Source organism: Microbacterium sp. 22215 (assembly GCF_052045655.1).
Lineage (GTDB): Bacteria > Actinomycetota > Actinomycetes > Actinomycetales > Microbacteriaceae > Microbacterium > Microbacterium phyllosphaerae.
The window spans coordinates 167899-223123 of record NZ_JBQEPC010000005.1 but is presented as its reverse complement, the minus strand read 5'-3'; the positions used below and the strand labels follow the sequence as shown (position 1 = coordinate 223123).

The following is a 55225-nucleotide window of genomic DNA, read 5'->3' as shown; positions in this document are numbered from 1 at the left end:
GAGTCTTCGGACTCGACCGCGGATACTGCCTGATGGTCGGCGGTCCCGACGAGGCCGTGCAGCGCATCGAGCCGGTGCTGAAGACGATCGCTCCGGGCGTCGGCGAGATCGAGCGCACGCCCGGTCGCACCGGTGAGCTCACCGCCGAGGAGCAGGGGTATCTGCACTGCGGTCCCTCGGGTGCGGGGCACTTCGTGAAGATGGTGCACAACGGCATCGAGTACGGAATCATGGCGTCGATCGCTGAGGGCCTCAACCTGCTGCACAACGCGGATGCCGGGGTGCGCGAGGCCGAGCACTCCGCCGAGATCGCACCGCTCGAAGAGCCGGAGTTCTACCAGTTCCCGATCGACACCTCGAAGGTCGCCGAGCTGTGGCGCCGCGGATCGGTCATCTCGTCGTGGCTGCTCGACCTCACGGCCGCCGCGCTCGCCGAGAACCCGAAGCTCGACGGATTGGCCGGTCGCGTGTCGGACTCCGGTGAGGGACGCTGGACGGTCAAGGCCGCGGTCGACGTGGGAGTGCCCGTGCCGGTGCTCGCGGCATCCTTGTTCGAGCGATTCGCCTCGCGGGATGAAGACCACTTCGCGAACCAGGTGCTGTCGGCGATGCGCCTGCAGTTCGGTGGGCACCAGGAGTTGCCCGCCGGAGACGTGCTGGAGGCGGGATCGCGCAAGGCGGAGTCCGACAGTGCCGGGGGCTGAGCGGGCCGCGGGCCTCGTGCGTTGAGCGAGGGTGCGCGCCCTTCTACCGTTCGTCGAGCGAGGCCCGCGGGCGGCCCGAGACGAAATGCTCCACGAGCGGAGGCGGACATCTAGACCCACGCCGTCAGTATCCTGGCGCCATGGACCCTCTCCTCGTCGCGATTCTCCTGAACGTCGCCGGTTTCCTCATCGGCCTGTTGATCTTGTGGTTCGTGATCTATACGGCTGTTCGTTCGGCACTGACATCGCATCGCCAGGCGATCGTGCAGGAGGGCCGCCCAGCGCAGCGTTACGCCGGTCGTTGAGCGCCGTGTCTCTGACGCTGGAATCGATTCTTCGTAGCGCCGGAATCGATCCGATCGAAGCCATGGTGATTCGCCACGCCTATGTGCGGGAGCATGAAGACACCGGACTCGTAGGTATTCACGCGAATTCGACTGACGCAGAAATTCTGCACTACACCGCTCGGCAGAGTGCTAAGCAGCGCGTGTTCCCTGCTAGACCTCCGAAGGTCTGGGTTGTTTTCGTGCGGGACGGCGGCGACCGCGCGCGGCTCTGGTCAGTCGTCGAGAACCTCCAAGAGATCTCGAATGACGGAGCCCTCCGCACGTTCTCCCTTTCCGTATCTGACCAGCTCGCCGACCTGAGAAACCGCCTCGTGATTGGATGGCGCTCGCCCCGCACCTGGTGGATCAACGGCACCACCGCTGCTAATTACCCGGTGATGGAGATCGCGGACGCTCAACCGGTTCCATTCCCCGGCTTCGACAGACTCGTGCTCGACTACGCACAGTTACAAGCGGTGATGCGAGACCACCGGTACGCGTCGTGGCGGACGGCCCTTGCGTCTGTGATGGGCATCTACCTGATCACCGATACCCGAGACGGGCGTCAATACGTGGGTAAGGCTGACGGCGCAGAGAGCATCCGTCAGCGGTGGAACGTCTACGCGACGAACGGGCATGGCGGCAACGTCGAACTCCGGACTCTTGAGCCGTCGACATTCAGATACTCGCTCCTCCGAGTGTTCGATCCGGCTACGCCAGAGAGCAAGATCAACGAGGCTGAGGAGCACTACAAACGGGCGCTCGATTCTCGGAACTGGGGACTCAACCGAAACTGATCAACGCACGACGTTGCTGATGAGTAACCGAGACCTGACCTCAGTGAGCAACATACTGCAGTGTCCTCATATGTGTGTCTATATTTCTCACATGACTTCACTGAACAAGAAGCCCTCATATCAGAAAGTCTCGATTCAAGAGGTGGCGAGATGAGACTGAAGCGGCATTCCGCGCTCATGTCTGGCGCCTTGGTGTGCGCACTGGTGCTGGCGGGAGCGACTCCGACATTCGCGTCGTCCGATCCTGATGCGGACTCTGTCGCTGACGCAGTTTCCGACGCCGCACCCAACGATCTGACTGCTCTCCCCATCGAGGAATCAGGGGATCAGCTGACGGTCTCTCCCAATGAAGGAGGCGAGATAACGGCGGCTGTCGACCCTTCAGAGGGGCTCTTGTTCGCGTCGAAGGATGGGGATCATGCCGCGACGGTCGGACTACCGGGTGCAGATGATCTCAGCGAGGCCGCAATCAGTGAGGACGGGTCCATCACATTCGCTGGAGACCACGCGACTCCCTCGGTGAACGTCATGGTGGCGGATACAGCTGTGCGGATCAGCACCGTCATCAGCTCTCCGAATCAGACAGAAGAATTCACCTACGACTTTGGTGATGCCGCGGTCGTAGAGCTTCAGGATGATGGAGGAGCGCTCGTGCTCTCGACTGAGAAAGTCGCAGATGCGCAGGGCGAAGCTGAGGTCATTCTCGCGAGTATCGCGGCGCCATGGGCTGTTGATGCTGCGGGTGAGTCGCTCGAGACGCGCTATGTGGCGGACGGCGGGACGCTTACGCAGGTCGTAGAGCACCATGACGTCAACGTTGCGTACCCTGTGGTCGCCGACCCTAGCTTCGACCAGCCGAACATCTTTCAGTTCCGGGTCCGCTTCAACCGCGCCGAGACGAGGACGATTGCGCAGAACGGCCTCGCCTCGTTGGGTGGCGCGATCTGTGGCGCTCCGATGGCACTCGTGTGCATCGTCGCCGCGGGGTCTATCGCGTGGAACGCGGGGGTGGCTGAGAACTCCAAACCGAAGCGCTGTGTGCAGGTGACGGGGACAAACACCTACTCGCCCCTGAACGTGGTCTGGTGGGTCGACACGTACCGTGGTGGGCCGTGTCGGTAGGGGACGGAGTGTTCTCATGTCGGGTCCGGTAGTTCCTCCGCCGTCATGGTTTCTGACGGTGACGCGCCCGGTCTCAAGACTGGTATGGACAGTCCTGGCGTTGGTCCTCTTCGTCGCCGGCTTTATCCTGAGTGCCGTGTTTCCTGACTTTCGATTCTTGCTACAGGGGGCCGCAGTCATAGTCGTCATGGCGTGGTATTTCGTCATGGCGAAGCACCACAAGACGGCCAAGCGGCAGGACTAGCAACGGTGTGGGGCGGGTCTTCCTGGCCATGGCGATTCGCGGCCGGGTTGTCCCGTGGGTCGGGACAAGTGGGCGCGGTGCCCGAATGAAATGCCGGTGGACCGATTCCGCGCGGGCATCACGTCTCCGCAGGCGGCAGACAGGACGCGCGTTGCTGGGAGCGGTGCTGGTGCTCCCCGCGCTGACAGGGTGCACTCCCATATTGGAGGCGGGTCCTTCTTCCGCGCCGAGCGCGGACTATCCACCGAACCCGATCGACACGATCACCGACCCTTCGAGCGGTCTCTTCGTCGACTTCACGATCGACCCCGTCCTCGATGAAGCGGGGAGCGGACCGGCCACCTTCGAGCTACCCGAGGTCGACGGCAAGGTCGCGTTCTACGTGACGTGCTCACCGACGGCCGAGTACCGCATCGACGTGTTCGATTCCTTCGTGAGCGGAGACTGCGGCGACGTACTCGCAGCGTTCGGGATGGTCCCCGTGAGCGGAGAGTCGCGCACTGTGCGTCTTTCGGTTTCTGACGGGGCGATGTTCCACATCGTCGGTATCGAACAGGGCGAGTGATCCGCCCGCACCAGCAGTACTCTGATCCTCATCCGGCTACACCCATCGCCCGCATCGAGGGAGATCGGCAAGATGAGACCACTGCGCTACGCGATCAACGTCACGCTCGACGGCTGTGTTCACCACGAGGCGGGCGTGGCTCCCGATGAGGAGCTGATGGGCTTCTGGACCGCGGAGATGCAGCGTGCGGATGCCGTGATCTACGGCCGAACGACCTACGAGATGATGGAAGCCGCGTGGCGGCGTCCAGCATCCGGGGTGTGGCCCGACTGGATGGACGAGTGGGAGACCCCGTTCGCCGAGGCCCTCGACCGCATATCGAAGCACGTGGTGTCGAGCACGCTGGAGTCGGTCGACTGGAACGCCGAGCTCGTCCGCGGCGACCTGGCGGACGCTGTCCAGGCGTTGAAGAACCAGCCGGGCGAAGGGCTGTCGGTCGGCGGCGTGACGCTCCCGCTCGCGCTCGCCGATCTGGGGCTGATCGACGAGTACACGTTCGTCGTGCATCCGATCATCGCCGGTCACGGCCCGAGGCTGCTCGACGGGCTGAACGAGCGGATCGAGCTCGAGGAGGTAGGTCGTCGGGTGTTCGGTTCCGGTGCCGTGGCGGTCACATACCGTCCGCGGCGGTGATCACAGCTGCTGGCGTCTGAGGAGCCCATGATCTGCGACCGATCCACAGTGCGGTGAAACCCGCGTAGGCGATGAATACCGCTGCGGACCCGAGCACCAGGATCCAGAGGCTCAGCCCGTTCTGATAGAGCCAGCTCATATAGATCAGGAACAAGGCGCTGCCCAGCGCACCACCGACGCCGGCGCCGACACTGATCTTCATGCGATCCGCCGGCGTGCCATCGGTGGTTGTTGAGACGCGCTTTCCGATGTATGCGCCGAAGGCAGAGGTCAGTCCGGATACGGCGCCTGTGATGACTGTGGGCATCACGATGAGCAGGGCCAGCCAGTACCAATTGGTCCATTGGCGGTCGTCCGCGGAGTCGAGCGAGCCGGCGAGGTACGGTGCGCCGTGGATGATCAGCATCGTCACGATGAAGAACACGAGTCCGAAGAGCGTGAGCGCGAGAGTCAATATGCCCATGCTGAGCGGCCCTCGTGTCTCCCTCATCCCGCGACTCTATCCAAGACCGTGCAGCAGCACCGGTCATCGAGCGGGGCGCGCGAAGCGGACCGAGGCGAAACGCGCCACCCACAGCCTCGGTAGCCTGTTCAGGTGCCCCGTCCCCGAAGTGAAGCCGCGCGCCAGTCCGTGCTCGAGGCGATGCGCGCCGCCGTCGTGGCAGGCGAGTACGAGGCCGTGACGATCGAGGGTCTCGCGGAATCGGCGGGAGTCTCCAAGCAGACGATCTACCGCTGGTGGCCATCGAAGGCGGCGATCCTCGGAGAGGCGCTGCTCGAGGGAGAGGTGCCCCTCGCGGATGCGACCGTCGCGATGAGCGACGACATCCGGGCCGACCTGCACGCCTGGTTCTCGGCGATGTCCGCCGGCATGGAGCGGCCCGAGGGTGTCGCTCTCGCCCGGGCGCTGATCGCGGTGACGGCCACCGACCACGAACTCGGGCTGGCGCTCAATGAGCGGCTCGCGGCGCCGATCCGCTCGTGGGTCGCGGAGCGGATTGCGCGTGGACAGTCGGCAGGCGAGATCCGTGAAGACGTGGATGCTGCCGCCATCGCCGACCAGCTCATCGCTATGGCGTCGTACGCAGCGCTCATCGGTCAGCCGTTGAGCGTCGAGCGCATCGGGGAGACGGTGACGCGACTGCTGCGAGGGATCGCTCGCTAGCTGGTCACGGCGTGCAGTAGGCGACCATCGCGTCGGTCGCCGTGCGCAGCTGGGTGGATGCCGCATCCATGCCCGCGGCGTCACCGGTGATGGCCTTCTCGCCCTCGGCGACGAACGCGTCGATGCTCGTCGTCCACGAGTCGCGGAGCGTGACGAACTCCTCGGGTCCGTCGACACCACGGATGTTCTCGGCGACCTTCTTGACCTCATCGAGCGCGGCCTGCGCAGCCTCGGGAGTCGGCGAGCTGACGCTCTCGATCACACCGGTCACCTGCACGGCTTGAGCTGCGACCTGACCGCAGGCCGCGAGGGTCGACGCCTGAGAGCATCCGGAGAGCAGCAGGATGCCGACGGCCAGCGACGCGAGAGCAGGGAGCTTCTTCATGAGAGCCAGGGTAGGTGGTGGAGATGTGAGGGTTACTGCGAGCCGTACGCGACGCCGACGAAGGTCACGGGCTTGCCTGCGGCTTCTGCGTAGGCGATCTCGCGGAGCGTCGATTCGCCGAAGTGCTCACCACGGTTCACGACCTCCACGCGGTCGGCCAGGTCGATCCTGCGCAGGTGCAGCTCGCCGAGGGCGTCCTTCTGCTCATCGGTGATCGGGCCGTCGATCTCAGCCGGCATGAGGACGATGAAGCCGGCGAGCGTCAGGCTTTGGCTCACCACGCGCATGTCCTCAATGAACCGCATGGAGCCGCAAATGCAGACGATCTCGGGACGGTTGGGCATGGGGTCAGTCTTTCATCCGCGCGGAGGCGGTGGCCGGAGCCAGGCGGGGTGCCGCGGTCTAGGCTCGGCTCATGAGCGAGCCCAGTGCCGAGCCCTCCCTGATCCAGCAGCGCATGGCATTGCAGCGCCGCAAGAACTTCGCGATCTACTCGATCGTGTTCTCCGCGGTCATGGTTGCAGGATGGGTCGTCACGCTCGTGCTCGATCCGAGCGCGCTGTACCGATGGATCGGCCCCGCCGTGTTCGGCATCGGAGTGTTCATCGGGATCTTCGAGCTGCGCAAGGCGCGGCGGGCGATCGGCGAGTTCGAAGGCCGGCACGGTCGCCGTGCCGGCCTCCAAAACTGAGGTGCTTATTGCACCGACCATCCACCGTCCGACGCCAGCACCGCACCGTTGATGTTCACCGCGTCGTCCGACAGCAGGAACGTGATCGACGCGGCGAGGTGCTCGGCATCGCAGCCGCAGGGTTTGTTGCAGGCGAAACGGATTGACGCAGTTACTCGGCTGCAGCCCGAACAGCGTCCACCCGGCACAGCACACGAACATGCGCCGGTGCCTCTGGATTAACCCGTTCTGCCACAGCCGTGAGCGACCATCCGTCCTTAACGAGGCCGTGGATATCGTGGCAAAGCCAGTCAGGAACGTAGCCGATCTTCGAGCCGTCGAGGGTGTCAATCAACACGGCCTTTGGGTTAGCCGCATTTGCCTCGTCGAGCTCGAGAGTGAGAACAGATCCGTCGTGAATCTCACTGAGGATGCGATCCGCGTCAGGCATATAGCGGATTCCCGAGATGAAGAAGCGGCTGGCGAAGGTCTGACTTTCTAGAACCGGCAGATCCAGCACATGGAAAGTATCGGTCGCGCGCCCACCTCCCGATCTTGCCAAAAACTCAAACGGAACTGAAGAAGCATCGAGGTTCTCGATGCCGAGCCATGTCAAATACTTGTTGTACCCGCGGCGTTCGGCAGACAGGATTCGATTCGCGAAGAAGGCCGGAACCTCGTCTGACACGTACGCGTGCGTCAGGCTGGGGAACTCATCGAGAGGAACGAAGTCTTCGACTTTGGCGATCTCGGGAAAATAGTGAAACGCGTATCGCTTGCCAGGAAGGGCGTCAAGTTGGCCGACCTTCATGAACCGGCGGTTCGTCGGGTTCTGCCATACGAGAATCAACGAACGTTGACTCACGCCGAGGTCGACCTCATCAAGCGGGAGCAGCTTGGTAGCCATCGAGCAACCTCCTTCGATTCGTGTCTAGCAGGGAGACGACAAACCTACGGGACACCTCCGACATTACGTCATGGGGCACGTTGTCTAGCTGATCACTGACATTCTCGGGTTGAAAGTCGCTGAGACGATCCATCCAGAAACCGCGAGCGGCAGGCGAAGACATGCCCAAAGCAGCGATCGCGAGGTCGACCAGCGTGGGTCGACCGACGAAGTGCTGACTAGTGCCGCGGCGCACCCACCGTTCGAAGAACTCTCGGTCCGTAAGCAAGTTCAGGCGTCTTGTGTCTCGCTCCTGGAAGCCGAGTGCGTTGCCGTGATCGAAAGACGGCGCCAACCACCGCTCATCTCCACGACGGATGACGCCCCAGTTTTCGTGGTGTCGGTCGCGACCGGCTACCAGTGCATCGCACATGAGGTATCCAGCGATCGTGTCGAAGGCGGTGAGGGGAAGGTGGAGGTCGGGCGGGCCTGGGATCCCGTCAATCGCATCTCGGACGGCGCTCAGCTTGTACCCGGGATTCTCTCCTCTAATGCTCTGGTCGTAGTCCGGGAAGCGAGCGCTGAGGAGTTCGTTGCCATGGATGAGGCGATCCAACTCATCCCGCAGCATCGAGCGAGATGCTGTCGCTCGATGTCCTTCGAAGAACGCCGGTCGAACGAGCGCCGTTGGCACGCCGATACTGCCGGCGATGTGCTGAACGAGCCATTCAGCCCAGTCCTCGCCGCTGACGGTTCCATCGCGGTCGTCAACTCGCGCAACCTTAACAAGCCAGCGTCTGTCATCGCTCTCGATGCGTACCCAGTTCTTTTCCTTCGACCCCATTTGCTCTTCGGGGTCGTGCTCGTCGAGATCGCTTTCGCCGAGCTGGAGTGGATCCCATCGGTGCGGCATGGTCCGACGGTATCGGACTCGCAGGACATCGAGTCCGAACGCTCTCGGCACGCCCTTACTGCACCGACCATCCACCATCGGATGCCAGCACCGCACCGTTGATGTTCACAGCGTCGTCCGACAGCAGGAACGTGATCGACGCGGCGAGGTGCTCGGCGGTCGCGACCGTCGGGATCGACTGCTGGAACGGGGCAAGGCGGCCCGAGCCGTACTCCGACATGTTCGAGGGCATCGGGATGCCGGTGGCGACGCCGCCTGGTGCGACGGAGTTCACGCGGATGCCCTTCGGTCCGTACATGAACGCCGCGGACTTCGTGACGCCGATGATGCCGTGCTTGCTGGCCGTGTAGGCGTTGCCCGACGCGTTGCCGCGCAGGCCCGCTTCGCTTGAGACGTTGAGGATCGAGCCGCGGCCGGCCTTCTCCATGATCGGCAGCACCGCGCGCATGAGCTTGAACGGGGCGGTGAGGTTGATGGCGATGACGCGGTCCCAGACGGCATCCGTCGTCTCGCCCGCGGGGGAGAAGTCGTCGTTGATGCCGGCGACGTTCGCGAGGGCGTCGATCGTGTCGCCCGCGGCGGCGATGACGGCGTCGATCGCGTCCTGCTTGGTGAGGTCTCCGGCGACGGTGGTGATGTCGGCATCCGGCAGCTCGGCCTTCAGAGCGTCGAGCTTGTCGGCGGCGATGTCGGAGGCGATGACGCGTCCGCCTTCGCGGGCGATGCGGGACGCGGTGGCCTTGCCGATTCCGGATGCTGCGCCCGTGACGATCACTGTCTTGCCGGCGAAGCGTCCGGTGGTGGGCCTCTCGTTCCAGCCCTCGAACTCGTCGGCTTCGGGGATCTCGCCGCCATTGGCCGCGCGCACGAGGTCGTCGACGACTGACTGTGGGAGGGCGCCCTGGCTCATCGCGACGAGCTGCTGCAGCGGGAGTCCGAGCACGGGGGTGAGGAGCTCGGGGTCGGCGCCCGTCTGCTCGAAGAGTGCGCGGATGAGTGGCCCGCCGGTCGGGTCGTTCAGCCAGTCGCCGATGGTGGAGTGTGCTGTGAGGGCCATGTTCGAGCTCCTTCGGGCTTGGGTTTCGCAACGGTGCGTCTACTTATCTCGAGCGTATCGCAAAAGATGGGGACCCGGAATGCGGACACGGTGTAGCGCGAAAGCGCCGCGATCGCGCTATGCCGGTATGCGACCACTACCGTGAGATCGAGAACACCGCCGGCACCAGTTGACGAGGCGATCCGAATCAAGGAGAAGACAACACGCCATGGCAGGACGAACCGCGAAGCCGAAACCAACGAAGACGCTGGAGCAGCGGCTGTGGGACGCTGCCGACAAGCTGCGCGGAAATCAGGAGCCGAGCGAGTACAAGCATGTCGTGCTCGGCCTCGTCTTCCTGAAGTACATCTCCGACCGCTTCGAAGAGCGCCGCGGGTCGCTGGAATCGGAACTCCTCACAGATGGCATCAAGCCGGTGCGCATCGCGTCGTTCCTCGAGGATCGCGACGAATACACCAGCCAGAACGTCTTCTGGGTGCCCGAGAACGCTCGCTGGGGCTACGTGCAGTCGCGAGCGAAGCTTACGACGGTTGGCCAAGACATCGACATGGCGATGGACCTCATCGAGAAGGAGAACCCGTCTGTTCGAGGTGTGCTCCCGCGCAACTACGGACGTGACGGTCTCGACAAGCGACGCCTCGGCGAGCTCGTTGACCTGATTGGCGGCATCGGCTTTACCAGCACTGATGACCACGGTGCAGACGACGTGCTTGGGCGCGTTTACGAGTACTTCCTCGGACAGTTCGCCGGCAAGGAGACCGGCAAGGATGCTGGTGCCTTCTACACGCCACGAAGCATCGTTAGGACGCTTGTCGAGATGCTCGAGCCGTACAAGGGTCGCGTCTATGACCCGGCCGCTGGCTCGGGCGGCATGTTCGTGCAGTCAGCTGAGTTCGTGAAAGCGCATGGCGGCAAGCGCACCGACATCTCGGTCTACGGGCAGGAGTACACGGACACGACGTGGAAGCTCGCGAAGATGAACCTCGCGCTGCGGGGTATCGAGGCAGATCTTGGCCCGAAGTCGGCTGATACCTTTACGGAGGATCTGCACCCAGACCTTCGCGCCGACTTCATCATCGCGAACCCGCCGTTCAACGTATCCGACTGGTGGGACGGGAAGCTTGCGGATGATCCGCGTTGGAAGTACGGCACGCCGCCGCAGGGTAATGCAAACTTCGGTTGGGTGCAGCATTTCATCCATCACTTGAGCCCGAAGGGCACAGCAGGGTTCGTGCTCGCGAACGGCTCTCTTTCTTCGAAGAGCGGAGGCGAAGGTGAAATTCGACGCAAGCTCGTCGAGGCGGGCCTCGTGGACTGCATCGTTGCGATGCCCGACAAGCTGTTCTTCAATACCGGCATCCCGGTGTCGCTGTGGTTCGTGTCCAAGGCCCGCGACGGCAACGGCCACCGCGCCCGCGCCGGCGAGGTGCTGTTCATCGACGCCCGCAAGCTGGGCGAGATGGAGTCGCGCCGTCTGCGCGTGCTGTCGGACAAGGACATCGCGAAGATTGTGGACACCTATCACGAGTGGCGTAACCATGACGGGGAGTACGCGGACGTGCCTGGTTTCGCGAAGTCGGCAACGATCGAGGAGGTCGAGAAGCACGATTTCGTGCTCACGCCGGGCCGGTACGTCGGCGCCGCAGAGGCCGAGGTCGACGACGAGCCCATCGACGACAAGATCGAGCGACTAACGAGCGAGCTGTTCGCCGAGTTTGAGCGCGGACGGAAGCTTGAGGACGAAGTCCGTCTACGCCTAGGAATGATCTCATGACCTCAAGGGATCTGGTGACGCTCGGCGAGATTGCAGATCTGCAGTGGGGCGACACGTCGGTCACTAAGAAGTCGTATGTGTCAACTGGGGATCAGTACCCGGCCTACAGTGCGTCTGGGCAGGATGGTTACTTGCCCTATTTTGATTACGATCGAATCGGCGTGGTTCTTAGCGCTATTGGGGCGAATGCCGGAAAGACATGGCTTGCTTCTGGTCAATGGTCCTGTATCAAGAACACGATTCGTTTTTTCTCGATTGATGAATCAGTGGCGGATACGCGTTACTTATTCTGGGCCACACAAGGGCAGGGCACCTTCCCGTTGCGTGGTTCGGCGCAGCCGTTCATCTCCCAAGGCGACGCACGTAAGGTGACAATCCGCCTTCCCCTGATCGAGGAGCAGCGCGCGATCGCGGCAACTCTCGGCGCGCTCGACGACAAGATCGACTCAAACCGGCGAGCCATCAGCCTCATAGGGGAGCTTGTGGCAGCGCGCTTCGCCAGCATCACAGAGCAAGGTCGAGCGTCCTTGCAGCCACTCGGTGAGCTGACAGAGCTTGTCCGCGGCCGGTCGTATACCAGCGCCGAGCTCTCCGAGTGTGACGTAGCGCTCGTCACACTGAAGAGCATCAACCGCAATGGTGGCTACAAGAGCAACGGGCTCAAACCATATACAGGAATCTACAAACCCGAACAGATCATCACGCCCGGAGAAATTGTTGTCGCCCAGACTGATCTCACTCAGGGGGCGGAGGTTGTGGGCCGAGGAGTGCGAGTTCCAAGCTCAAGTATCGCCAAGGTGCTTGTTGCTTCGCTCGATCTTGTGATCGTGCGCCCGCTCGACAGCATGCCGATCGAGTACCTCTTCGGCCTGCTTACGACCGAGGCTTTCCGTGAGCACTGCAGGAGCCGAGTCACCGGCACGACCGTCCTTCATCTAGCCAAGGACGCGATACCGAGCTGGCCAGCACCCGTAGTAAACCGTGCCGAGCAGCTGAAGTTCAGCGGCTGGGCCAGCGATCTGTTCAGTCGTATGGATGCGCTCAGCTCCGAGAATGATCGACTTCTTGCGACTCGCGATGCCCTCATTCCCGGGCTGCTCTCTGGCGCGATCCGCGTAAGTGAGGCCGAGGTCTCGTCATGACGAACTTCAACGAGAACGTCGTGGAACTAGCAGCGCTTGAGTACTTCGCGGAGCTTGGCTATCACACGCTGCACGGCCCGAACCTCGCGCCCGGCGAAGCCACTGCAGAGCGTGAGTCGTACGAAGAAGTCTTCCTATGGGAGCGACTGCGAGACGCAATTCGGCTCCTTGACCCCGGTCTCGATAATGATGCGGTCGCTGAGACCATCAAGCGCGTACGCCGGGCCGAGTCGCAGAGTGCGATCGATGAAAACTACCGGCTGCACAAGCTTGTCACCGAAGGTGTGCCCGTGGAGCACCGAGGCTCCGACGGCATACTCCGGACGCGCACGATCAACCTGATCGACTTTGAGCACCCGGATCGCAACGATTGGGTGGCGCTCAATCAGTTCACGATTATCGAGAACGGCAAGAATCGCCGCCCCGACGTGCTCGTGTTCGTCAATGGAATCCCGCTCGCCCTATTGGAACTCAAGAATCCGGCCGCCGAGCACGCAACGCTCAAGTCCGCCTGGAATCAAGTGCAGACGTATCGGAAGGACATTCCGTCGGTGTTCCTTGCGAACGCAGTGACGGTCATCTCGGATGGAATGTCTGCTGCGATGAGCAGCTACAGCGGTGCGTTCGAGCACTACGCCCCGTGGAAGACGATGGACGGCAGGACGGTTATCACCGATCGGCCGGCGCTCGAGGTGCTTATCAAGGGCGTCTTCGACAAGACTCGCTTCCTCGACCTGCTTCGCAACTTCGTGGTGTTCAGCCGTGAAACCGTGACGGACAAAGCCACGAAGCAGAAGACTTCTGTTCTTATCAAGCGCGTCGCGAAGTATCACCAGTACTGGGCAGTCAACGCTGCGGTCGAGTCGACCATCCAAGCGTCGAGTCCGTCCGGCGACCGTCGCGGTGGTGTCGTTTGGCACACCCAGGGCTCCGGTAAAAGCTTCGAGATGGTGTTCTACGCCGCAAAGGTGATGCGAGATGCCCGGATGGCCAACCCGACGCTCGTGTTCATCACCGACCGCAACGACCTCGATAACCAACTCTACGAAGAGGTCTTCGCGCCAGCGCACATCCTGCCTGAATCGCCAGTACAGGCCGAGACTCGTAAGGATCTGCGCACGAGGCTGACCCGCGCATCGGGTGGCATCGTCTTCACGACAATTCAGAAGTTCGCGCCGGGCGAAGACGGGGACGCAAGCGTTCTGCTGACCGATAGACGCAACGTCATCGTGATCGCGGACGAGGCGCATCGCTCGCAGTACGGCTTCAGCGAGTACCTCGACCGCACCGGGCGGCTCAAGGCCGGGCTCGCGAAGCACATGCGCGACGCCTTACCAGGAGCTACCTATCTCGGCTTCACCGGAACGCCGATTGACTCGGCAGACAAGTCAACCCGCTCTGTGTTCGGTGATTACGTCGATGTGTACGACCTCACGCGCGCGGTCGAAGACGGTGCGACGGTGCGCATCTTCTACGAATCCCGCCTCGCGAAGGTAGATCTATCAGCTGAGGACTACGCCGCACTCGACGAGCTTGTCGAAGAGGTCACAGAGCAGGTCGAAGAGGACGCGGCGACCGCCGCAAAATCACGATGGTCACGGCTCGAAGCGATCGTCGGCGCCGACGCGCGCCTCGACATGGTCGCCGCGGACATCGTCGACCACTGGGAGAAACGACGCGAGTCCATCCTCGGTAAGGCCATGATCGTGACGATGAGCCGCCGCATCGCGGTGCGCCTCTACGAGAAGATCGTGGCGCTGCGTCTGGAGTGGCACTCCGACGACCCCACCAAGGGCAAGATCAAGGTCGTCATGACTGGCTCGGCTGCGGACCCTGCCGAGTTCCAGCCGCACATCCACTCGAAGGACGTGCGCAAGGATCTCAAGGCACGGGCGAAGAACGCTGACGATCCGCTCGAGCTGGTCATCGTGCGTGACATGTGGCTGACGGGCTTCGACGCTCCATCGATGCACACCATGTACGTCGATAAGACCATGCAGGGTGCAGGGCTCATGCAGGCCATCGCGCGCGTGAACCGAACGTTCCGGGACAAGCCGGGTGGGCTGATCGTCGATTACATCGGCATCTTCGACAACCTGCAGAGCGCGCTGAGCGAGTACTCGCCGTCCGACCGCGATCAGGCGGGTGTGCCGATCGAGGACATGGTCAACATCATGCTCGAAAAGCATGACGTCGTGCGCGGACTGCTTCACGGCGTGAGCTACGACGCGTCACCGGCGCTCTCGCCATCGCAGCGTCTCGCTGAGTACGCCAAGGTGCTCGACTTCGTTATGGCCGATCCTGATCGGACCCGCCGCTTCAACGATCAGGTGCTGGCGCTGGCAAAGGCGTTCGCGCTGGCCGGCGCGCGTGACGAAGCTGCGGCCATTCGGAACGACGTTCGCTTGTTCACTGATGTGCGCGCAGCGATCCTCAAGATCCAGAACCCCGACTCGGGGCGCGGCGGTAGCGGCAGTGTCGAGATCGACACCGCTCTTGGACAAATCTTGAACGAGGCCGTCTCGGCAAATCAGGTGATCGACGTCTACCAGCTGGCCGGCGTTGAGACTCCTGAGCTGTCACTGCTGTCCGAGGAGTTCCTCGATTCACTCGCCGAGAAGGAGAAGCCCAACCTGCAGATGGGGCTGCTTCGACGGTTGCTCAACGACCAGATCCGCACGGTGCAGCGGACGAATGTGGTGCAGGCGCGAAAGTTCTCCGAGCAGCTTGAAGAGGCGGTCAACCGGTACACGAACCGGTCTCTGACGACGGCAGAAATCATTGCGGAGCTCGTCAAGCTCGCGAAGACGATGCGTGCTGAGGATGCCCGCCATGAAGCGCTCGGCCTGCGTGAGGATGAGACTGCGTTCTACGACGCCGTCCGGCTCAACGATGCCGCGGTGCTTGAGCTAGGAGACGACACGCTCAAGAAGATCGCGCAGGAACTCGTTACAGCTGTCCGGGCGTCGGCCACCATCGACTGGAACCTCAAGGACTCCGTTCGCGCTGCGATGCGCACGAAGGTGCGGCGATTGCTGGCCAAGCACGACTACCCGCCGGACGCAGAGGACAAAGCAATCGAACTGGTGATCGAGCAAGCCGAAGCGCTGGCACGCGTGGAGACTTCATAGGCCATGAACCGCTGGCGGAGAAGCGTTCAGAATTGGGGGTTGGCATGGATGGAGTGAGAGTCGTCGCCGTCGACGATGCAAGCATCCTCGTGCTTGAAGAGGTCACGCAGGAGATCAAGGACACGCTGAACGCCAGGCTCGTCGAGTATTGCTACGGACGCGTGAACGCCGCCGAGGATCCTGACTACTACTCACTTGATACGACGATCGAAGAGTTCTTCAAGCTCTACGACACCAAGAGCGACGAGACTCGCCTTGGCATCGCAGGGGAACTTATTGTGCACCTTCTGGTGCCGCATGGCCACGAGCGTCTCATATCGGCGGCTCTTTACTTGAACAAGGAAGAGAGCGCGATCAAGAAGGGTTTCGACCTTACTTTTTACGACGACGTTGATGGCGGTCTTTGGTACGGCGAAGTCAAAGCTGGGCGGGTCAACGCCGCCCAGACCGCCGATAGCAAGGTTCGCGACCTGGTCGGAGTGGCGGAGCGGAGCCTGCACGACATGTTCACGTCGGATGTTCGCAAGAAGCGGTGGGACGCGGCACAGCTTGACGCGGACGCGACTCTTCGGAGCAAGGAGGCGAAGACCGTCAAGAAGCTGCTCCGAGCGGACTTTAAGACGATCGATGGGGGCAGCGCGGCGAAAGTACGGGCGCTCCTCTGCGGTGTCGTGATGCACCAACTCGATCTCAGCGAGATCGATGCTGCAACAGGAAAGGCTCTCATCGATAACGTGACCGGTCGTGGCCGATTTGCCGATCTTCGTATTCTGCTCATTCAACAGGCGGATCTCGAAGATCTGGTCGACGTCCTCCGTGCTTCTGTTGGGTCGGCAGCCTGATGGCGGTCGACATCACTCATCGGAAGCTTCGTAACCAGGCGAACCTGGAGGGCTCGCGCTTTCTCGAGCTGTACGAGCGCATGTCGCTGGGCGCGACTCTCTCCGGTGACGAGTATCAGGAGCTGCTTTCGTACGCGATCATTTTCCTTCGCCAGGGGGACGCCACGGTTGAGAAGCTCGGATACCGCATCGCGCTGCAGTACTCACTGGACACCGCTGACTTCGATCCGCTACTTGACATCGCGGATCACCGCGAGCTGATGCCCGTCATCGCTGCGATCCACAAAGCGCACCCCGGGGTGCTAGAGGACGACTCCCTTCACCGCGTCATCGGAGTTGCGCACAGCAAGAACTTCACCTCAGACGGGATCACTCGCACCCGCGAACAGTTGGCGCTACGTGCCTTCAACACGATGAACGCACACGCGGCAATAATCGCGCCAACCTCGTACGGCAAGTCGGAGATGATGACCGACCGCGCCCTTGCTTCGCTCCCGGGGGCAGTCTGCATCGTGGTGCCGTCAAAAGCTCTGATCGCGCAGACAAAAGCTGAACTGGTGCGTCTCATGCGTCAACGCGACATCTCGGCACGCGTCATTTCTCACCCTGAGGCATACAACGGAGAGCCCTCGTTCGTCGCGATCCTCACGCAAGAGCGGCTCCACAAGCTCTTCGTCGATAACCCGGGCCTCAAGATCGATCAACTCTTGATTGATGAAGCGCAGAACGTGCTGTCCGATGACGCACGTGCGCTTGAACTTTCGCAGGTCATCCTTGTTGCACGAGCGCGCAAGGCTGATTTGCAGATTGCGTACTACACGCCGTTCCTAGAGAACCCGGAGGTTCTCCGACACGTGAACGGCGCTGACGAGCAAGTTCGAGCCCGCACGGTCAATGAGCAGGTCAAGATCGAGCAGTTCCTCGTCGGGACGCCGGGGGAGTCACTTCACGTCTTCGATCAATTCCTGGCTCGGTCGTTCGAGACACCCCGAGCGATACCAGCGGATGACGCTGACGCAGTCATCACGTTCGCGGGCCATCGAACAATCGTCTACCTCAACAAGCCGAGAGACGCACAAGATCTGGCGCGGCGCATCGCAATGAAGACTGCCCCAGCGAACGATGCCATCGCGTCTGCCGCAGCCAAGGCTATCGAGGCAATCAGTGACCTCATCGATAAGGACTACTTGCTCGTCGACGTAATCCGGAGCGGCGTCCTCTTCCATCACGGACAGATCCCCGAGGTGCTGCGACAGTACGTCGAAAGCCTCTTCCGGGAAGATCGATCCCCAGACAATCGCTACCTCGTGACAACGTCCACCTTGCTGGAAGGCGTCAACACCCCTGCAGACACAATGGTCCTGCTGTCGCCTGATCGCGGACGAGGCTACCTTGCGCGTTCCGCCTTCAGGAACTTGGTTGGCCGTGTGGCCCGGTTTAGCCAGATCTTCTCAATGGACACTCCGAAACTCTCTCTACTAGTTCCGAAGGTGTACGTCTTCAAGAGTTCATATGCGCCGAAACGCTGGAACCCGCTGGACTGGCTCGAGGATCGAGCAGATCCGTCCAAGTCGGCCTCTGATTCGGTGGAGAACCCACTCCTCGAGTCTGGCCCGGTCGATCAACCCCGCATCGAAGCGCTCGAGCGGCTCGAGAATATCGAGTCGGGGGCGTCCGGGCTTGAGGGTGCCCGGCTTGCTCAGACACACCTCGGCCGTCTCTGCTTCCGACACGGCGCTCACGACTTCGACGTGTTCCGTTACGAGTTGCTGATGCACGAGCGCGCGGCTGATCGAACTGGCGACTTAGTCTCGACGGCCGACGATCTGATCGCGTTGATCGTCGACATTTTCCTCACCGGTGTTGAGCTCGGCCGCAACACTGATGACCTCGAACGCATTCGAGACGAGCAGGGGGCGCGCAACTTCTACGCCATGTTCCTCAGCTGGCGAGCTGAAGGCGACCCGCTGAAGCTCATGATCGGGCGCTATCTTACGCATTGGAATCGTCAACGAGACGATCTGATCTGGGTGGGATCGAAGTGGGGCGAGGTCAAGCGCTTCGAGACGGAACACACGAGTGCCTACGTAAGGCGGTCGACAAAGTCGCGCGGTGCGCTTGTCAACCTCGCGATCGTGCGGATCAAGGCAGAGCTCGACTTCCTCGACTACAGCCTCATGAAGTACCTCGAGATCTTGTTCTCCCTGGAACTGGTCGAGGAGACGTTCTACCTCAAGCTCAAGTACGGCACGGCCGATCGGTACGTGATCACTCTGCTGCGTAACGGCATGTCGTTTGAGCTTGCGCACCTCGTAGCGGAGTCCTATCGCGAGTTCGTCGGAGCGGACACCGCCGCGAACACAATGGAGCTTCGCCCGGGTCTACTCGAGGCGATTGAATCGGCGAACATCAATGACATCCTGCTCTTCGAGGTGCGGGGACTGATCGGCGCGCAGGCTTGATCCGGCGAGTCCGAGAGGATCTTGCAGAGCGAAACAAGCGTGTGGCGCGACGCTGTAGCCGTCGAAGCGACCGTACCTACGTGGGATCTCGCTGCGCTCACGCCCGACTACATGGAGTCGGAGCACGGGCAGTATGCCGGGGCCATCGCCGAAAGCCTGAAGGAGGACGATGCCCTGAACATTGCGCTCTCCCGAATTGCGGCGTCGGTCGAGCTCCCGCTTTCAACGGCTTCACCGATCGACAATCCCAAGGTCGATGATTGGCTCCAGCCCGGGCGAGGACGTCAACGACAAGTATCCAGCAGGAGGTCTCAAAGTAGCTGCTCTATCGAGAAAAACCATAGTCCGCGCGGGCCTTGCGCTTCCGCCGAATCGAGCGCTTTAGCTGGGGAGGGCGGCCGTGATCGCCCTCATGGGCGACTATCCACCAGAAGGTGAGGCGCATAGGCGCGGAAAGTCAGCATGCTCCGAGCTAATCTGAAGTTATGTCACGTCCTCGCACTGAGCAAGACGCCATACGCACTGGTGTCTTCCGCTGGCTGGACGATCGACGTAACGCTGGCGCTTATGAATTCAGCCGCGACGAGCTGACGAACTATACCTACGACGGCGAGCGCATCCCTCTCCTCGACACCAGCCGCGGCATCCGCAACCCGGCCGATTTCGATTCGACTCTCACCGTGATGACGAGCTCCAAGAAGACCGTCTACTCCGACGGCATCAGCTCAGAGGGGCTCGTCACCTATTCATACCAGTCCCGCGATGGCGGAGATAATGTCAAGCTCCGCCATGCTTTCGAGAGCGGCGACCCGCTGGTTTACTTCCTCGGAGTGCGACCAAGCTACTTCGTCGCCTTCTATCCGGTGTACATCGTGCACGACGACCCCGTCGAGCGCGTTGTCCATATTGCTCTCGACGAGTCGCTTCGGTACTTCGATGACCCGCTGAATCTCAAAGAGTACGAGAGGCGTTATGCGAAGCGCCTGGTGAGGACCCGGCTGCATCAGCCGATGTTCCGCGCGAGGGTGCTCCGCGCATACGGGACGGCCTGTGCGATCTGTGAGCTCAAGCACTCGGAACTTCTCGACGCCGCACACATCATCGCGGACGCGGATCTCAATGGCGTCGCCGAGGTGACCAACGGTCTGGCGCTCTGCAAGATCCATCACGCCTCGTACGACCGGAATCTGCTCGGCATCACACCCGACTACGAGGTGCGCATCGACCAAGCTCTTCTCGATGAGGTCGACGGACCGATGCTGCGACACGGGCTGCAGGACATGCATGGTCGCTCGCTGCGTCTGCCGGAACGTCGAGTCGATCACCCCTCGAAAGAGCGGCTAGCGGAGAAGTTCGCGCTCTTCGCGGCTTGACTATTCGACGCTCCTCGAGCGGATGGCCGCAATCGTCGGCAGGTCGGCTTCCGCCCACCGGAGATCGGAGAGATCGTCGGGCGAGATCCACCGCACTTCCGCGTGCTCCGTTGCCCGAGGTTCGCCGGCTGCCAGCTCGGCATAGAACGTCGTCAGCTCGATCACGCCAAAGTCGTATGTGTGTCTAGTCGTCGTGATCTTCTCGCCGACGGTGATGCCGCAACCCAGCTCTTCAGAGATCTCGCGTTCGAGTGCGGCATCCGGCGCCTCTCCGGGCTCGACCTTGCCGCCAGGGAACTCCCACTGGCCCCCGAGGCGCTTGGTCGGGCCCCGCTGCGCAGCGAGCACCAACCCGTGCCGCACGATGACCGCTCCAACGACCTCCAGAGCTTTCGGGTGCCGAAGATTGAAGACCTCGTCCATGAGAATCCTCTCGTTGCCCTTAGGTGCGTACTTCGATCATGGCTCAAGGACTTCGCGAGCGCGTTCGTGCGGAATGCTGGTCGGCATGAAATCTCGTTGCGCGCTAAACGGGCTCGCGGCTAATGACTGGTCGATGCCCACCGAGGCGACGAGCGCACGCCCCAGCCCCGCAACGCGAGTGATCAACTCCTCTGGCCCGCCGCTCACGTCCAACGCATGTGCCACCACAGCGGTCCCCGTGGCTGCGATCTCGTACCGCCGCGGCTCCACATCTCCTGACACGTAAAGCAGATGCACCTCAGGCACATGCGCTGTGATCGCGTACGCCAGCCCTTGGTACACGTCGGCGTTCGGGGGAGAGCCATCACTCTCGCCCCACACCTTGTACTTCGTGTCCGCCACAGCCACGACACGACCTCCACGCGAGATAACGATGTCCGGCCGCATTCGCACTTTTCCGCCGGTGTCCAACCGCCAGTCCGACACCTGCAGATCGACCTCGTACCCTTCGGGTTTCAGCGTCGCCTGGAGCACCGATCCGACGAAGTCCTCGTATACCTTCGCGACGTTGAGCAAGAACGCCGAGCCGGAGCTTGCGCCCTCTGCGTGCGCCCACGACGTCGCCTCGAGAATCCATTGCGCGAGGCGCAGAGCCGGCTGGTAATGCGCGTTCAATCGGGTCTCCGCCGGCAAGGTCACCCGACTGCCAGTCCGCAGATCTGAGATCTCGGTGAACGTCCCCAGCAGAGGACCAAGTTCGTCAACGACGCGACGCGGCAGTTGTTCGAGCCGCACCAGCGCGCGCAGCGCCGCTTTGACGATCCGGTTCTCCGCGACGTCTTCGGTGTAGTCGTCGTAGGTCAGCTCGACCGGGACCGGAATGCCAGGCCGCGCCTTGAGCTGGCGCGCCACATCCCATCGGCCCCGAATCACCGTGCCCGTCTCCTCGACGGACACATAGCCCTTCAGGAGCCCTCGTCCCGTCGCTGCCTCGACCGCTTGGATCAGCGCCGAGGCCAGCGTTGAGGGCAGATCTTGATCAGCCTCGAATGCGAACGTCGCGTAGCTAACGTTCGCCTGCGCGCCTGAGTACGAGGCCATGAAGATCAGGCTCCGCAAGGGTGTCTTCGGCCGAATGATCAGCCGGAGTCCGTCGAGCCCGACGACTCCCACGCGTGTGACGTCGGTGATGCGCCAGATTCCCGCATCCCCTGTCGGAGACACCCGACAGAACTTCAGCTCTTGCAGACGCACTGCCTGTGACGTGGTCAGCGAGACGAAGGACTCGCCCTTCTCCGCGATTTCCTCAACGCGAACGCCGAACGTCGTCGAACTCATGTCCCCGACGCTGCCGCCTCGGCGTCCGAGCTTCCAAGGCCGGTGAGTAGCGTCTTCAGCCCGTACTTCACGTGTACGTCGACACCGGTTCCGATGTGGCGCTCCTCGAGCAACGGCAGGATGCTCTCCTCCCATACCGCGTGCAGGTCGTCCTCCTGGAGGTCCTCCGTTCGCAGCAGATGGCTCGGGCCCACCCGGTCTTCGCGATCGCGGATGCTTGCGTTGAGGCGCTCGAAAAGCTCAGCCACCGGCAGGGTCTGCGGGTGGTGTGCGGCCCAGCGAACGAGGATGTCCTTCACCGGCGCGACATCTGGGTGCAGCTCGAAGAACGAGAAGCGGCGGCGCATGGCCGAGTCGAGAAGTGCGATCGAGCGGTCCGCAGTGTTCATCGTGCCGATGATGAGCACATTCGCCGGGAAGGTGAAGGACTTGCCGCCGTCATCACCCGAACCCGCGTACAGAATGTCGATGGCGTCATCGCGATACTCGAGCAGGTAATACAGTTCGCCGAAGACCTTGCTGATGTTCGCGCGGTTGATCTCGTCGATCATCATCACATGCGGCACGTCCGGGTTCTTGCGGGCCTCGTCCGCGATCTCGCGAAGCGGGCCTCGCGTCAGCGAGAACGACAGCTGGCCCGCAGAATCCGTCACCGGTCGATACCCGGCGAAGAAGTCCTCGTACGTATATGACGGGTGGAACTGGATGCGCTTAACGACGCTGCCTGGCTTGCCGAGCTGGTCCGCGAGAGCTCGCGCGACGTAGGTCTTGCCGGTGCCAGGAGGGCCGTACAGGATGACCTGTCCCCGACGATGCAGCGCTTTCGTGACCTTCGCAAGCCAATCCTCGTGCAGATGAGTCGCGGCGGCGAGCGATGCGGTGTCTACCTCGTTAGGGAAGAACCCTCGAGGGTGAGATGGTGCGTCGGGGCCGCCGGACGCCGCCCGCTCTTCAGGTAGCGGCTCGATAACCACGGCATCATCGGATTGCCAAGAGCTGCGCAAAGGCTCGTCGTACAGATTTACAGGCTTGCCCTCCTTCGTTTGCAGCGCGATGAGGATCTGCTGCAGATCGGCGTCAGGGTCGTCGGAGAACGCTCCGCCGATCTCGCCGATGAAGGCCGAACGAATACGCGAGCGGTGGTCTGGAGCGACGATGGGCCCGAAGAATCCCGGATGCACCAAATACAGGAGGGCATATCGCTGCGTCGGGAAAGCGTCGCCGGTGGTCATGACGACATCACGCCACGCGATGGGATTGCTGAGTGCGTTCGCTTGTGCGTCTTCGTCGAGCCTGGTCCAGGCGAGCAAGACATCGAGGATGACAGTAATGGCGCGGTTGATGTGAGTCTGCATCCCCTGCCCAGGGTTGAAGGCGCCACCGCTGAAGGCCTCGTCGAACACCCGGGGGATCTGCACCGGGTGATCCATAAGGTCGAGCATCGTCTGCGCGCGCTCACGCTTCTTCGCGTGTCCGATGATCCAGCCGATGGGTAGCACCTGGAGTGCGATCACCTCTGCCATGAGCAGGCGCTGGTCATCCGTTGCTTCGGCAAACTGCAGTTGCAGGTTGCCGATGAAGTTCTGCCCATCGGTTCGCTCGGCCGAGGCCCAAAGAGCGTGGACGTCGCGGATATTCTGCACTGACCACACCTCTCGCCCCGGTGAGAATGCAGAAAGCCCCTTTCTGAAACCCTCCTGGACAATGATGTCGGCAGCGGCCAGCAGTCGCCGCTGCGACTTGTCCGTAGGGAGCCAGGCCTCTCGCAAGGACCTCGCTGTCTCGTCTCGCACACGCACGCGTTCGGCACCGCTGATGCGTTGAGCCTCGACGAAGAGGTCGTCACCGGAGTGCTCGTCAAGCGCCGCGATACCCTGCTTCGTGATCGCCCACTCCCCGGCGAGCGACGGGTTCTTCCTCAGCCAGCCTGGCGCGATGAACTCCGAGCTCGCAAACCGCCAGTTCGTGTGACCGCGTGCAAGCCCCTTCGTGTTGAGCTCTGCTTCGTGCGGTGTAAGAGGAACCTGCGCGAGCGAGGCATCCCAGAGGTCGTTGATGGACACATAGTTGCCGTCAGGCGCTCGCTCGGCGAGAACCTCCATCGCCGCTCGGATTCGCTCGGCCGTCTTGAGTTCGTTCACCATGAGTCCCCCGCCATTGCCACTCGCCTGCTCGTACGTCGTTCACCATATCTGCCCGCCGCACGGCGGGTCGGAGCCGCAGGAATCCAGCGGTGCTCAGCTCAAGGGGACGCGTTTAGCTGCGCCTCGTACTCCTGGGCAGATTGCCGCATCTCATCTTCAGTCACGAACGAATCCCACTCTCTCAGGTAGGGCCGGTGGCTCTCTGTTCCCCGCGAGCACAAAACGTCGTCGTACCAGTCGTCGTTGAACGTTGGCGAGTATGAGCATGACCATGAGTCACTCAGCCAGTTTTCTGACATCTGCTGAATCTCTTGCTCGGTGGGTGGTTCAGGGGCAGGGTAGTTCTGTTCTACGAACTCGTCATAGCCGGGTTGGGGCCCAACGTCGTCGCCCCCGCCGAATCGAGGACTGACGTATCCAGAGCATGCGGTGGTGCACGCCAGAAAAGCGGCAGCGACGCCCAAGCCCGCGACTCGCCGAAAATGGATCACTTTGGGAGCATAGCGATCCCGATTCTCTCGCACGTCGAATCAATCGTCGCAGGCCTACAGCCCCGCGAGCAGCTTGCCCTTGGCGGCCGAGAATTCGTCGTCCGACAGGATGCCTTCGCGGTGCAATTCGGACAGCTCTCGGATGCGGTCGGACAATGACGGAGTGACCGCAACGGCAGCCACGCTGATCTGTGCTGGGGGAGCGGCATCCGGTGTTGCCGAGATCGAGGGCTGCGCGACAGTGACGGGCTCAATTCCCAGAACGGCGTTTCCGGCTTCGACCAGCGCGACCGCGACCGCGTTGTGCTCTTTCTGGCTCACTTGAATGAAGCCATTGTGCTTCTGATTGGTCAGCGTATGAATCGTCTTGTCGGTGGCAATCACGAGGTTCGACTTCCTGGCCGAGTTCGATGCCAGGTGCGCCACCCCCGTGGCGGCGATGCCGACGGCAGTGCCCTTTGTCAGCAGCTTGCCGCCACGAACGATCCCGGACATTGCCTGCATCACTGCGCCCTCGATGGGGCTCCCGGGGCCTTCCGTATCGTGAGCTCTTTCGGCTTCGGGAACACCGAAGGTGATCGATCGCAGCCTCTCGTAGGGCGTCTTCTTCGTGATCTTCTCGGCTTCGGCGTACCGTTCGCCGCCCGGCGCCACGCGAACGAAGCCGTGTTCGTAGATCTCGATCGTCGACGTGCCGAAGATGCCGCTGGTGACGAGCCTTCCCGCGGCAAGAGCGCGCTCCTCGTGAAGACGCAGCGCCTCATCCTTCGAAGCCTTCTTGTCGGATGCTGCCTTCTTCACGGCTGTGCCGAGCTTGGAGAACACGTTCGCCGATTCGTCGGTGGGCGGCGCGGGTGGTGCCGGCTGAGGAGTTCGGACATGCGCCGTCCACGCCGCCCCATCCCAATACCGCTCGTCGCCACTGCCGTCCGGGTACCAACCCGCTGGTGCTTGCTCGCTCACGCCCTCATATTGGCATGAAGAATGCGTAATGCCGAGCGCGCTCGGCCCGCGATCGACGAGCGGCCGTTACTCGAACGGCGGACTCGCTGGCGTGGCGGGATTCCCGCTCGCATCGCCCCTCTACTCGTCATCCAATCGTGACGTCACGCACACCATGCAGTCGCATGGAATCGCTAGTGTCAGATCGAGCCCAACTGGGGGCGTCTCAGCAGCATGGAGCAGATGTGAGCAACGTCCCCGCCGGTTGGTATCCGAGCCCGGAAGACCCGACGCTGAATCGTTACTGGGACGGGATGCAGTGGACGCAGCACAGTGCACCCGCCTCGGCGCCCTCAGTGCCTGTCTCGCCGTCGGCTCCGAGTAGCCCCGCGTTCTCAGCGCCGGCTCCTGGTTCCGCACCTTCGCCGGGTCCCGCTCCCGTAAATGCGACCATTCCTGTCCTTCCGCCACCGCCAGTGCCGGTTGCGGCGCCCGCTCCCGCATCCTCCGCAAGCGCGCAGAAGAAGTGGCTGGTCGGCGGCGCAATCGCGGCCGGCCTCATCGTCGTCGGATCCGTCGGCGCAGCAATCGGAGCGGGTGGCGACCGCGATGAGGCGCCGCAGGCCAGCGCCGCGCCCGTCGTCGTCGAGACTGAGGAGCCCGCCGCCGCAGAGCCGACCCCAACCCCAAGCGCGCCCATTGAGGCCGAGGTCGTCGATGCTGTGTCATTCCGCGCTCAGGCCGGATCGCATCTCGACGACATGAACAAAGACCTCGACGACATCGTGGTCACGGTGCAAGAAGACGGATTCTGGCGTCTGTTGAGCAACAGCGGCGAGCTCGCCTTCAACTTGGGCCAGCTCGAGGGGCTCGACGTTCCCGCGAGCGTCGCGGTCACCTGGCCTGAGTCTCTGGTGGCGCTCGACACGGCACTCGACGTGCTGGCCGACGCAGTCTCGGCGCAGGACGGCCCGACGATCCTCGCCGCGGTGGAGGCAGTCCGTACGCAGGTCGAGACAACCCGCGGCGTCGTCGACTCTGCGCTCTGAACCGGCCGCCACGGTAGGAGCGCCTGTGCGATTTCATTCCAGCTGGGACAGCACGGCGCGATCAACGTCAGTGCCCGCCGATAGCATCCGTCCATTCGACTTGAGAACTGAAGACAACGCCGGCCACGGCACCGAGAGGAAGCTGCACAATGTCCGACCATAACCCCGCGCCCGGCTGGTACCCGGCGCCGCACGCAAACAACGAACAGCGCTACTGGGACGGCGTGCAGTGGCTCGAGCCGCAGCCGCCGGTTGCTCCTCCGGCCGCTGAAGCTCCCACGCAGGCCTTCCCCGCAACGTCGACGTGGGCTGCCGAGCCCACTGTGGCTTTCCCGGAGACCCCGTATCCGGTGGACGCTCCGACTGCCGCGTATCCGGCCGGCCCGCCCTCTGCTGGTGACCTCGTCGATTCCACGGCTCCCGGCTACCCCAGCATCCCGAATCCGACGGACGCGCCCGCAGGGTTCGGCGAACCGACGCTGGCCCCCGCGCCGGCACGCAAGTCGAAGAAGACGGCGTGGATCATCGGTGGCTCGATCGTCGCGGGAGTCATCGTGATCAGCAGTGTCGCCAGCGCGATCGGTGGTGGCGGCAAGCCAGAGGTCTCGGAGGAGAAGCCCGCGGCATCGACGGCGACCACTGTGGATGAGGAGCCAGTCGAAGAGCCTGCGGTGATGGTCGCGGTGCCTGACGTCACGGGACAGACCGCAACTGAGGCTCTGGTTGCGCTCGCCGCTGCTGGTCTGACGCCCCCGGCGATCACGGAGCTTGCCGACCCTCTCGCGAAGGTGCTGTCGACGAGTCCCGCTGCCGGGACAGAGGTCGAAGAGGGAACCGAGATCACTCTCACCCTCGAAGAGAAGCCTGCGTTCACCATGGCGCAGCAGAACGCGATCAGCACCGCGCAGGACTACCTCGACTACAGCGGGTTCTCGCGCACAGGTCTGATCGACCAGCTCGAGTACGAAGGCTTCAGCACGGCAGACGCGACCTTCGGTGCGGACAACGCGGGTGCGGACTGGAACGCCGAGTGTGCGGAGACTGCGCAGCAGTATCTCGATTACTCGTCGTTCTCACGCCAGGGTCTCTACGATCAGCTGGCCTACGAAGGCTTCCTGCCTGCTGAGATCGAGTTCGGACTGGCTGCGGTCGGGTACTGAGGATCTCGCGTCAATAGGAAGGCCCCGCTCTTCTGAGCGGGGCCATCGAACGGCATCCGCACTGCGATCCTCCGCCGAGAACCGGTGGGCGAAGCCCGTTGCGCGGGCAGTCTCACGCGTGCCCGTTGCGGGCGGTCTCGTCGCCGTCACGGCATGCTGAACTCATGGAGAGCTTCGTGCACTCGGGGACGGCCTTGCGATAGCTGAGGAGGTGGGCCGCGTCCGGTGCGGCGAGCGGCGGGGAGAAGATGGCCGCATCACGTCCGACATCAGCGGTCGTCAAGGCCGTTGCAGGTCACGGCATCGCGGAACTTTCCTTCTTCTACTTCGGCCTTCACGGACGTCGTGTATGCGCTCTTCGGGATGATCGAGATCTCAGCGGCTCCGGCGCTGTTGAGGTGGGGATCGTCGGCGCAGATCGCCACGACGATCCACTCTGTCGGATCCGACGTCGACAGGTTAAAGGACGCAGGCTCTCCTACGCGCGGGGACGAGTCCTGGATCAGGAACTCCGTATCCGTGGGGGCGGTTTCGTTCACCCAACTGAGGGACTTTCCCACGGCCTCACCGACCTCCACGGCGGGTGCACCAGAGCAGGCGGTTGCCGTCACCGCGAGAGTCATGGTGACGGCAACGGCAGCTGAGACTCGGGCTACAAGCCGCACGAGATCGCTGAGCGGTAAGGGTTGTAAGCGGTCAGTGTTCCGCTAGTCCCGACGATTTTCCAGATCACGCCTCCACCGACTCGGGGACGTATACCTTCCTTCTTCTGTACCTTGTACGTGTATCGGGTGCCCAGCGCGCGTGCTTTCCACGTCTGTCCGGCCTTGAGGGCCGGAGATGCGCATGCCACGGTGGTCGTCACGCTGTCTGCGGAGCTGATGTTCAAGCCCAGAGAGACATCACTTCGACTAGCGCCAAGGCTGACCCCGATGGTCCTCGTCACTGTCTTGCCGGTGGTGATCGTGCAGGTGCCGCCAGTCGACGTGATCTTGCAACTCGCGAACACACCGCCCGTGTAGTTGCTCTGAGATGTCTTATTGATGACGGCGTAGCGATAGGTGGCGGCATCAGCGGCTTGAGTCGTCGCCATCGTGAAAACGCCGACGCAAAGAATGCCGATGGCGAAGAGGACAGATCGGCGGCGGCCAGAGCGCGGATTGAGAGTGGACAAGAAGACCCCTTTGCCTCGTGTTCTTGGATATCGAGCGGCGAAGCCGACGGGCTTTGCCACGATTCTCTTGATCACATTAGATACACATATGAGGACGCAAGCAATATATATGAGGTCAGGTGCGTGATCGCCGACTCAACACCGTCGGGAACGCGGATGAGGCCCGCCTGGCGTCCTCGTCGTTCTCGCGTCAGTTCGAACCTCGCGTGTTCGCGGGACGAGACCGGCATCCTTGTGGTCGCAGCGAGCTGATGGTGTTGGACTGTGATCTACCCGGGTAGATCGCTCACTCAAACCCGCCGGTCAACCGTCCCCGCATCCGCTGACTGCTCTCGTTCATCCCGATGATCTCGACGCTCTTCCCGAGCGCCGTGTACTTCGTCTCGATCGCATCCAGCGCGGCGACGGTCGACGCATCCCAGATGTGCGATCCCGACAGGTCGACAACGACAGAATCCGGGTCCTCCGAGTACGAGAACAGCGTCGTCAGATCGTTGCTCGACGCGAAGAACAGCTCCCCGTTCACGACATACGTGACGGAATCCCCGGACTGCGAAACAGTCCGAGACACCGACACGAAGTGCGCGACCCTCCGCACGAACAGTACTGATGCGACCAGCACCCCACCGACAACGCCGATCGCGAGGTTGTGCGTCAGCAGCACGAGAACGACAGTCGCCACCATCACGAACGTCTCGCTCTTCGGCATCCGCTTGAGGGTCGACGGCTTGACGCTGTGCCAGTCGAAGGCTCCGATCGCGACCATGATCATCACCGCGACGAGGGCGGCCATGGGGATCGTGCTGACGAAGTCGCCGAACACGACGACGAGCAGGAACAGGAAGATGCCGGCGCAGAACGTCGAGATGCGGGTGCGGGCGCCCGAGGCCTTGACGCCGATCATGGTCTGGCCGATCACGGCGCATCCGCCCATGCCGCCGAAGGTTCCCGAGAGGATGTTCGCCACGCCCTGAGCCCACGACTCCCGCGTCTTGTTCGAGTGCGTGTCGGTGATCTCGTCGACGAGCTTCGCGGTGAGCAGCGACTCCATGAGCCCGACCAGCGCGACCCCGAGCGCGAACGGCGCGATGATCGTGAACGTTTCCCACGTCAGCGGCACATTCGGGATGAACAGTTCGGGCAGGCTCTTCGGCAGCTCGCCCTGATCGCCGACCGTCGGCACGGTGATCGCGAACGCCAGCACCACAGCCGTCACGATGACCACCGACACGAGCGGCGCCGGCACGACCTTGGTGATCTTCGGCATCACGATCATCACGACGATTCCCAGTGCGACCAGCGGATACACCATCCACGGCGCGTCGATCAGCTGCGGGAACTGCGAGCTGAACACGAAGATCGCCAGCGCGTTCACGAATCCGACCATGACACTGCGTGGGATGAACCGCATCAGCTTCGCGACACCCAGCACCCCGAGGATCACTTGGAAGACACCCGCGAGGATCACCGTCGCGATGAAGTAGTCCATCCCGTACGTCGGCGCGACCGGGGCGATCACGAGCGCGACGGCTCCGGTCGCCGCGGTCACCATCGCCGGACGCCCACCGAGGAACGCGATCGACACCGCCATGATGAACGACGAGAACAGCCCGACCTTCGGGTCGACACCGGCGATCACCGAGAACGCGATCGCCTCGGGAATCAGCGCGAGACCCACGACCAGACCCGCGAGCACTTCGCGCGTCAGCATCCGCGGGCTCTTCAGCGCTTGGAGGACGGTGGGATTCGCCCGATAGCGGGCACGATCGTCGACCGCAGTTGCAGACATGGGGATGCTCCAGAGAAGGTGCCCGGGGATGGGGCAGAACAGTTAAGGGTACGGCGGATGCTGCGGGCTGCCGTCCGTGTCGATCCCGACCACCCCTGTTCGGTGTCGGCGCCCGTGGATAGAGTGCGGTCATGGAACCCGTGCCCACCGACTTCTGGGGCGTCGTCGTGCCCTCGTGGTTGGGTGCGGTGGCCTCGATCGCGGCGTCGACCGTGGCGGTGATCGCGTTCATCAACAGCCTCTCGGCGAAGGGTGGAGTGCGGGAGATCGGGAAGGCGTTGAATCGCGAGCCGACAGAGCAGGGCGTGCGCACTCGCACTCTCAGCGCGGCGGCCACCGCGGCACCCGAGCCATGGAGCTTCGACGGCGACGGTCGCGTGGCGACCTTCCGTAACACCAGCGGGCAGGTTGTCACCGTGTCGAGCGTCTCTGCGACGGCCGGTGTCGAGGCGACGCTGCGTGATCAGTTCCCGCTCGACATTCCACCGGATGCGTCGTTCGATGTGCGTCTGCGTTCGACGCTGGGCGGGCCCGCCGTGCGGGGAGTCGTCCTCGAGTGGAGTCAGGGCGACGGAGAGCTGCTTTCGCGCACGTACTATCTGTAACCGCGGCGGGTGATGCGTCTCGTCTCGGGCAGAGGCGCGAGCCTCGGTCGACGATCCGTGCTGAGATGCGTCGGAGCAATCTGCACATCTAGAAGTGGTCTGCATTCGCAGATACCCAATCTTTTGAGCGAAAATGCCGTTCACTCTGCTCTCAGATTTTGCGCGCACGCCATCTCGGGCGGATACTCATCCCATCCGCGCCGACCGTCTCGGCCGGGGAATCGACATGCACAGCACCCCTGCTCTCGCTCCTGACACGACCATCGCCATCGTCGGCGCCGGCCGTCTCGGCGGCGTACTCGCGCGGGCCCTGCGCGCAGCGGGCTTCGTCGTCATCGGACCCCTGCGCCGCGAAGACCGAGCCCCGGATGCCGACATCGCACTGCTCTGCGTTCCGGATTCCGCCATCCCCGCAGTGGCCTTCGCCGTGCGACCGCACGCGCGGCTCGTCGCCCACGTCTCGGGTGCGACGCCCCTCACCGACGTCGACTTCAGCCTCCACCCGCTGCAGACCTTCACCGGAAAAGAGACGCCCGAGGTGTTCCGCGGCACCGGTGTCGCCGTCGACGGCCGCACACCCGAGGCGCTCAAAGTGGCCGAGCAGCTCGCCAGGGCGCTGGGCGCGAACGTGTTCCGCGTCGACGACGACCATCGCGCGGAGTATCACGCCGCCGCATCCTTCGCCTCGAACTTCGTGCTCACCGTGCTCGATGCGGCTGAACACCTCGCGAAGGACGCCGGAGTCGCCCGTGCCCACCTCGCACCGCTCGTGCGCCAGACGGTCGACAACTGGGTGGCATCCGGCGCAGCATCCGCTCTCACCGGGCCGATCGCGCGCGGCGACGAAGCCACCGTCGCGCGGCAGCGCGCAGCATCCGCCGAGTACCAAGACCTCTTCGACGCCCTCGCCGCCGCCACCCGCTCGGTCGCCGGGCGCGCGCCACATACGACCGCCGCCGATCACGTCGCCACCACCGAGGAGCCCGAGGCATGAGAATCCTCCGCACGATCGCCGAGGTGCGAGCCGCGGTCCGCGACGTCAAGGCAGCGGGCAAGTCCGTCGGACTCGTCCCCACGATGGGCGCCTTCCACGAGGGTCACCTCTCGCTCATGCGCGCCGCACGCGAGCAGAACGGACTCGTCGTCGTCTCGCTCTTCGTCAACCCGACCCAATTCGCCGCGAACGAAGACCTCAGCACCTACCCGCGCGACGAGGCCCGCGACGCCGCGCTCGCCGAGGCCGCGGGTGTCGACATCCTGTTCGCCCCCGAGCCCGCCGAGATCTACCCCGATGGCTTCGCCACGAACATCCACGTCACGGGCATCACCGAGGTGCTCGACGGCGCGAGCCGCGGACCCCACCACTTCGACGGCGTCGCCACCGTCGTCACCAAGCTGTTCGGCATCGTGCAGCCCGACGTCGCCTACTTCGGACAGAAGGATGCGCAGCAGGTGCTCGTCGTCCGCCGGGTCGTGCGCGACCTCGATCTCGACGTGCGCATCGAGGCCTGCCCCATCGTGCGCGAACCCGACGGCCTCGCCATGAGCTCGCGCAACGTCTACCTCGACGCGGATGCTCGCGCCCAGGCGACCGCGCTCAGCCGCGCCCTCGACGCCGCCGACGCGGCGCACCGATCGGGGGAGAGCATCCTGTCTGCAGCTCAGGCTGTTCTCGACGAGGCGGGGATCGCCGTTGAGTACCTGGAACTCCGGGATGCCGAGACCCTTCAGCCCGTGACGGCCGTCGAACGAGACGCACTGCTTCTCGTCGCCGCCCGCGTCGGCGCCGCCCGACTTATCGACAACCACCTGCTGAGAGGGGCCACCCGATGAGTGCCCACGCCGCCCCGTCCAAGCGCCTGACCCTGGGTGATCTGGCCGCGAAGAAGCAGTCGGGCGAGCCGATCGTCATGGTCACCGCGTACGACTTTCCGAGCGCGCAGATCGTCGAGGAGGCCGGCGTCGACATGGTGCTCGTCGGCGACTCGGCCGCGATGACCGTGCTCGGCTACGACAGCACCGTGCCCGTCACGATCGACGAGATGCTCATGCTCACGAAGGCCGTGCGCCGAGGACTCGAGAAGCCGCTGCTCGTCGGAGACCTGCCCTTCGGCTCGTATGAGGCGTCGGATGAGCTCGCGCTGGCGACCGCGCAGCGCTTCATCAAAGAGGCGGGCGTCGACCTCATCAAGATCGAGCGCGGCGGCACCACGGTCGACCGCGCCCGCGCGCTGGTGAATGCCGGCATCCCCGTGGTCGGACACGTCGGGCTGACCCCGCAGACCGCGACATCCCTCGGCGGATACCGCGCCCAGGGGCGCACAGCCGACGCCGCCCTCGCCGTGATCGACGACGCCCTCGCGCTGCAGGATGCCGGAGTCTCGGTGCTCGTGATCGAAGCCGTGCCGTCAGAGGTCACCGCCGCGCTCGCGCCTCTGTTGCGCATCCCGCTGATCGGCATCGGGGCAGGAGCGGATGCCGACGGCCAGGTGCTCGTCTTCCATGACCTGCTCGGCATCTACGCCGGCGGCGTCGCGAAGTTCGTCAAGCGTTATGCCGATGTGCGGGGAGTGTCGGTCGCCGGGGTGCAGGCGTATGCCGACGAGGTGCGCGACGGTGTGTATCCGGCGCCCGAGCACGGGTACGGGATGCCCGAGGCTGAGGCCGCGCGGCTGCGGGAGCTGCTCGCGGAGCGGTAGGCCGCGGCGGCGTCGGCATCTCTTCCGGCATCCGGCATCCGGCATCTGGCTTTGAGCCCAGGCAATTCCGGGATGCCGGACGGAGCACGCCAGACGGGTTTACGGTTCTCGGTGGGCTTGTGATCCGACGAGACGTCGAGATCATCGACTATCACTGAAGACAAGGGGCGACCATGAACGAACTCCCGCCGATCCATCCCGGCGAAGTGCTTATGCACGAGTTCATCGAGCCGCTCGAACTCACGCAGAATCGTGTCGCGGTCGCGCTGGGTGTGCCTCCGCGACGGATCAACGAGATCGTCCTCGGAAAGCGCCGGATCACCGCTGACACGGCGCTGCGACTGGCGCGCTACTTCAGCACGACCGCACAATTCTGGATCAACCTTCAGACGCAGTTCGATCTCGAAGTGGAGCGGGATGCGATCGCGGATGCTCTTGCGGTGATCCAGCCGTTGAAGACCGCCTGACATGCCTGACGCGGCGCATCGACCGCGGGAATCCGTGCGCTGACGAAGTCAATGTTCACAGGGAAGTCCGGAACCAGGGAGCCCGGACTTGTGAAGCGCGAATCTGCTTCCGAGGCGCATGCAGCCGCGAAGCCCACACCGGAATCGCCGCGCGCCGGGCCCGGCCCCTACTCCGCCCGGCGCACCCGCAGCACTAGCGCGACCAACGCGAGCACGATGACCACGACGCCGTATCCGACGCACACGGTTCCGAGCCCGAACACCCCGACCAGCGTTCCGGCCACCACGGCGGGCACTCCGAACGCGAGGTAGGCGAGCAGGTAGATCACGGCGAACGTGTCGGCGCGGTCGGTCGCGGGGATGCGCGGGGCGAGCGAGGCGACGACTCCCGAGAAGGCGGTGCCGAATCCCATGCCGGTGATCGCGGTCGCGGCGAGGTACAAGGGGAGTGACTCGGCCGAGAGGGCCCAGAGAGACAGGGCGGTTCCCGTCGCGAGCGCCGCGGTGCCGAAGATCACGGAGGTGCGCGGCATCCGGTTGCGGAAGATGAAGGCTGTGATCGCGCCGATTCCCGCGAGCATCGCGACCGCGAGTCCCTGCCAGACGTGCGCCTCGCCACCGAGCTCGGTGCGCACGATGTTCGCACCGAGTGAGAGGAAGAGGCCACCGGTCGCCCATCCGGCGATGATCGCCGGGGCGCCTCGCCAGAAGTCGGAGCTGATGCCGGCGGGTACCGACAGGCGGAAGCTCAGCGACGCCAGTGCTCCGGGTCGAAGCGGTGCGGTCTCGGGAGCGAGGAAGAAGAGCCCGGCGAGCACGACGTAGACGACGGTCAGCGGAGCGAACACGTCGAGCAGCGGCTGGCCGGTCACGTCGAGGGCGATGCCCGAGATCAGAGCGCCGAGGGCGAGGCCGATGCCGGGGCTGAGGGCGTTCCACAGCGCGGCGACCCGCGAGCGTCCTCCGGGAGCGAGGTCCAACGCTGCGGCCGACAGCGCGGCGATGAGCACACCACTCGCGGCTCCCTGCAGGATGCGCGCGAGCATGAGCGTCGCGACGCTGTCGGCATGCCAGAAGAGCAGCATGCTCGCGGCGAGCAGGAGGAGTCCGCCGATCGCGACCGGGCGGCGTCCGACGTGGTCGGAGAGCGACCCGGCGGTGAGCAGTGCGAGCAGCAGGGCGATCGCATAGACGGCGAACACGGCGCTGATGACGATCGCATCGAACCCGATCTCGGCCGCGAGCACCGGGTAGAACGGCGACGGCGCGCTCGCCCCCATCATCATCGCGATCTGCGTGACGATCGCGAGCGCGAAGCCGAAGCGCGGGCGGCGGATCGGCGCGGCCGTCTTGGTGGCGATCGGTGACGTGATGGTCATCTGTGCTCCCGCGGGGTGAGGTCTCGAACTCGTTGGGTTCGAGAATCATCGAACTATCGGAGCGTACTCGCCTTCCGGTGATTGTTCAACTATTCTCGAACTATGCCAGGCGACCTTCCGCACCCGGAGCGTTCCGAGATCCAGCTCACGGATGTGCTCTTCGCGCTCAGCGACCCCGAGCGCCTGGCGATCGCCCGCCAGCTCGCCGACGGTCCGCTCGACATGGCCGAGTGCCACGCGACCGACCCGAACCTCCCGAAGTCGACCAAGTCGCACTTCATGAAGGTGCTGCGCGAAGCGGGCGTCATCCGCAACGAACCCAACGGACGGCGACGGATGCTGACGCTCCGCCGCGACGAGCTCGACTCGCTTTTCCCGGGGCTGTTGGACTCGGTGCTGCGGGGATAGGTCGCCGAGACTCAGCGGAAGTACGACGCCCCGTTGAGGTCGAGCACAGTCCCCGACGCCCATACCGCGCCGGGCGACGTGAGGTACGCGACAGCATCCGCCACCTCTTCGGGCGTTCCCACGCGACCGAACGGACTCTGCCCGCGGATGCTGTCGCCCTGCTCTCCGTCGAGCTTTGCCGACTGGCGCTCGGTCGCGACCATCCCTGGCGCGACCGACGTGACCGAGATGCCATGGGGTGCGAGCACCAGCGCCATCGACTGGCCGAACGCCTGCAGTCCCGCCTTCGTTGCGGCGTATGCGGGGTGATCGGCCTCGCCGCGGAACGCACCGCGCGAGCCGACGTTGACGATCGCTCCGCCGGATCCGCGCTCGATCATGTGCTGCGCCACGAGCATCGTCACGTTCGACGCTCCGAGCAGGTTCACCGAGACCATCGCAGACCACGCGGCCTGCCACTCCGCGTACGACGTCGAATCGACGCGATGCTCGTTCGCCGCACTCGGCGCGACGGCTGCGTTGTTCACCAGGATGTCGAGCGACCCCAGGGCGGCGACGGCCTCCTCGACCACGCGCTGCGCCTCAGCGGGATCCCCCACGTCGCCGCCCACGAGAGCGTGCCCCGAACCCTCGAGCGAGGTGAGCGTCTCCTCAGCGGCGGCGCGATCCCGACCGAAGTGCACGACGACCCGGTCGCCGCGTCGAGCGAAGGCCTGAGCGACGGCGCGACCGATGCCGCGAGAGCTGCCCGTGATCAGTGCATGCGCCATCTCAGGAGGCGACCTGCACGCGCCCGATCGTGCGCACCGGCGGCTCGATCTCGGCCCACACCGAGTCGAGCGAGAGATGCAGCACGCCCGCGATCGCCGCGATGGTCGAGAAGGCGGGAGTCGCCACGCGACCCGACTCGATCTTGCGCAGAGTCTCGGGCGAGACCCCCGCATCGAGGGCGACGCTCAGCATCGACCGTTCACCACGCGCTCGCCGCAGCAGGGCGCCCAGGCGCTCGCCGCGTTCGACCTCGGCAGGGGTGAGGGGCATGCGAACCATCATGTGCCGATTCTAATACCGGGATAGTATTACCGGGATAGTTATTGGAACGGCAGTACGCCGGATGCGGAGAGCACCATGATCGAGATTCTCACGAACGACGAACTGGCCCGGGCGAGGGATGCCGGGGCGCTCGTCGGCAGCATCCTGCAGTCATTGAAAGAGCGCACGACCGTCGGGGTGAACCTGCTCGACCTCGACCGCTGGACGAAGAAGATGATCGAGGATGCCGGAGCCGAGTCCTGCTACGTCGACTACGCCCCGTCGTTCGGCCGCGGGCCCTTCGGCCACTATGTCTGCACAGCTGTGAACGACGCCGTGCTGCACGGAATGCCGCACGACTACGCCCTCGCCGACGGAGACCTGCTGACCCTCGACCTCGCCGTCACGCTGCGAGGGATCTCAGCCGATGCGGCGATCAGCTTCGTGGTCGGGGAGACCGCGTCATCCGCCGATCTCGCGATGATCGACGCGACCGAACGTGCGCTCGCCGCCGGTATCGCGGCAGCGCGCCCTGGAGCCCGCATCGGCGACATCTCACATGCGATCGGCACCGTGCTGACCGCCGCGGGCTACCCGATCAACCTCGAGTTCGGTGGCCACGGCATCGGCTCGACGATGCACCAGGATCCGCACGTCGCCAACGACGGACGCCCCGGCCGTGGCTACACACTGCGCCCCGGCCTGCTCCTCGCCCTCGAACCGTGGGTCATGGCCGACACGGACGAGCTCATCACCGACGACGACGGATGGACACTGCGCAGTGCGACCGCGTGCCGCACGGCCCACACCGAGCACACGATCGCAATCACGGAGGACGGCGCGGAGGTGCTCACGCTCGCACGCTGAAGACGAGCCGGCATCCGGCGACGTCGAGCGCGAGCTGAGGACGAGCCAGCATCGGGCTACTTCGTGCGCGACCGGCTCCGCATCCGACGAACTGCGCGCCCGGCTACGTCTTTCAACCGCCCGCCGGGCCACTGGCGACGCAGCTCGACCGCGCCGCCGCGCCCCGCGACCGGCGTGCAGGTGCGGCCCGCGAGTAACGGCGAGCGGCCGGCGGCGGCGAGCGTCGCGGCATCCGCGGTGAGGGGAACGTCGAACGTCCACCCCGCCCGCCGCACGGTGACGAACAGCGTCGCGCCGCGCGATTCGTCGTCGGGACCGAACACCTTCAGCGGGTCGATCGCGACGGGGATCGCCCCGAGGTTGCGCGGATGCACGCTCGCCACCCGGCGTTCGACTCCCGCGGCCTTGTCTCGCAGCACCAGCTCGACCCGGTCGTTCGCAAGTTCGCGCCCGGCTTCGAGCAGCCCCGTGGGCAGGCCGTCCATCGCCACGGGCAGCGAGGTCAGGATCCCCGTTCCCGGCTCGATGACCAGAGCATCCTTGCCATCGCGCGTGATCGACACGGCGACCGTCAGGTACAGCCCACCACCGCGCGACCATCGCGCCGACGTGACCGTCGCGCGACAGGTGGTCTCGAGCTCGAACCGCGCGAACGTCACCAGGTCGGTGCGCCGGTCGGCACGCAGGAGCGCTGCGCGGATCCGGTTCGGGAACGAGAGGCCGCCGTCGACACCGGGCCCGAAGCGTCGCCGAGCGAGCGGGCCGACCACCCCGAGCAGGCGCTCGCGATACTCGTCGGGGTACCCCACGAACTTCTTGCCCGTCAGGCGCTTGAGGATCTTGCCGCGGAACCAGTGCCGCAGCAGTCGATCGCGCAGCCGCCCCGGCTCGGTGTACCGCTCGACGAGGTCGAGCACCGCTTCGAGATGAGGGAAGTACGACTCGGGGTCGATCCGCGACGAGCTCGCGCTGCCGGCGTGCTTGACCCACGCGTAGCAGGGCTGGCTGGCGAGGATCGAGATCGTCGAGGCTTCGAAGTACGCCCGCATGACGAACAGGTGATCCTCGAGGCGCACCTTGCCGTCGGGGAAGCGGATGCGGTTCTCGCGCAGGAACGACGTGCGGAACATCTTGTGCGGCGTGAGCATCTCGAGCAGGGGATCCTCGCCGAGCACGGCGCGCGGCACGTCACGGCGGAAGATCCGCTTCGGCAGCGGGCGTCCGATGCCGACCTCCTTGCCCACCACGACGTCGGAGCCGTTCCTGTCGGCATAGTCGCACAGCGCTTCGAGGGCGCCGTCATACAGCCAGTCGTCCTGGTCGACGAACTGGATGTACGTTCCCCGAGCCTCGTCGATCCCGTGGTTGCGGGGCGTGCCCGGCCATCCCGAGTGCGGCAGGTACGCCACGCGGATGTAGTCGCGATCGCGCGCGACCTCGACCAGCCGTGCGGCCGTCTGCTCACCGGATCCGTCATCGCACAGCAGAACCTCGAAGCGCGAGTGATCCAGCGTCTGAGAGTCGAGCGACGCGATGAGCTCGTCGAATGCCGGCCCCGGTCTGAACACGGGAACGACCACGCTCACCCGGATGGAGGTGGACGCAGGCTGAACGGCAGACGAATTCGACATCACCGGCAGTCAAACACTGCGACCTGTGTGGCGCACAGGGCTTGCGCTCAGGAATGGGGCGTGCAATCCGAACGAGAACTCCCACCCGCCACACAGCCTTAACGATATATCGTTGAGTATCGCTCACCACTTCCGGGAGGTCATCATGAACAACGCATTCCCCTCGAACCCGTTCGGCGGATCCGGCTTCGGCTCGGGCCAGGGCGGACCCGCATCGGCGATCTTCGACGCCATGGATCAGCTCCGCAAGTCCTTCGAGAAGTCGTTCGAGCAGCGCCCCAGCGGCGGCTCTCGCATGGCGAAGGGCGACGTCCGCGCCGCGGTGCTCTCGCTCCTCGCCGAGAAGCCGATGCACGGCTACCAGATCATCAACGAGATCGCTGATCGCAGTGGCGGCTCGTGGAAGCCGAGCGCCGGCTCGGTCTACCCGACGCTGCAGCTCCTCGCCGACGAGGGCCTGATCGAGGCCGAGGAGCAGGGCGGTCGCAAGACCTACTCGCTCACCGAGGCAGGTCGCGCGGTCGCATCCGAGCACACCGAGAACCCGGCACCCTGGGAGTCGCAGTCGAAGGGCGAGGGCTCGCACGACAACCCCCGCTACAGCGCACTGCCCAAGGCCGGAGTCGATCTCGCGTCGGCAGCCGCGGCCGTAGGTCGCAGCGGCAGCACCGAGCAGGTGCAGCAGGCGGTCGAGATCCTCGACGACGCCCGCCGTAGGCTGTACTCGATCCTCGCTCAGGACTGATCGCACACGACCCAGGGACGACACATGACGGATGCTGCGGCGCAGGGCGCCCATCGTGCCCGGTACCGCCGCATCCTCTCTTTCGCGGCGCGTGAATTCCTCAAGATCTGGTGGTTCGAGCTCGTCCTGCCGAAGTTCGGGCTGAGCTCGGTCTCGGAGCGCACCCGCGCCCCTCGGATGCAGCGCTTCGCGAAGCGGTTCCACGTGCTCGCCGTCGAGCTCGGCGGGCTCATGATCAAGGTCGGGCAGTTCATGTCGTCGCGCCTCGACGTGCTCCCGCCCGAGATCACGAAAGAGCTCGAGGGTCTGCAGGACGAGGTGCCGGCGGTGCCGTTCGCCGGCATCCGCTCAGCCGCCGAGGCAGAACTCGGGATGCCGCTGGAGCAGGCGTATGCCTGGTTCGACGAGACACCGGTCGCGGCCGCATCCCTGGGTCAGGCGCATCGCGCCCGTCTCTCGGCCCAGGATGCCGTCGACACCGGACTCGCGAACGTCGTCGTCAAGGTGCAGCGCCCCGGCATCGACGAGATCGTCGCGGTCGACCTCGCGGCCCTCCGCCGCGTGGCTCGCTGGCTGACGCGTGTGCGCCTGGTCGCCGACCGCGTCGACGCCCCCGGGCTCGTCGAGGAGTTCGCGCAGACGAGCCTCGAAGAGATCGACTACCTGCACGAGGCGGCCAGCGCCGAGCGGTTCCGCGAGAACTTCGCCGGCGACGCCCGCGTCGACGCCCCCGAGATCGTCTGGGAGCGCTCGACCCGTCGAGTGCTCACGCTGTCGGATGTCACGGCGATCAAGATCAACGACACGGATGCTCTGCGCGCAGCGGGCATCGATCCGGCCGAGGTCGCCGACGTGTTCGCCGAGGTCATGTTCGACCAGGTGTTCACGCACAGCTTCGTGCACGCCGACCCGCACCCCGGCAACATCTTCGTGACGCCGGAGCCGGCATCCACCACCGGCCGGAACTTCCGCCTCACCTTTATCGACTTCGGCATGATGGCCGAGGTCCCGGCGAACCTCCGTGACGGTCTGCGCACCCTGCTCATCGCGGTCGCCGGCCGCGACAGCAAGGGGCTCGTCGCCGCTGCGCAGGAGATCGGCGTGCTGCTTCCCTCGGCCGACACCGCCGAGCTCGAACGGGCGCTCCGTGCGCTGTTCGCCCGCTTCGGCGGCATGGGCTTCGCCGAGCTGAGCAAGGTCGACCCGCGGGAGTTCGCAGACTTCGCCGACGAGTTCGGCGACATGGTGCGCTCGCTGCCGCTGCAGCTCCCCGAGAACATGCTGCTGCTGATCCGCGCGGTGTCGTTGACCTCCGGCATGTGCTCGAGCCTCGACCCGACCTTCAACGTGTGGGATGCCGCCGAGCCCTACGCCGGGCGACTGCTGCGTGACGAGTCGGGCAACCTCATGCAGGAGATGGCCCAGCAGGCCATGGAGACCGCGGCCGTCACGTACCGCCTTCCCAAGCGGATCGACGCGATCATCACCCGCGTCGACGACGGCAACGTCACGTTCGACACGTCGCGTCTCGAGCGTCGCCTCGACCGGCTCGAGGGCATCGCCCGCCGCATCGGCTCCGGAGTCCTGTTCGCCGCGATGCTCGTCGGCGGAGCGCTGCTCGTGCCCTCCCTGCCGCCGCTCGGCATCACCCTCCTGTGCGTCTCGGCCCTGCCCCTGCTGCACGCGATCTTCGGCGGGCGCCGCCAGCGCTGAGGCTCTCGCTCCGCCGTGTGCGGGATCGATCGCGGCTCCGGCTGCAGTATGCCGGCATGGGAGAATGGGTTCTCATGGACACTCCGGACGATAAGACGCCCCCGAGGAACGACGCTCCGAAGACCACCACCGCTGCAGTCCGGCAGGCCGCGAAGGCCACCGAGACCGCCCAGAAGATCGTCCGTGACATCGCCGCCGTGCCGCCGCGCGGCGTGCATCCGGCGCTCGTTCCCGGCGTCGCGGTCGAAGAGACCGGCCGCACCTATCGCACCGACCCGCTCGTCTTCGGCATCGCCGTCGCGCTGACCGTCGCGTTCATCGCGTGGGGCGTGTTCGCGGGCGACAACCTCTCGGGCACCACCTCGACCGTGCTCGCGTGGGTGGTGGAGTACTTCGGCTTCTTCTTCACGACGATCGCCACCGTCATCCTCGTCTTCATGCTGTTCATCGGCTTCAGCCGCTACGGACGCATCCCCCTCGGCCGCGACGACGAAGAGCCCGAGTTCTCGATGTTCTCGTGGATCTCGATGCTGTTCGCCGCCGGCATGGGCATCGGTCTCGTCTTCTGGGGCGCCGCCGAGCCGCTCACCTTCTTCGAGAACCCGCCGCCCGGCACGGTCGAGGCCGACACGCTCGACGCGATGCACACCGCGCAGGCGCAGGTGCTCTACCACTGGGGTCCGCAGGCCTGGGCGTTCTACGCGCTCGTCGGTGGCGCGATCGCCTACGGCGCGTTCCGCCGAGGTCGCACCCCGCTCATCTCGTCGATCTTCGCCCCGCTGCTCGGCGAGGGCCGCACGACCGGACCCCTCGGCCGCACGATCGACGTCTTCTCGATCATCGTGACCCTCTTCGGTACCGCCGCTTCGCTCGGCCTGGGCGCCCTGCAGATCGGCCACGGCGTCGAGATCGTCAGCGGCATCGGCGAGCTCGGCAACGGCGTGCTCATCGCCGCGATCGCCGTGCTCACCGCCTGCTTCATCGCCTCCGCCGTCTCGGGTGTCTCGAAGGGCATCCGCGCACTGTCGAACATCAACGCGGTCGTGGCCCTGCTGCTCGCGTTCTTCGTGTTCTTCGTGGGACCGACGCTGCTGATCCTCAACGTCATCCCCTCGGTCGCGGTGCAGTTCCTCGGCGACCTGCCCGAGATGGTCGCCCGCTCAGCCTCGCAGGGCGACGAGGCGCAGATGTTCCTCTCGAGCTGGACGATCTTCTACTGGGCCTGGTGGATCTCGTGGTCGCCGTTCGTCGGCATGTTCATCGCCAAGATCTCGCGCGGCCGCACGCTGCGCCAGTTCGTGTCGGTCGTCATCGTCGTGCCCGCCGTCATCTCGCTCATCTGGTTCGCGATCTTCGGCACCACGGCGATCCAGCAGCAGATGGACGGCGCGAACCTCACGGTCGATCCGCCCGAAGAGGTGCTGTTCGGAGTGCTCGAGAACCTGCCGTTCCCGCTGATCACCAGCATCGTGCTGATCCTGCTGATCGCGATCTTCTTCATCACCGGAGCGGACTCCGCATCGCTCGTCATGGGCACGCTGTCGCAGCAGGGGCGTCCAGAGCCGTCTCGGTGGGTCGCGGTCGTCTGGGGTGTGCTGGTCGGTGTCATCGCCGCGGTGCTGCTGGTGACCGGTGAGGAGGGCAGCGGTCTCAAGTCGCTGCAGAACGTGACCATCATCGCCGCGCTGCCGTTCGCGGTGATCATGACGTTCATGATGATCGCGTTCATGAAGGATCTCCGGCGCGACCCCCTGATCCTGCGCGACCGGTATGCCCGCATGGCCGTGCGCCACAGCGTCATGGCCGGCCTCGAGGAGTACGGCGACGACTTCGCGCTCGTGCCCGTCGAGTACGACCACTCCGAGGACGACCTCGCGTGGATCGACGAGGCCGACGTCGACGACAGCCTCGCCGAGGTCTACGCGACCGCGACCGAGGCCATCGACATCATCCCGGATGCCGGGGCGACCGACGGGGCGGATGCCGGGGCTGGCGCGGATGCGGATGCGGATGCGGACGCATCCGGCCTCGCCGAGCGGCCCTCCTGACGCCGGGTACGTGACTGACCCCGCATCGCGCTTCGGACCGGTGCGGGGTCAAAAACGCATTCGAATCGCCCGTTTCCGGTGCGAAACTGACCACGCATGCCGCGGAGGATGCGTGACTGACCCCGTACGCCGGCGTCGGACCGGTGCGGGGTCAAAAACGCATCCGGATCGCCCGTTTCGGGTGCGAAATTGACCATGCATGCCGCGGAGGGTGCGTGACTGACCCCGTACGTCGGCGTCGGACCGGTGCGGGGTCAAAAACGCATCCGAATCGCCCGTTTCCGGTGCGAAACTGACCACGCACAGGGTTCCGGTGCGAAATTGACCCCGGCTGGAACTTCGGATGCGGAATCGACCCCGGCTGGAACTTCGGATGCGGAATCGACCCCGCGTGCCGAGTCGGCGAGCGGTCAGGCTGCGGTGCGGCTCAGGCTGCGGTGCGGCTCAGGCTGCGGTGCGGCTCAGGCGACGGCGGCGGCCTCGGAATCCGCACCGGGCGCGACGGTCTCGACAGGAACAGCAGCCGCGTCGGTGATCCGCGCGGCCATGCCCGCGAAGATGAACCCGTGGAACGGCAGCACGCCCAGCCAGTACAGGCGTCCGAGCAGTCCGCGGGGGAAGAACACGGCGCGCTGCTCGTAGCGTGAGCCGTCGCCGTCGGGCAGCGCCCTCAGCTCGAGCCAGGCCTCGCCCGGCACCTTCATCTCGGCGCGCAGGCGCAGCAGTCCACCGCTCGCGGGCGAGGAGTCGGTCGCCCGCCCCGGCTCTTCGACGGCCTCGACGCGCCAGAAGTCGATCGCGTCACCGACGCGGGCCTCGACCTTGCTGCGACGTCCGCGGCGCAGACCCACCCCTCCGACGAGGCGGTCCATCCACCCGCGCACGGCCCACAGGAACTTCGACGAGTACCAGCCGTTGGATCCGCCGATGCCGATGATCACGCGCCACAGCCCGTCGACCGGTGCGGCGGTCTTCAGCTTGCGGGTGTCGGTGAACACGGTGCGTCCGGCCCAGTCGGGGTCGCTCGGCAGGGGATCGCTCGGAGCGCCCGAGACCTCGGCATCCTGCCAGCTCGTCTCGATCGTGTCGGCATCGACGCGACCCAGCGCCATCGCCACGGCCTTGCGGTAAGGCGTCAGCCCGCCCTCGGGCTTCGGGATCAGGTCGTCGATCGCATGGTCCTTCACGATGCACTCGTTCTGCAGAGACGCCACGAGCGGGCGTGCGATCGAGCGAGGGACCGGGGTCACGAGGTTCACCCAGTGCGATGCCAGCCCGGGGGTCAGCACGGGTAGGGCGGCGATCGCACGCTGACGCAGGCCCGCCTCGAGCGCGTACCCGTTCATCATCTGGCCGTAGCGCAGCACGTCAGGACCGCCGATGTCGACCGCGCGGTTGACGTCGGCATCCACCCGCGCGGCTCCGAGCAGGTAGTGCAGCACGTCGCGCACGGCGATCGGCTGGATGCGGTTTCGCACCCATTTCGGCGCCGGCATGTACGGCAGCACATCGGTGAGGTGGCGGATCATCTCGAAGGATGCCGAGCCCGAGCCGATCACGACCCCGGCCTGCAGCACCAGCGACGGCACGCCGGATTCGAGGAAGATCTCGCCCACGCGCACCCGGGAGCGCAGATGCGGCGAGAGCTTCGCATCCTCGGGGTGCAGGCCGCCCAGGTAGACGATCCGGCGCACGCCGGCCTTGGCCGCGGCATCCGCCACCGTCGTCGCCGCACGCTCGTCGCTCTCTTCGAAGCCCTTGCCGGCGGTCATCGAGTGGATCAGGTAGTAGACGACTTCGACGTCGGCCATGGCCTCGGCCACGGCATCCGCGTCGTCGGCCGAGCCCTCGACGATCTCGCACTCCGCGCCCCAGGGGAAGGATGCCGCGCGTGCGGCGTCTCGGGCGAGAGCGCGCACCCGGTATCCGGCATTGAGGAGCCGCGGGGTGAGGCGCCCTCCGATGTATCCGGTGGCTCCGAGGACGAGCGCGCGGGGCGCGGATCCGTCTTCGCGGGGGAGGGCGCGCAGGGCCTCTTCGTGCCCGGTGGGCTGGGTGAGCTCGGTCATGGGTGAAGCGTAGGCGCAATGCCTGAATATTTCGCTAGGGTGGCAATTCACTAGTTCACCTAGTAATCTTTAGCGCGAGGAAGGTGATCATGTCCAGAGCAACGAATTCCCCCACCCGCGTCTCCCCAGGTTCTTTCGACGCGACGTCTGCGCTCTCGACGGCGGTCAGTCTCGCACCGCTCCCCGCCAGCGAGGCCGTGGGGCGCGCGACCGGTATCGGCCGCGCGCCCCTGGTCACCAAGAAGTCGCCGACGTGGCGAACGGCGGGGATCGTCGGGCTCATCGCCCTGGTCGCCGCCGCGACACTGCCGCTGATCGCCCAGATCCTCATGCTGCCGCTGTGAGCGCACAGCCGCAGACGCCCAGACCAACTGAAGACCACCGCTGATAAGAGAAAGGATCCCCCATGGGACTCGATGACAAGATCAAGAACGCCGCACAGGACCTCGCCGGCAAGGCGAAGGAGGCCGCCGGCAAGGTGACCGACAACGAGAAGCTCGAGGCGGAGGGCCGCGCCGACCAGGCGAAGGCCGACGTCAAGAAGGCCGGCGAGAACGTCAAGGACGCTTTCAACAGCTGAGACCGGCGACACAGTGCGGGGAGGCGGCGAGAGCCGCCTCCCCGCCGTCTGTCCGGCCCGGCCTACGAGGCTGTTCCGGCACGAGAGAGAAGATGACTGCATGTCCGATCCATCGAAGACCGAGAATCTGACCCTGTGGCAGCGACTGCTCCGTCGCCTGCGACCGGCCAAGGGGGATGAACTGCGGCGCCTCACCGTCGAGGACGTCACGGTGGTCGACCGTCCGATGCTCCGCCGCGCCGTCGCGGGCACCGTGGTCGGCAACCTCATGGAGTGGTACGACATCGGCGTCTACGGCTACCTCGCCGTCATCATCGGACGAGCGTTCCTGCCCGATGCGTCGGCCGGGGCGCAGTCGCTGTTCTCGCTCGGCGTCTTCGCCGTGACGTTCGTCGCGCGTCCGCTCGGCGGCATCGTGCTCGGCCAGCTCGGCGACCGGATGGGCCGCCAGCGCGTCCTCGCATTCACGCTCATCATGATGGCCGCAGCGACATTCCTGATCGGTGTCCTCCCCGACTTCTCGGTGATCGGCGTCTGGGCGCCGATCCTGCTGATCGTCCTCAAGCTCGCGCAGGGCTTCTCGACCGGTGGCGAGTATGCCGGCGCCACGACGTTCATCACCGAGTACGCTCCCGACAAGCGCCGCGGCTTCTACGCCTCGCTGCTCGACCTCGGCTCGTACATGGGCTTCGCGATCGGTGCCGCGTTCGTGTCGATCCTGCAGCTCACGCTCTCGGCAGAGGTCATGCAGGGCTTCGCCTGGCGCATCCCGTTCCTCGTCGCGCTGCCCCTCGGACTCATCGCGATCTACTTCCGACTCAAGATCGAAGACACCCCGGCCTTCCAGGAGGCTCAGGACTCGGCGAAGCGCGCGGCGGACGACGCCAAGGAATCCGCGGATGCTCCGAAGGGCGTCATCGCGCTGATCCGCGCGTACTGGCGTGAGCTGCTCACCGCCTTCGTGCTCGTCGCCGCCGCGAACACCGTCGGCTACGCGCTCACGTCGTACATGCCGACGTACCTGACCGGAACCCTCGGCTACGACGAGGTGCACGGCACGCTGCTGACGCTCCCCGTGCTCGTGGCGATGGCGCTCTGCATCCCGCTCACCGGCAAGCTCTCCGACCGCATCGGACGCAAGAGGGTGCTCTTCATCGGCTCGATCTCGGCGATCGTCCTGGCTGTGCCGTCGTTCCTGTTCATGATGCACGGCGAGATCTGGTCGACCCTGCTCGGCCTCGTGCTGCTCGCGTTCCCGGTGACGTTCTACGTCGCGAACCTCGCCTCGTCGCTGCCCGCCCTCTTCCCGACGTCGTCTCGCTACGGCGGCATGGGCATCTCCTACAACCTCGCCGTCGCCCTGTTCGCCGGTACGGCTCCGGTGGTGATGGAGGCGCTCGTGCAGCTGACCGGATCGTCGCTCGCGCCGGCCTTCTACGTGATCGGCACCTCGATCGCCGGCTTCATCGCCGTCGTCGTGCTCAAGGAGTCGGCACGCAGGCCGCTGCCGGGTGCGATGCCGAGCGTGCAGACCGTCGAAGAGGCCGTCGAGCTCGTCGAGACCCAGGAGGAGAACCCCGACCTCGACCTCGACGAGCTCTTCCCCGAGCGCCTCGAGAACGCGGAGTACGTCGCGGAGCTGGCTGAGCAGGCCGAGCAGGCGGAAAAGGCGGAGCAGACCGAGGGGCAGACGGAAGGTCAGTCCGAGAAGGCCTGATCGACCCGTCGGGTGGCCGGCCGATTCTCGGCCGGCCCTCGGCGATCAGTCGTCGGAGGACTCGGACTCTTCGTGCGAGCGGATGACGTCACGCAGCTCCTGGTCGAGATCCGAGGCCTCTTCGATCGCCGAGGTCATCCCGGCGAGGAAGTGCGTGACGATGCCGCGCTCTTCGTCGCTCATCTCGTCGACGAGCGCGAGCATCCGTCGATGCATCGCCCCGAGGGTCTCGCGCACCTCGTCGTCGCTGCTGACGGTCGGAACGACCACGCCGGCGCGGCGATCGGTCGGGTGCGGCTCGCGGCGGGCGTGGCCGCCCTTCTCGAGTCGATCGATCAGAGTGGTCGTCGATGCGGTCGAGATGTCGAGCATGCGGGCGATGTCGATCGGGCGCACGATGCGACCGGCCCGCTGCTCGCGCAGCAGGAAGCGCAGGGCCACCAGGTCGGTCTCGTTCATGCCCATCGACACGCGGGTGCGGGCGCGCATCGCCGTCTCGGCCGCGCGGTAGCGACGCAGCATGTTCAGGACGTCGACCGTGCTGGCGGTGCTCGATTCGGGGTACCAGTAGCCCGAGCGGCCGAACTCCTCAGGCTTCTCCATCACGCCACCTCGCCGTCGTCGCTGCGGGCGTCGTCGGTCGTGCGCTCGTCGAACTCCCGGGAGAGCATCTCGATCGCGCCGGATTCGACCTCTTCGGGGACGATCCGCAGGATGCCGCCGGTGATGGCGTCATGCTCGGCGGAGACGATCTGGTCGAGGCGCCATGAGGGGACGGTCGGGAAGCGTTCCCGCAGGCGATCGAGCATGTCGGAGTACATGATGTACCCCGCATCCTCGAGTGTGAATCGCTCGACCATGTCTTCCCTTCCCGCAGGTATCCATCTTCGCATCCGATCAGAGTCCCTGGTCGCATTGTATTTCGCTAGTCAGCCTGGTTACCTTTTTGTCGAGTATCATGGACGTGTCAGGGGGTGACACATGGCAAGCAGGACCGAGCTGCAGACCACGGCTACCGAACTCGTCGCGCGCGTCGATGAGCTTCGTCGCGCCGAGGCCCAGTTGGGGCGTCGGCTGGCGGCCATGCGCGCGCCGAACGACACCGATCGCGAGGCGATGCGGTTCATCACGGATGCTCCGGCAGACGCACCGGCGACGCCGGGCAGTCTCGCCGCCCACCTGAACGTGAGCACGGCGGCGATCACGAGCCTGCTGCGTCGTCTGCAGGAGCGAGGGCAGATCGTCATCGCGCCGCATCCGGCGGATGCGCGGTCGAAGGTGCTGCGCCCGTCGTTGCGCGATCTCCACTCGCCCGCCGATGAACTCACCCAGCGCGTCGAGTCGATCGCGAGCGAGTTCACGCCCGAGCAGACCGACGCGGTGACCCGCTTCCTGCGCCGCCTCTCGGAGGAGATCAACGACCTTCCTTGAGTCTCGATTGTCATTTAGCTAGGTAACCTAGTAATCTATCTATCAAGCGAACTGTCCGGCTTGAGGAGTGATCATGGGCTACCTGACCTACGGCAACACCGCAGCACCGATCGAGGTCGATGACGAGCTGCTCACGCACCTGCGTCTCGTGATCGTGACAAAGCTCCGACGCAACGAGGCGTTCCCGCTCACGATTCCCCTGGCTGACGGGGTGTCGGAGACGCTCTGGCTGCACGCATCCATCCCGCTGCGTTTCGCGATCGAGGATGAGGCGCCGATCGATCGGCCGCTCATCGTCGCGATGATGAACGCTGCGAGTTCGTCCGGTGGCCTCGATGTCACGCGTGAGGAGTTCGCGCCGTCGGCCGGCGGCGCGCGTCGGCTGCACGCGATGAGTGCGTGACGCATGTCTGTTCGGATCAGAAACGCCGCGAAGGCCGTCGCTGGCGCGAGGATGAGATCGGCATCCCGTCCGCGGGGTCTGTGGGTCGAGGTCGACCCCGGCTTCCATGTCGGCAATGACCGTCGCCAGTTCCTCGGCTCGATCACTGGAACGCCCCTCGAGGGCTTCCGCGCCTTCGGCCCCCAGTCGGACTTCCTCGGGGAGTTCGACGACCTCGATGTGGCGAAGGCCGCTGTGGCCGCAGTGGCGTCGAGCACGGCCGCCTCTGCAGAGGTCGAGCCGCAGTTGAGCTGAGTCTCGGCTTCGTCGGGTTGCGTCTCTCCGCCTGGCGCTCGTCGCGATTTTCCGACCGTGCACGTTGGCGTGTACGGTCGTTGCTATGACTTCGATCGAATCGATTCGACGACCGGCACCGGATCGGGCTTCCCGACGTGCGCGCATCGCCGTCTCGGCGCTGTTCCTGACGAACGGCGCGCTGTTCGCCAACATCCTTCCGCGCTACCCCGAGATCAAATCCGCACTCGGTCTCGACAACGTCGGTTACGGTCTCGCGATCGCGGCGTTCCCCGCCGGAGCGATCGCCGCCGGCCTCCTCGCCGCGGTGCTGATCCGTCGGTTCGGCTCGGCGCGCATCGCCGTGTTCGGCACGATCGCCACGGGTCTCGGTCTGCTCGCCGCCGCCGTCGCGCCCTCCGGCATCCTCTTCGCCGTCGCGCTGCTGCTCGGCGGAGCTTCCGATGCGATCACCGACGTCGCGCAGAACGCGCACGGCCTGCGCGTGCAGCGTCGCTACGGACGCTCGATCATCAACTCGTTCCACGCGATCTGGTCGATCGGCGCGGTGCTCGGCGGCGGAATGGCCGCCGCCGCGATCGCACTGCAGCTGCCCCTCGGCGTGCACCTCGGCATCTCGACCGCGGTATTCGCCGCCGTGGCGTTCACCGCGCTCTGGTTCTGCCTGCCCGGCCGCGACGAAGAGGCGGATGCCGAGGCCACCGCCGAACCCGTCGAGCTGCAGACCGCGGTGCGCCGCGGCGTGAGCCCGCGCATCGTGATGATGGTCATCGCCCTCACGCTCATCGCGATGGCGGGTGCGATCGCCGAGGATGCCGGAAACTCGTGGGCCACGCTGTACCTCAGCGAGTCGCTCGGCGCCGCGGCCGCGATCGCACCGCTCGGCTTCATCGCCCTGGTCGGCGCGCAGTTCATCGGACGGATGCTGGGCGACGGCATGACCGACCGCTTCGGACAGCGCGCGGTCGCCAGGGTCGGCGGTCTGATCGCCGCGGGCGGTATGACCCTCGCCCTGATCTTCCCGAGCGTGCCCGGAACCATCGCGGGCTTCGCGGCGGTCGGCTTCGGCATCGCGACGCTCATCCCCGCGGCCATGCATGCCGCCGACGAGCTGGCTGGACTGAAGCCGGGCGTGGGCCTCACGATCGTGTCGTGGCTGCTGCGGCTCGGCTTCCTGCTCTCGCCACCGTTCGTCGGCTTCATCGCCGACACCCAGAGCCTGCGCGCCGGGCTGATCGTGGCTCCCGCGGCGGCGTTGGTGGCGGTGCTGCTCGCCGGAGTGCTCGAGAAGCGCAGGGTTCGGGAGTAGGAATCACCGGCCTCTACAGTGGTGTGAAGGGGGTCTTCCCGCGCCCTCCCGCGAGTTTTCGCAGTATACGTATTCAATCCTTGGATTTTCCTGGAATATAGGCTTCCCTAAGTCCGTTGCATACGTATACCATCAGCGTCATGGGACACATCAAGCATCGAGCACTGCCGGTACTCGCCCTCGCAGCTGTGGGCATGATCGCCCTCTCCAGCTGCGGCGCCGGGACCCGCACCGACAACGCGAACTCGACAACGGTGTCGTGTGACTACACGGCTCCGGAGGGCAAGACCACGGTCAACGTCCTCGCCTACAACTCCTCGGCGATCGACCCTTTCACCGACACCATGGTGTCGAGCTGTTCGAACGACGACGTGACGCTGAAGCACGACCCGATCGACTTCGGCGGGCAGGTGACCAAGACCACGGCGACGCTCGCCGGCGACTCGGGCACCTACGACATCCTCGAAACCTACGGATTCGTCATCCCGGGCTTTGCCGAAGAGAAGAAGCTCGTTCCGCTGAACGACCTCTGGGACAAGTATGCCGACGACTACGGTCTGGGCGAGATCAGCGAGTCGATGGTGGAGGGCATGTCGTACGACGGCGACATCTACGCCATCCCGATGCAGGCGCAGATGTTCGTCATGGCATACCGCACGGATGTCTTCGACGACCTGGGGCTCGAGGTGCCGACCACCTTCGACGAGATGATCTCCGCCGCCGAGGCGATCCAGGCCGAGGGGCTCATGGACTACCCGATCGCGCTGCCGTGGCTCGCGACGAGCGACGTCTCCACCGGTTTCCAGGCCGCGATGAACTCGCTCGGCGCCGACTTCGTGAACGCCGACGGCGACGTGACGCTCGACGGCCCCGAGGCCAAGCAAGCCGTCGAGGCGATGCTCGCGCTCAAGCCGTACATGGATCCGCAGGTCACGACCTTCGACCAGCCCAAGGTGCAGCAGCAGATGTTCAACGGCACTGCGGCCATGTCGATCATGTTCTCGGGCCGGATGATCGACCTGACGCTGCCGGAGAACTCGAAGCTCTCCGACTCGTTCGGCTTCGCGGGGGCGCCCAAGCTCACGACTGACGCCGACTACTCCTACAACCGCCTGTCGATCGACGGATGGTCGATTCCGTTCAACACGAAGCTCGACCACGACATGCTCTTCCAGATGATGGCCTCGGCCGTCAGCGAAGACGCGTCGACGGCATCCGTTCCGGCGGCCTACCCGGCCCGCGAGGGGATGGTCACCGAAGAGAACTCGCCGTACGGCGCCGCCGCCAACGACTCGATCGCCTCGGCGATGCCGCCGATCGTGTCGCCGGTGCTGGCCGACCTGACGAACGAGATCCGCCCGATCCTCGTCGAGATCCTCAACGGCAACGTCTCCGTCGACGACGGGCTGGCGCAGATGCAGGCAACCGGCGAGTCCTTCGTCGGCTGATCCAGGACCGCCGGTCCGCGGCTGTGGCCTGAGCGCGAGTTCAGGCCACAGCTCGTCCAAGGGAGGACGCTTATGAAGACACGCGAGTTCTGGTTGCTCTTCGCACCGAGCCTGCTGGTGATGGGGGCGCTCCTCGTGCTCCCCCTGGTGCGCACGGTGCAGTGGAGCTTCGAGCAGGTCCGCTACGGCTCACCCGGATCGTTCGTCGGGCTCGACAACTTCGTCTACGCGCTGACTGATCCGCGCTTCCACCGGGCGGTCGCCTTCACCGTGATCGTCACGGTCATCACGACCGTGATCCTGCTCGTGTTCGGGTACATCATCGCGACAGGCGTCAACAGGATCACGACGTCCCGTCCGCTGGTACTCGGCATCCTGCTCGTCTCGTATGTGCTGCCCAACCTCGTGGGGGCTGTGGCGTTCTCGTGGCTGTTCGACGACAGCTTCGGCGGCGTCGTCAACCGGTTCATCGGGTTGATGGGCGGCACCCAGGTGCTCTGGTTCACCGACCAGGTTCCCAACGCGATCCTCGTGATCGCGAACACTGTCTGGTCGATGCTCCCGTTCGCGATGCTGATCATCCTGGCGGGGCTGCAGGGGGTGCCGAACGAACTGAAGGAAGCCGCGAAGATCGACGGAGCGAACGCCTTCCAGACCCACATCAGCGTGATCATCCCGACCATTCGCGGGGTGCTCGGGTTCGTGACGCTGATCACGATCATGGACGTCCTGAGGATGTTCGACAACCTGATCCCCCTGTCGCCGCAGGCGCAGTCGATCGGCAACGAGTCGATCATGCTCTACGTCTACTCGGTCGCCTTCGCCGACGGCGCACAGAACCTCGGCCTCGGCAGCGCGATCAACGTGCTCACCATCGTCCTCATCCTCATCATGCTGATCCCGTTCATCCGGGGCATCTTCAAGGAAGCGAAGGCAGAACGATGAGCCTCACGACCTCCGAGCTCTCCGACTCCGAGCTCTCCACCCGGGCGATCATCACCAGCGGCGCATCGAAGCGCAAGCGGCGCGGACCGAACCGCCCCCCGGTCGTCACCGGACTGCTGCTCGGCATCCTCTGCATCGTGATGCTCAGCCCGTTCATCTGGATGGCGCTGTCGGTCACGAAGCCCACAGACGTCGCGTTCTCGAACCCGCCGGTGTTCTGGGACTACGAGCCCACGCTGCAGGCCTTCGTCAACCTGTGGGAGACGACCTACTTCGCGGACTACCTCGTCAACACCCTCGTGGTCGCCGTCGTCTCGACCGTGCTCGCGCTGGTCATCGGCATCCCCGCGGCGTACGCGCTCTCGAGGTTCCCGAGCTATGTTTCGGCGCTGCTGCTGGTGCTCGCCCTGATCTTCCGGGCGCTCCCGCGCTTCTCGGTCGTCCTGCCGATGTACGACATCAGCCGGGCGCTCGGCATCTACGACACCACGTTCGCGCTGGCGATCGCCCTGGTCGCGATCAACCAGCCGTTCACGATCTGGCTGCTGCGCAACTTCTTCGCCGAGATCCCGAAGGAGCTCGACGAGGCCGCCATGATCGACGGCTGCACCAGGATCGGGATGCTGCGCCGGGTCATGATCCCGCTGATGGGCCCCGGCATCCTGACGGCCGGCATCTTCGTGTTCCTGTTCGCGTTCCAGGAGTACCTGACGGCTCTCGTGCTCACCGACACC

General features: G+C 65.0%; 57 protein-coding genes and 2 pseudogenes (2 of these 59 running past the window's edge). 37 read left to right on the top strand and 22 right to left on the bottom strand.

All coding sequences use genetic code 11. The features are described 5' to 3' along the window. From gnd to ACTJKH_RS10715, 6 genes are all read left to right on the top strand, one after another. Positions 1-704: the 3' portion of a phosphogluconate dehydrogenase (NAD(+)-dependent, decarboxylating) gene (gene gnd, locus ACTJKH_RS10740; RefSeq protein WP_440736890.1), read on the top strand. Its footprint begins 364 nt before the window's first position; only the last 704 of its 1068 coding nucleotides appear in the window; the start codon falls outside the window, past its left edge; it ends in the stop codon at positions 702-704. A 140-nt stretch (positions 705-844) separates the two neighbouring features. Further along, positions 845-1009, top strand: coding sequence for a hypothetical protein (locus tag ACTJKH_RS10735; RefSeq protein ID WP_440736889.1), 165 nt, complete (start codon positions 845-847; stop codon positions 1007-1009). Between the two features lie 5 nt (positions 1010-1014). Then, complete coding sequence (locus ACTJKH_RS10730) at positions 1015-1827, top strand: GIY-YIG nuclease family protein (RefSeq protein ID WP_440736888.1); 813 nt, start codon at positions 1015-1017, stop codon at positions 1825-1827. Between the two features lie 60 nt (positions 1828-1887). Further along, positions 1888-2949: a hypothetical protein gene (locus ACTJKH_RS10725; RefSeq protein ID WP_440736887.1), complete on the top strand. Its 1062-nt coding sequence runs from the start codon at positions 1888-1890 to the stop codon at positions 2947-2949. Between the two features lie 413 nt (positions 2950-3362). Beyond that, positions 3363-3758 (top strand): hypothetical protein, encoded by a 396-nt coding sequence (locus ACTJKH_RS10720; RefSeq protein WP_440736886.1) that lies wholly within the window; start codon positions 3363-3365, stop codon positions 3756-3758. Positions 3759-3830: 72 nt separating this feature from the next. Next, a complete protein-coding gene (locus tag ACTJKH_RS10715) occupies positions 3831-4391 on the top strand; it encodes a dihydrofolate reductase family protein (RefSeq protein ID WP_440736885.1) in 561 nt (186 codons plus the stop codon). On the opposite strand, the gene ACTJKH_RS10710 is transcribed toward ACTJKH_RS10715, so the two are convergent. Continuing rightward, on the bottom strand, positions 4369-4881 hold the full coding sequence (locus ACTJKH_RS10710; protein ID WP_440736884.1) for a hypothetical protein: 513 nt from the start codon (positions 4879-4881) through the stop codon (positions 4369-4371). The genes ACTJKH_RS10715 and ACTJKH_RS10710 overlap by 23 nt on opposite strands. A gap of 105 nt (positions 4882-4986) precedes the next feature. Between ACTJKH_RS10710 and ACTJKH_RS10705 the strand changes: the two genes are divergently transcribed. Continuing rightward, positions 4987-5556: a TetR/AcrR family transcriptional regulator gene (locus tag ACTJKH_RS10705; protein WP_440736883.1), complete on the top strand. Its 570-nt coding sequence runs from the start codon at positions 4987-4989 to the stop codon at positions 5554-5556. 4 nt (positions 5557-5560) lie between these two features. On the opposite strand, the gene ACTJKH_RS10700 is transcribed toward ACTJKH_RS10705, so the two are convergent. Both ACTJKH_RS10700 and ACTJKH_RS10695 read right to left on the bottom strand, forming a co-directional pair. After that, positions 5561-5941 (bottom strand): hypothetical protein, encoded by a 381-nt coding sequence (locus tag ACTJKH_RS10700; protein WP_440736882.1) that lies wholly within the window; start codon positions 5939-5941, stop codon positions 5561-5563. A gap of 32 nt (positions 5942-5973) precedes the next feature. Further along, positions 5974-6228, bottom strand: coding sequence for a hypothetical protein (locus tag ACTJKH_RS10695; protein WP_440736991.1), 255 nt, complete (start codon positions 6226-6228; stop codon positions 5974-5976). A gap of 128 nt (positions 6229-6356) precedes the next feature. On the opposite strand from ACTJKH_RS10695, the gene ACTJKH_RS10690 reads away from it, so the two are divergent. After that, the gene (locus ACTJKH_RS10690) at positions 6357-6632 is read left to right on the top strand and encodes a hypothetical protein (RefSeq protein WP_440736881.1); all 276 of its coding nucleotides are present in this window, start codon (positions 6357-6359) and stop codon (positions 6630-6632) included. Positions 6633-6637: 5 nt separating this feature from the next. Here ACTJKH_RS10690 and ACTJKH_RS10685 read toward each other — a convergent pair. From ACTJKH_RS10685 to ACTJKH_RS10670, 4 genes and pseudogenes are all read right to left on the bottom strand, one after another. Further along, a pseudogene (locus ACTJKH_RS10685) lies at positions 6638-6739 on the bottom strand (short-chain dehydrogenase); the annotation flags it as partial. A 44-nt stretch (positions 6740-6783) separates the two neighbouring features. Then, positions 6784-7518 carry an HIRAN domain-containing protein gene (locus ACTJKH_RS10680; RefSeq protein ID WP_440736880.1) on the bottom strand — a complete coding sequence of 245 codons (735 nt, stop codon included), beginning with the start codon at positions 7516-7518 and terminating at the stop codon, positions 6784-6786. Next, positions 7493-8410, bottom strand: a complete 918-nt coding sequence (locus ACTJKH_RS10675) for a hypothetical protein (RefSeq protein ID WP_440736879.1) — start codon at positions 8408-8410, stop codon at positions 7493-7495. Before ACTJKH_RS10675 ends, ACTJKH_RS10680 begins: the two co-directional genes overlap by 26 nt. 55 nt (positions 8411-8465) lie before the next feature. After that, on the bottom strand, positions 8466-9467 hold the full coding sequence (locus tag ACTJKH_RS10670; RefSeq protein ID WP_440736878.1) for an SDR family NAD(P)-dependent oxidoreductase: 1002 nt from the start codon (positions 9465-9467) through the stop codon (positions 8466-8468). A 208-nt stretch (positions 9468-9675) separates the two neighbouring features. On the opposite strand from ACTJKH_RS10670, the gene ACTJKH_RS10665 reads away from it, so the two are divergent. From ACTJKH_RS10665 to ACTJKH_RS10640, 6 genes are all read left to right on the top strand, one after another. Then, positions 9676-11241 carry a type I restriction-modification system subunit M gene (locus tag ACTJKH_RS10665; RefSeq protein WP_440736877.1) on the top strand — a complete coding sequence of 522 codons (1566 nt, stop codon included), beginning with the start codon at positions 9676-9678 and terminating at the stop codon, positions 11239-11241. Further along, entirely contained in the window at positions 11238-12383 is a 1146-nt protein-coding gene (locus tag ACTJKH_RS10660; RefSeq protein ID WP_440736876.1) for a restriction endonuclease subunit S, read from the top strand. The genes ACTJKH_RS10665 and ACTJKH_RS10660 overlap by 4 nt, the downstream gene beginning before the upstream one ends. Then, positions 12380-15514: a type I restriction endonuclease subunit R gene (locus tag ACTJKH_RS10655; protein ID WP_440736875.1), complete on the top strand. Its 3135-nt coding sequence runs from the start codon at positions 12380-12382 to the stop codon at positions 15512-15514. The genes ACTJKH_RS10660 and ACTJKH_RS10655 overlap by 4 nt, the downstream gene beginning before the upstream one ends. A 44-nt stretch (positions 15515-15558) precedes the next feature. After that, positions 15559-16356, top strand: coding sequence for a Hachiman antiphage defense system protein HamA (locus ACTJKH_RS10650; RefSeq protein ID WP_440736874.1), 798 nt, complete (start codon positions 15559-15561; stop codon positions 16354-16356). Beyond that, entirely contained in the window at positions 16356-18818 is a 2463-nt protein-coding gene (locus tag ACTJKH_RS10645) for a DEAD/DEAH box helicase (protein ID WP_440736873.1), read from the top strand. The genes ACTJKH_RS10650 and ACTJKH_RS10645 overlap by 1 nt, the downstream gene beginning before the upstream one ends. Before the next feature lie 485 nt (positions 18819-19303). Then, positions 19304-20191, top strand: a complete 888-nt coding sequence (locus ACTJKH_RS10640; protein WP_440736872.1) for an HNH endonuclease — start codon at positions 19304-19306, stop codon at positions 20189-20191. Here the strand turns inward: ACTJKH_RS10640 and ACTJKH_RS10635 are convergent, their stop codons facing one another. From ACTJKH_RS10635 to ACTJKH_RS10620, 4 genes are all read right to left on the bottom strand, one after another. Next, positions 20192-20614 carry a (deoxy)nucleoside triphosphate pyrophosphohydrolase gene (locus ACTJKH_RS10635; protein ID WP_440736871.1) on the bottom strand — a complete coding sequence of 141 codons (423 nt, stop codon included), beginning with the start codon at positions 20612-20614 and terminating at the stop codon, positions 20192-20194. A 36-nt stretch (positions 20615-20650) separates the two neighbouring features. Then, entirely contained in the window at positions 20651-21952 is a 1302-nt protein-coding gene (locus ACTJKH_RS10630; RefSeq protein ID WP_440736870.1) for an McrC family protein, read from the bottom strand. Next, entirely contained in the window at positions 21949-24096 is a 2148-nt protein-coding gene (locus ACTJKH_RS10625; protein WP_440736869.1) for an McrB family protein, read from the bottom strand. The genes ACTJKH_RS10630 and ACTJKH_RS10625 overlap by 4 nt, the downstream gene beginning before the upstream one ends. Before the next feature lie 545 nt (positions 24097-24641). After that, positions 24642-25550 carry a DUF2510 domain-containing protein gene (locus tag ACTJKH_RS10620; protein ID WP_440736868.1) on the bottom strand — a complete coding sequence of 303 codons (909 nt, stop codon included), beginning with the start codon at positions 25548-25550 and terminating at the stop codon, positions 24642-24644. A gap of 164 nt (positions 25551-25714) precedes the next feature. Here ACTJKH_RS10620 and ACTJKH_RS10615 point away from each other — a divergent pair. The 3 genes and pseudogenes from ACTJKH_RS10615 to ACTJKH_RS10605 form a co-directional block, all read left to right on the top strand. After that, a pseudogene (locus ACTJKH_RS10615) lies at positions 25715-25873 on the top strand (DUF2510 domain-containing protein); the annotation flags it as partial. Between the two features lie 132 nt (positions 25874-26005). Next, positions 26006-26578 carry a hypothetical protein gene (locus tag ACTJKH_RS10610; protein WP_440736992.1) on the top strand — a complete coding sequence of 191 codons (573 nt, stop codon included), beginning with the start codon at positions 26006-26008 and terminating at the stop codon, positions 26576-26578. A gap of 149 nt (positions 26579-26727) precedes the next feature. Then, positions 26728-27738: an Ltp family lipoprotein gene (locus ACTJKH_RS10605; RefSeq protein WP_440736867.1), complete on the top strand. Its 1011-nt coding sequence runs from the start codon at positions 26728-26730 to the stop codon at positions 27736-27738. A 112-nt stretch (positions 27739-27850) separates the two neighbouring features. On the opposite strand, the gene ACTJKH_RS10600 is transcribed toward ACTJKH_RS10605, so the two are convergent. The 4 genes from ACTJKH_RS10600 to ACTJKH_RS10585 all read right to left on the bottom strand — a co-directional run bounded on the left by ACTJKH_RS10600 (position 27851) and on the right by ACTJKH_RS10585 (position 30701). Continuing rightward, a complete protein-coding gene (locus tag ACTJKH_RS10600; protein WP_440736866.1) occupies positions 27851-28021 on the bottom strand; it encodes a hypothetical protein in 171 nt (56 codons plus the stop codon). Continuing rightward, positions 28008-28361 carry a hypothetical protein gene (locus ACTJKH_RS10595; protein WP_440736865.1) on the bottom strand — a complete coding sequence of 118 codons (354 nt, stop codon included), beginning with the start codon at positions 28359-28361 and terminating at the stop codon, positions 28008-28010. The genes ACTJKH_RS10600 and ACTJKH_RS10595 overlap by 14 nt, the downstream gene beginning before the upstream one ends. A gap of 29 nt (positions 28362-28390) precedes the next feature. Then, positions 28391-28912, bottom strand: a complete 522-nt coding sequence (locus ACTJKH_RS10590) for a hypothetical protein (RefSeq protein ID WP_440736864.1) — start codon at positions 28910-28912, stop codon at positions 28391-28393. Between the two features lie 286 nt (positions 28913-29198). Further along, entirely contained in the window at positions 29199-30701 is a 1503-nt protein-coding gene (locus ACTJKH_RS10585; RefSeq protein WP_440736863.1) for a SulP family inorganic anion transporter, read from the bottom strand. Between the two features lie 131 nt (positions 30702-30832). On the opposite strand from ACTJKH_RS10585, the gene ACTJKH_RS10580 reads away from it, so the two are divergent. From ACTJKH_RS10580 to ACTJKH_RS10560, 5 genes are all read left to right on the top strand, one after another. Beyond that, positions 30833-31306, top strand: a complete 474-nt coding sequence (locus tag ACTJKH_RS10580; RefSeq protein ID WP_440736862.1) for a hypothetical protein — start codon at positions 30833-30835, stop codon at positions 31304-31306. Positions 31307-31532: 226 nt separating this feature from the next. Next, entirely contained in the window at positions 31533-32300 is a 768-nt protein-coding gene (locus ACTJKH_RS10575; RefSeq protein ID WP_440736861.1) for a Rossmann-like and DUF2520 domain-containing protein, read from the top strand. Beyond that, positions 32297-33139 carry a pantoate--beta-alanine ligase gene (gene panC / locus ACTJKH_RS10570; protein WP_440736860.1) on the top strand — a complete coding sequence of 281 codons (843 nt, stop codon included), beginning with the start codon at positions 32297-32299 and terminating at the stop codon, positions 33137-33139. Before ACTJKH_RS10575 ends, panC begins: the two co-directional genes overlap by 4 nt. Further along, positions 33136-34005, top strand: a complete 870-nt coding sequence (gene panB, locus ACTJKH_RS10565) for a 3-methyl-2-oxobutanoate hydroxymethyltransferase (protein WP_440736859.1) — start codon at positions 33136-33138, stop codon at positions 34003-34005. Before panC ends, panB begins: the two co-directional genes overlap by 4 nt. A 173-nt stretch (positions 34006-34178) precedes the next feature. Next, positions 34179-34472: a HigA family addiction module antitoxin gene (locus ACTJKH_RS10560; protein WP_210096679.1), complete on the top strand. Its 294-nt coding sequence runs from the start codon at positions 34179-34181 to the stop codon at positions 34470-34472. Between the two features lie 167 nt (positions 34473-34639). Here the strand turns inward: ACTJKH_RS10560 and ACTJKH_RS10555 are convergent, their stop codons facing one another. Continuing rightward, positions 34640-35851 carry an MFS transporter gene (locus ACTJKH_RS10555; protein ID WP_440736858.1) on the bottom strand — a complete coding sequence of 404 codons (1212 nt, stop codon included), beginning with the start codon at positions 35849-35851 and terminating at the stop codon, positions 34640-34642. A 102-nt stretch (positions 35852-35953) separates the two neighbouring features. Here ACTJKH_RS10555 and ACTJKH_RS10550 point away from each other — a divergent pair, with 102 nt between their 5' ends. Then, positions 35954-36259 carry an ArsR/SmtB family transcription factor gene (locus ACTJKH_RS10550; RefSeq protein ID WP_210096681.1) on the top strand — a complete coding sequence of 102 codons (306 nt, stop codon included), beginning with the start codon at positions 35954-35956 and terminating at the stop codon, positions 36257-36259. An 11-nt stretch (positions 36260-36270) separates the two neighbouring features. Here ACTJKH_RS10550 and ACTJKH_RS10545 read toward each other — a convergent pair whose 3' ends face one another. Further along, positions 36271-37029, bottom strand: a complete 759-nt coding sequence (locus tag ACTJKH_RS10545) for an SDR family NAD(P)-dependent oxidoreductase (protein ID WP_440736857.1) — start codon at positions 37027-37029, stop codon at positions 36271-36273. Position 37030: 1 nt separating this feature from the next. Further along, the gene (locus tag ACTJKH_RS10540) at positions 37031-37309 is read right to left on the bottom strand and encodes a helix-turn-helix domain-containing protein (RefSeq protein WP_056512766.1); all 279 of its coding nucleotides are present in this window, start codon (positions 37307-37309) and stop codon (positions 37031-37033) included. 78 nt (positions 37310-37387) lie between these two features. Between ACTJKH_RS10540 and map the strand changes: the two genes are divergently transcribed. Next, complete coding sequence (gene map, locus ACTJKH_RS10535; RefSeq protein ID WP_440736856.1) at positions 37388-38158, top strand: type I methionyl aminopeptidase; 771 nt, start codon at positions 37388-37390, stop codon at positions 38156-38158. A gap of 56 nt (positions 38159-38214) precedes the next feature. Here map and ACTJKH_RS10530 read toward each other — a convergent pair whose 3' ends face one another. After that, entirely contained in the window at positions 38215-39789 is a 1575-nt protein-coding gene (locus ACTJKH_RS10530) for a glycosyltransferase family 2 protein (protein ID WP_440736855.1), read from the bottom strand. A gap of 145 nt (positions 39790-39934) precedes the next feature. Here ACTJKH_RS10530 and ACTJKH_RS10525 point away from each other — a divergent pair, with 145 nt between their 5' ends. The 3 genes from ACTJKH_RS10525 to ACTJKH_RS10515 all read left to right on the top strand — a co-directional run bounded on the left by ACTJKH_RS10525 (position 39935) and on the right by ACTJKH_RS10515 (position 44295). After that, on the top strand, positions 39935-40534 hold the full coding sequence (locus ACTJKH_RS10525; protein WP_210096685.1) for a PadR family transcriptional regulator: 600 nt from the start codon (positions 39935-39937) through the stop codon (positions 40532-40534). 24 nt (positions 40535-40558) lie between these two features. Further along, positions 40559-42247 (top strand): ABC1 kinase family protein, encoded by a 1689-nt coding sequence (locus ACTJKH_RS10520; RefSeq protein WP_440736854.1) that lies wholly within the window; start codon positions 40559-40561, stop codon positions 42245-42247. A 74-nt stretch (positions 42248-42321) separates the two neighbouring features. After that, entirely contained in the window at positions 42322-44295 is a 1974-nt protein-coding gene (locus ACTJKH_RS10515; RefSeq protein ID WP_440736853.1) for a BCCT family transporter, read from the top strand. Positions 44296-44756: 461 nt separating this feature from the next. Here ACTJKH_RS10515 and ACTJKH_RS10510 read toward each other — a convergent pair whose 3' ends face one another. Next, positions 44757-46364 carry an SDR family oxidoreductase gene (locus ACTJKH_RS10510; RefSeq protein ID WP_440736852.1) on the bottom strand — a complete coding sequence of 536 codons (1608 nt, stop codon included), beginning with the start codon at positions 46362-46364 and terminating at the stop codon, positions 44757-44759. An 89-nt stretch (positions 46365-46453) separates the two neighbouring features. Here ACTJKH_RS10510 and ACTJKH_RS10505 point away from each other — a divergent pair, with 89 nt between their 5' ends. The 3 genes from ACTJKH_RS10505 (at position 46454) to ACTJKH_RS10495 (ending at position 48661) form a co-directional block, all read left to right on the top strand. Then, on the top strand, positions 46454-46708 hold the full coding sequence (locus ACTJKH_RS10505; RefSeq protein ID WP_440736851.1) for a hypothetical protein: 255 nt from the start codon (positions 46454-46456) through the stop codon (positions 46706-46708). 62 nt (positions 46709-46770) lie between these two features. Then, positions 46771-46944 (top strand): CsbD family protein, encoded by a 174-nt coding sequence (locus ACTJKH_RS10500; protein WP_210096689.1) that lies wholly within the window; start codon positions 46771-46773, stop codon positions 46942-46944. 100 nt (positions 46945-47044) lie between these two features. Further along, positions 47045-48661: an MFS transporter gene (locus tag ACTJKH_RS10495; protein ID WP_440736850.1), complete on the top strand. Its 1617-nt coding sequence runs from the start codon at positions 47045-47047 to the stop codon at positions 48659-48661. Between the two features lie 45 nt (positions 48662-48706). On the opposite strand, the gene ACTJKH_RS10490 is transcribed toward ACTJKH_RS10495, so the two are convergent. Both ACTJKH_RS10490 and ACTJKH_RS10485 read right to left on the bottom strand, forming a co-directional pair. Further along, complete coding sequence (locus ACTJKH_RS10490; RefSeq protein ID WP_210096690.1) at positions 48707-49264, bottom strand: MarR family winged helix-turn-helix transcriptional regulator; 558 nt, start codon at positions 49262-49264, stop codon at positions 48707-48709. Beyond that, positions 49264-49521, bottom strand: coding sequence for a hypothetical protein (locus ACTJKH_RS10485; protein ID WP_440736849.1), 258 nt, complete (start codon positions 49519-49521; stop codon positions 49264-49266). Before ACTJKH_RS10485 ends, ACTJKH_RS10490 begins: the two co-directional genes overlap by 1 nt. A 121-nt stretch (positions 49522-49642) precedes the next feature. On the opposite strand from ACTJKH_RS10485, the gene ACTJKH_RS10480 reads away from it, so the two are divergent. The 7 genes from ACTJKH_RS10480 to ACTJKH_RS10450 form a co-directional block, all read left to right on the top strand. Next, on the top strand, positions 49643-50092 hold the full coding sequence (locus tag ACTJKH_RS10480) for a MarR family winged helix-turn-helix transcriptional regulator (RefSeq protein WP_440736848.1): 450 nt from the start codon (positions 49643-49645) through the stop codon (positions 50090-50092). Positions 50093-50165: 73 nt separating this feature from the next. Further along, a complete protein-coding gene (locus ACTJKH_RS10475; protein WP_440736847.1) occupies positions 50166-50495 on the top strand; it encodes a DUF7882 family protein in 330 nt (109 codons plus the stop codon). A 51-nt stretch (positions 50496-50546) separates the two neighbouring features. Then, positions 50547-50789: a hypothetical protein gene (locus tag ACTJKH_RS10470; RefSeq protein ID WP_440736846.1), complete on the top strand. Its 243-nt coding sequence runs from the start codon at positions 50547-50549 to the stop codon at positions 50787-50789. Between the two features lie 85 nt (positions 50790-50874). Continuing rightward, positions 50875-52098 carry an MFS transporter gene (locus ACTJKH_RS10465; protein WP_440736845.1) on the top strand — a complete coding sequence of 408 codons (1224 nt, stop codon included), beginning with the start codon at positions 50875-50877 and terminating at the stop codon, positions 52096-52098. A 140-nt stretch (positions 52099-52238) separates the two neighbouring features. Then, entirely contained in the window at positions 52239-53546 is a 1308-nt protein-coding gene (locus ACTJKH_RS10460; RefSeq protein WP_042537269.1) for an ABC transporter substrate-binding protein, read from the top strand. Positions 53547-53618: 72 nt separating this feature from the next. Then, entirely contained in the window at positions 53619-54491 is an 873-nt protein-coding gene (locus ACTJKH_RS10455) for a carbohydrate ABC transporter permease (RefSeq protein ID WP_042537267.1), read from the top strand. Next, positions 54488-55225, top strand: the 5' portion of a protein-coding gene (locus ACTJKH_RS10450) for a carbohydrate ABC transporter permease (RefSeq protein ID WP_367822134.1). Its footprint extends 171 nt past the window's final position; 738 of the gene's 909 nt are visible here — the first part of the coding sequence; the start codon lies at positions 54488-54490; its stop codon lies off the right edge, out of view. Before ACTJKH_RS10455 ends, ACTJKH_RS10450 begins: the two co-directional genes overlap by 4 nt.

Excerpts from the sequence above, each read along its gene's own strand:
- ACTJKH_RS10735 (WP_440736889.1), top strand. The coding sequence starts at position 845 with ATGGACCCTCTCCTCGTCGCGATTCTCCTGAACGTCGCCGGTTTCCTC.
- ACTJKH_RS10715 (WP_440736885.1), top strand. The coding sequence starts at position 3,831 with ATGAGACCACTGCGCTACGCGATCAACGTCACGCTCGACGGCTGTGTT.
- ACTJKH_RS10710 (WP_440736884.1), bottom strand. The coding sequence starts at position 4,881 with ATGAGGGAGACACGAGGGCCGCTCAGCATGGGCATATTGACTCTCGCG.
- ACTJKH_RS10700 (WP_440736882.1), bottom strand. The coding sequence starts at position 5,941 with ATGAAGAAGCTCCCTGCTCTCGCGTCGCTGGCCGTCGGCATCCTGCTG.
- ACTJKH_RS10695 (WP_440736991.1), bottom strand. The coding sequence starts at position 6,228 with ATGCGCGTGGTGAGCCAAAGCCTGACGCTCGCCGGCTTCATCGTCCTC.
- ACTJKH_RS10690 (WP_440736881.1), top strand. The coding sequence starts at position 6,357 with ATGAGCGAGCCCAGTGCCGAGCCCTCCCTGATCCAGCAGCGCATGGCA.
- ACTJKH_RS10680 (WP_440736880.1), bottom strand. The coding sequence starts at position 7,518 with ATGGCTACCAAGCTGCTCCCGCTTGATGAGGTCGACCTCGGCGTGAGT.
- ACTJKH_RS10675 (WP_440736879.1), bottom strand. The coding sequence starts at position 8,410 with ATGCCGCACCGATGGGATCCACTCCAGCTCGGCGAAAGCGATCTCGAC.
- ACTJKH_RS10670 (WP_440736878.1), bottom strand. The coding sequence starts at position 9,467 with ATGGCCCTCACAGCACACTCCACCATCGGCGACTGGCTGAACGACCCG.
- ACTJKH_RS10665 (WP_440736877.1), top strand. The coding sequence starts at position 9,676 with ATGGCAGGACGAACCGCGAAGCCGAAACCAACGAAGACGCTGGAGCAG.
- ACTJKH_RS10660 (WP_440736876.1), top strand. The coding sequence starts at position 11,238 with ATGACCTCAAGGGATCTGGTGACGCTCGGCGAGATTGCAGATCTGCAG.
- ACTJKH_RS10655 (WP_440736875.1), top strand. The coding sequence starts at position 12,380 with ATGACGAACTTCAACGAGAACGTCGTGGAACTAGCAGCGCTTGAGTAC.
- ACTJKH_RS10650 (WP_440736874.1), top strand. The coding sequence starts at position 15,559 with ATGGATGGAGTGAGAGTCGTCGCCGTCGACGATGCAAGCATCCTCGTG.
- ACTJKH_RS10645 (WP_440736873.1), top strand. The coding sequence starts at position 16,356 with ATGGCGGTCGACATCACTCATCGGAAGCTTCGTAACCAGGCGAACCTG.
- ACTJKH_RS10640 (WP_440736872.1), top strand. The coding sequence starts at position 19,304 with ATGTCACGTCCTCGCACTGAGCAAGACGCCATACGCACTGGTGTCTTC.
- ACTJKH_RS10635 (WP_440736871.1), bottom strand. The coding sequence starts at position 20,614 with ATGGACGAGGTCTTCAATCTTCGGCACCCGAAAGCTCTGGAGGTCGTT.
- ACTJKH_RS10630 (WP_440736870.1), bottom strand. The coding sequence starts at position 21,952 with ATGAGTTCGACGACGTTCGGCGTTCGCGTTGAGGAAATCGCGGAGAAG.
- ACTJKH_RS10625 (WP_440736869.1), bottom strand. The coding sequence starts at position 24,096 with ATGGTGAACGAACTCAAGACGGCCGAGCGAATCCGAGCGGCGATGGAG.
- ACTJKH_RS10605 (WP_440736867.1), top strand. The coding sequence starts at position 26,728 with ATGTCCGACCATAACCCCGCGCCCGGCTGGTACCCGGCGCCGCACGCA.
- ACTJKH_RS10595 (WP_440736865.1), bottom strand. The coding sequence starts at position 28,361 with ATGACTCTCGCGGTGACGGCAACCGCCTGCTCTGGTGCACCCGCCGTG.
- ACTJKH_RS10585 (WP_440736863.1), bottom strand. The coding sequence starts at position 30,701 with ATGTCTGCAACTGCGGTCGACGATCGTGCCCGCTATCGGGCGAATCCC.
- ACTJKH_RS10580 (WP_440736862.1), top strand. The coding sequence starts at position 30,833 with ATGGAACCCGTGCCCACCGACTTCTGGGGCGTCGTCGTGCCCTCGTGG.
- ACTJKH_RS10575 (WP_440736861.1), top strand. The coding sequence starts at position 31,533 with ATGCACAGCACCCCTGCTCTCGCTCCTGACACGACCATCGCCATCGTC.
- panC (WP_440736860.1), top strand. The coding sequence starts at position 32,297 with ATGAGAATCCTCCGCACGATCGCCGAGGTGCGAGCCGCGGTCCGCGAC.
- panB (WP_440736859.1), top strand. The coding sequence starts at position 33,136 with ATGAGTGCCCACGCCGCCCCGTCCAAGCGCCTGACCCTGGGTGATCTG.
- ACTJKH_RS10560 (WP_210096679.1), top strand. The coding sequence starts at position 34,179 with ATGAACGAACTCCCGCCGATCCATCCCGGCGAAGTGCTTATGCACGAG.
- ACTJKH_RS10555 (WP_440736858.1), bottom strand. The coding sequence starts at position 35,851 with ATGACCATCACGTCACCGATCGCCACCAAGACGGCCGCGCCGATCCGC.
- ACTJKH_RS10550 (WP_210096681.1), top strand. The coding sequence starts at position 35,954 with ATGCCAGGCGACCTTCCGCACCCGGAGCGTTCCGAGATCCAGCTCACG.
- ACTJKH_RS10545 (WP_440736857.1), bottom strand. The coding sequence starts at position 37,029 with ATGGCGCATGCACTGATCACGGGCAGCTCTCGCGGCATCGGTCGCGCC.
- ACTJKH_RS10540 (WP_056512766.1), bottom strand. The coding sequence starts at position 37,309 with ATGGTTCGCATGCCCCTCACCCCTGCCGAGGTCGAACGCGGCGAGCGC.
- map (WP_440736856.1), top strand. The coding sequence starts at position 37,388 with ATGATCGAGATTCTCACGAACGACGAACTGGCCCGGGCGAGGGATGCC.
- ACTJKH_RS10530 (WP_440736855.1), bottom strand. The coding sequence starts at position 39,789 with ATGTCGAATTCGTCTGCCGTTCAGCCTGCGTCCACCTCCATCCGGGTG.
- ACTJKH_RS10525 (WP_210096685.1), top strand. The coding sequence starts at position 39,935 with ATGAACAACGCATTCCCCTCGAACCCGTTCGGCGGATCCGGCTTCGGC.
- ACTJKH_RS10520 (WP_440736854.1), top strand. The coding sequence starts at position 40,559 with ATGACGGATGCTGCGGCGCAGGGCGCCCATCGTGCCCGGTACCGCCGC.
- ACTJKH_RS10515 (WP_440736853.1), top strand. The coding sequence starts at position 42,322 with ATGGACACTCCGGACGATAAGACGCCCCCGAGGAACGACGCTCCGAAG.
- ACTJKH_RS10510 (WP_440736852.1), bottom strand. The coding sequence starts at position 46,364 with ATGACCGAGCTCACCCAGCCCACCGGGCACGAAGAGGCCCTGCGCGCC.
- ACTJKH_RS10505 (WP_440736851.1), top strand. The coding sequence starts at position 46,454 with ATGTCCAGAGCAACGAATTCCCCCACCCGCGTCTCCCCAGGTTCTTTC.
- ACTJKH_RS10500 (WP_210096689.1), top strand. The coding sequence starts at position 46,771 with ATGGGACTCGATGACAAGATCAAGAACGCCGCACAGGACCTCGCCGGC.
- ACTJKH_RS10495 (WP_440736850.1), top strand. The coding sequence starts at position 47,045 with ATGTCCGATCCATCGAAGACCGAGAATCTGACCCTGTGGCAGCGACTG.
- ACTJKH_RS10490 (WP_210096690.1), bottom strand. The coding sequence starts at position 49,264 with ATGGAGAAGCCTGAGGAGTTCGGCCGCTCGGGCTACTGGTACCCCGAA.
- ACTJKH_RS10485 (WP_440736849.1), bottom strand. The coding sequence starts at position 49,521 with ATGGTCGAGCGATTCACACTCGAGGATGCGGGGTACATCATGTACTCC.
- ACTJKH_RS10480 (WP_440736848.1), top strand. The coding sequence starts at position 49,643 with ATGGCAAGCAGGACCGAGCTGCAGACCACGGCTACCGAACTCGTCGCG.
- ACTJKH_RS10475 (WP_440736847.1), top strand. The coding sequence starts at position 50,166 with ATGGGCTACCTGACCTACGGCAACACCGCAGCACCGATCGAGGTCGAT.
- ACTJKH_RS10470 (WP_440736846.1), top strand. The coding sequence starts at position 50,547 with ATGAGATCGGCATCCCGTCCGCGGGGTCTGTGGGTCGAGGTCGACCCC.
- ACTJKH_RS10465 (WP_440736845.1), top strand. The coding sequence starts at position 50,875 with ATGACTTCGATCGAATCGATTCGACGACCGGCACCGGATCGGGCTTCC.
- ACTJKH_RS10460 (WP_042537269.1), top strand. The coding sequence starts at position 52,239 with ATGGGACACATCAAGCATCGAGCACTGCCGGTACTCGCCCTCGCAGCT.
- ACTJKH_RS10455 (WP_042537267.1), top strand. The coding sequence starts at position 53,619 with ATGAAGACACGCGAGTTCTGGTTGCTCTTCGCACCGAGCCTGCTGGTG.